At 61.5% G+C, this 56,007-nt stretch carries 61 protein-coding genes, 3 tRNA genes and 1 other RNA gene (2 of these 65 running past the window's edge); 13 read left to right on the top strand and 52 right to left on the bottom strand.

Going from position 1 to position 56,007, the window contains the following annotated elements; translation table 11 throughout:
* The 13 genes from dnaX to rpmE all read right to left on the bottom strand — a co-directional run.
* Positions 1-598: the 5' end (the start) of a DNA polymerase III subunit gamma/tau gene (gene dnaX, locus TACI_RS04195; protein WP_012869578.1), read on the bottom strand. 1,145 nt of this gene lie to the left of the window's left edge; only the first 598 of its 1,743 coding nucleotides appear in the window; its start codon is at positions 596-598; its stop codon lies off the left edge, out of view.
* Positions 599-643: 45 nt separating this feature from the next.
* Positions 644-1,699 (bottom strand): M48 family metalloprotease, encoded by a 1,056-nt coding sequence (locus tag TACI_RS04190; RefSeq protein ID WP_012869577.1) that lies wholly within the window; start codon positions 1,697-1,699, stop codon positions 644-646.
* A gap of 46 nt (positions 1,700-1,745) precedes the next feature.
* Entirely contained in the window at positions 1,746-2,210 is a 465-nt protein-coding gene (gene flgN / locus TACI_RS04185) for a flagellar export chaperone FlgN (RefSeq protein WP_242601187.1), read from the bottom strand.
* On the bottom strand, positions 2,191-2,655 hold the full coding sequence (gene fliS / locus TACI_RS04180; protein ID WP_012869575.1) for a flagellar export chaperone FliS: 465 nt from the start codon (positions 2,653-2,655) through the stop codon (positions 2,191-2,193). The genes flgN and fliS overlap by 20 nt, the downstream gene beginning before the upstream one ends.
* Positions 2,656-2,702: 47 nt before the next feature.
* Positions 2,703-3,161, bottom strand: coding sequence for a low molecular weight protein arginine phosphatase (locus tag TACI_RS04175; RefSeq protein ID WP_012869574.1), 459 nt, complete (start codon positions 3,159-3,161; stop codon positions 2,703-2,705).
* 2 nt (positions 3,162-3,163) lie between these two features.
* Positions 3,164-3,610: a CBS domain-containing protein gene (locus TACI_RS04170; protein ID WP_012869573.1), complete on the bottom strand. Its 447-nt coding sequence runs from the start codon at positions 3,608-3,610 to the stop codon at positions 3,164-3,166.
* Positions 3,611-3,622: 12 nt separating this feature from the next.
* Positions 3,623-4,555, bottom strand: a complete 933-nt coding sequence (locus TACI_RS04165) for a 1-phosphofructokinase family hexose kinase (protein ID WP_012869572.1) — start codon at positions 4,553-4,555, stop codon at positions 3,623-3,625.
* Positions 4,556-4,591: 36 nt separating this feature from the next.
* The gene (gene trxB / locus TACI_RS04160) at positions 4,592-5,782 is read right to left on the bottom strand and encodes a thioredoxin-disulfide reductase (protein ID WP_012869571.1); all 1,191 of its coding nucleotides are present in this window, start codon (positions 5,780-5,782) and stop codon (positions 4,592-4,594) included.
* 40 nt (positions 5,783-5,822) lie between these two features.
* Complete coding sequence (locus tag TACI_RS04155) at positions 5,823-6,677, bottom strand: N5-glutamine methyltransferase family protein (RefSeq protein WP_012869570.1); 855 nt, start codon at positions 6,675-6,677, stop codon at positions 5,823-5,825.
* Between the two features lie 10 nt (positions 6,678-6,687).
* Positions 6,688-7,761: a peptide chain release factor 1 gene (prfA, locus tag TACI_RS04150; protein ID WP_012869569.1), complete on the bottom strand. Its 1,074-nt coding sequence runs from the start codon at positions 7,759-7,761 to the stop codon at positions 6,688-6,690.
* Positions 7,762-7,768: 7 nt separating this feature from the next.
* On the bottom strand, positions 7,769-8,743 hold the full coding sequence (locus tag TACI_RS04145; RefSeq protein ID WP_012869568.1) for a DUF1385 domain-containing protein: 975 nt from the start codon (positions 8,741-8,743) through the stop codon (positions 7,769-7,771).
* Complete coding sequence (gene thyX, locus TACI_RS04140; protein ID WP_012869567.1) at positions 8,731-9,426, bottom strand: FAD-dependent thymidylate synthase; 696 nt, start codon at positions 9,424-9,426, stop codon at positions 8,731-8,733. The genes TACI_RS04145 and thyX overlap by 13 nt, the downstream gene beginning before the upstream one ends.
* Before the next feature lie 89 nt (positions 9,427-9,515).
* Complete coding sequence (gene rpmE, locus TACI_RS04135; RefSeq protein ID WP_012869566.1) at positions 9,516-9,746, bottom strand: 50S ribosomal protein L31; 231 nt, start codon at positions 9,744-9,746, stop codon at positions 9,516-9,518.
* Positions 9,747-10,035: 289 nt separating this feature from the next.
* Here rpmE and TACI_RS04130 point away from each other — a divergent pair, with 289 nt between their 5' ends.
* Positions 10,036-10,992, top strand: coding sequence for a TAXI family TRAP transporter solute-binding subunit (locus TACI_RS04130; protein ID WP_012869565.1), 957 nt, complete (start codon positions 10,036-10,038; stop codon positions 10,990-10,992).
* An 83-nt stretch (positions 10,993-11,075) separates the two neighbouring features.
* Here TACI_RS04130 and TACI_RS04125 read toward each other — a convergent pair whose 3' ends face one another.
* Positions 11,076-12,743, bottom strand: coding sequence for a formate--tetrahydrofolate ligase (locus tag TACI_RS04125; protein ID WP_164925143.1), 1,668 nt, complete (start codon positions 12,741-12,743; stop codon positions 11,076-11,078).
* Positions 12,744-12,898: 155 nt separating this feature from the next.
* Here TACI_RS04125 and TACI_RS04120 point away from each other — a divergent pair, with 155 nt between their 5' ends.
* Positions 12,899-13,261: a diacylglycerol kinase gene (locus TACI_RS04120; protein ID WP_012869563.1), complete on the top strand. Its 363-nt coding sequence runs from the start codon at positions 12,899-12,901 to the stop codon at positions 13,259-13,261.
* A 12-nt stretch (positions 13,262-13,273) separates the two neighbouring features.
* Here the strand turns inward: TACI_RS04120 and TACI_RS04115 are convergent, their stop codons facing one another.
* Together TACI_RS04115 and prfB are read right to left on the bottom strand one after the other, a co-directional pair.
* Positions 13,274-15,016, bottom strand: a complete 1,743-nt coding sequence (locus tag TACI_RS04115; protein WP_012869562.1) for a SpoIVB peptidase S55 domain-containing protein — start codon at positions 15,014-15,016, stop codon at positions 13,274-13,276.
* 1 nt (position 15,017) lies between these two features.
* Positions 15,018-16,143, bottom strand: a protein-coding gene (gene prfB, locus TACI_RS04110; protein WP_012869561.1) for a peptide chain release factor 2 whose coding sequence is annotated in 2 segments (ribosomal slippage) — positions 15,018-16,070 and positions 16,072-16,143 — 1,125 coding nt in all. Because the reading frame shifts where the segments join, the coding sequence is not laid out codon by codon here.
* 83 nt (positions 16,144-16,226) lie between these two features.
* Between prfB and TACI_RS04105 the strand changes: the two genes are divergently transcribed.
* Positions 16,227-17,237, top strand: coding sequence for a biotin--[acetyl-CoA-carboxylase] ligase (locus tag TACI_RS04105; RefSeq protein ID WP_012869560.1), 1,011 nt, complete (start codon positions 16,227-16,229; stop codon positions 17,235-17,237).
* A complete protein-coding gene (gene selD / locus TACI_RS04100) occupies positions 17,234-18,268 on the top strand; it encodes a selenide, water dikinase SelD (RefSeq protein WP_012869559.1) in 1,035 nt (344 codons plus the stop codon). The genes TACI_RS04105 and selD overlap by 4 nt, the downstream gene beginning before the upstream one ends.
* 32 nt (positions 18,269-18,300) lie before the next feature.
* Here selD and TACI_RS04095 read toward each other — a convergent pair whose 3' ends face one another.
* Together TACI_RS04095 and TACI_RS04090 are read right to left on the bottom strand one after the other, a co-directional pair.
* On the bottom strand, positions 18,301-19,545 hold the full coding sequence (locus tag TACI_RS04095; protein ID WP_012869558.1) for an NAD(P)-dependent malic enzyme: 1,245 nt from the start codon (positions 19,543-19,545) through the stop codon (positions 18,301-18,303).
* Positions 19,546-19,567: 22 nt separating this feature from the next.
* A complete protein-coding gene (locus TACI_RS04090; RefSeq protein ID WP_242601154.1) occupies positions 19,568-20,362 on the bottom strand; it encodes an MBL fold metallo-hydrolase in 795 nt (264 codons plus the stop codon).
* A gap of 179 nt (positions 20,363-20,541) precedes the next feature.
* On the opposite strand from TACI_RS04090, the gene TACI_RS04085 reads away from it, so the two are divergent.
* Both TACI_RS04085 and fliD read left to right on the top strand, forming a co-directional pair.
* Positions 20,542-21,114 carry a hypothetical protein gene (locus TACI_RS04085; RefSeq protein ID WP_012869556.1) on the top strand — a complete coding sequence of 191 codons (573 nt, stop codon included), beginning with the start codon at positions 20,542-20,544 and terminating at the stop codon, positions 21,112-21,114.
* Between the two features lie 154 nt (positions 21,115-21,268).
* Positions 21,269-23,764 carry a flagellar filament capping protein FliD gene (gene fliD, locus TACI_RS04080; RefSeq protein ID WP_012869555.1) on the top strand — a complete coding sequence of 832 codons (2,496 nt, stop codon included), beginning with the start codon at positions 21,269-21,271 and terminating at the stop codon, positions 23,762-23,764.
* Positions 23,765-23,839: 75 nt separating this feature from the next.
* On the opposite strand, the gene ssrA is transcribed toward fliD, so the two are convergent.
* The 4 genes from ssrA to TACI_RS04060 all read right to left on the bottom strand — a co-directional run bounded on the left by ssrA (position 23,840) and on the right by TACI_RS04060 (position 26,061).
* Positions 23,840-24,191, bottom strand: a transfer-messenger RNA (tmRNA) gene (gene ssrA / locus TACI_RS04075).
* A 12-nt stretch (positions 24,192-24,203) separates the two neighbouring features.
* Positions 24,204-24,659 carry an SsrA-binding protein SmpB gene (gene smpB / locus TACI_RS04070; RefSeq protein WP_012869554.1) on the bottom strand — a complete coding sequence of 152 codons (456 nt, stop codon included), beginning with the start codon at positions 24,657-24,659 and terminating at the stop codon, positions 24,204-24,206.
* Positions 24,660-24,770: 111 nt separating this feature from the next.
* Positions 24,771-24,848: transfer RNA gene (locus TACI_RS04065), tRNA-Pro, on the bottom strand.
* Between the two features lie 58 nt (positions 24,849-24,906).
* Entirely contained in the window at positions 24,907-26,061 is a 1,155-nt protein-coding gene (locus TACI_RS04060) for an ABC transporter substrate-binding protein (protein WP_012869553.1), read from the bottom strand.
* 217 nt (positions 26,062-26,278) lie between these two features.
* On the opposite strand from TACI_RS04060, the gene TACI_RS04055 reads away from it, so the two are divergent.
* The 3 genes from TACI_RS04055 to thiS are packed head-to-tail and all read left to right on the top strand — an operon-like array spanning position 26,279 to position 29,127.
* Positions 26,279-26,668 carry a 4Fe-4S binding protein gene (locus TACI_RS04055; RefSeq protein WP_242601153.1) on the top strand — a complete coding sequence of 130 codons (390 nt, stop codon included), beginning with the start codon at positions 26,279-26,281 and terminating at the stop codon, positions 26,666-26,668.
* Positions 26,669-26,725: 57 nt separating this feature from the next.
* A complete protein-coding gene (locus tag TACI_RS04050; RefSeq protein ID WP_012869551.1) occupies positions 26,726-28,921 on the top strand; it encodes an aldehyde ferredoxin oxidoreductase family protein in 2,196 nt (731 codons plus the stop codon).
* Complete coding sequence (gene thiS, locus TACI_RS04045; RefSeq protein ID WP_012869550.1) at positions 28,921-29,127, top strand: sulfur carrier protein ThiS; 207 nt, start codon at positions 28,921-28,923, stop codon at positions 29,125-29,127. Before TACI_RS04050 ends, thiS begins: the two co-directional genes overlap by 1 nt.
* A 94-nt stretch (positions 29,128-29,221) precedes the next feature.
* Here the strand turns inward: thiS and TACI_RS04040 are convergent, their stop codons facing one another.
* Together TACI_RS04040 and TACI_RS04035 are read right to left on the bottom strand one after the other, a co-directional pair.
* Positions 29,222-29,905: a response regulator gene (locus TACI_RS04040; RefSeq protein WP_012869549.1), complete on the bottom strand. Its 684-nt coding sequence runs from the start codon at positions 29,903-29,905 to the stop codon at positions 29,222-29,224.
* Entirely contained in the window at positions 29,874-31,043 is a 1,170-nt protein-coding gene (locus TACI_RS04035) for a sensor histidine kinase (protein WP_012869548.1), read from the bottom strand. Before TACI_RS04035 ends, TACI_RS04040 begins: the two co-directional genes overlap by 32 nt.
* A gap of 84 nt (positions 31,044-31,127) precedes the next feature.
* Between TACI_RS04035 and TACI_RS04030 the strand changes: the two genes are divergently transcribed.
* The gene (locus tag TACI_RS04030; protein WP_012869547.1) at positions 31,128-31,871 is read left to right on the top strand and encodes a tRNA 2-thiocytidine(32) synthetase TtcA; all 744 of its coding nucleotides are present in this window, start codon (positions 31,128-31,130) and stop codon (positions 31,869-31,871) included.
* 41 nt (positions 31,872-31,912) lie between these two features.
* Entirely contained in the window at positions 31,913-33,670 is a 1,758-nt protein-coding gene (locus tag TACI_RS04025; RefSeq protein WP_012869546.1) for a PEP/pyruvate-binding domain-containing protein, read from the top strand.
* A 76-nt stretch (positions 33,671-33,746) separates the two neighbouring features.
* Here TACI_RS04025 and TACI_RS04020 read toward each other — a convergent pair whose 3' ends face one another.
* The 6 genes from TACI_RS04020 to TACI_RS03995 all read right to left on the bottom strand — a co-directional run bounded on the left by TACI_RS04020 (position 33,747) and on the right by TACI_RS03995 (position 38,487).
* Positions 33,747-34,691 carry a SufB/SufD family protein gene (locus TACI_RS04020; RefSeq protein WP_012869545.1) on the bottom strand — a complete coding sequence of 315 codons (945 nt, stop codon included), beginning with the start codon at positions 34,689-34,691 and terminating at the stop codon, positions 33,747-33,749.
* Positions 34,684-35,436, bottom strand: coding sequence for an ATP-binding cassette domain-containing protein (locus tag TACI_RS04015; protein ID WP_164925139.1), 753 nt, complete (start codon positions 35,434-35,436; stop codon positions 34,684-34,686). Before TACI_RS04015 ends, TACI_RS04020 begins: the two co-directional genes overlap by 8 nt.
* Before the next feature lie 24 nt (positions 35,437-35,460).
* Entirely contained in the window at positions 35,461-36,381 is a 921-nt protein-coding gene (gene glsA / locus TACI_RS04010; RefSeq protein ID WP_012869543.1) for a glutaminase A, read from the bottom strand.
* A 38-nt stretch (positions 36,382-36,419) separates the two neighbouring features.
* Positions 36,420-37,745, bottom strand: coding sequence for a hypothetical protein (locus TACI_RS04005; RefSeq protein ID WP_012869542.1), 1,326 nt, complete (start codon positions 37,743-37,745; stop codon positions 36,420-36,422).
* A gap of 2 nt (positions 37,746-37,747) precedes the next feature.
* Positions 37,748-38,128: a dihydroneopterin aldolase gene (locus tag TACI_RS04000; protein ID WP_012869541.1), complete on the bottom strand. Its 381-nt coding sequence runs from the start codon at positions 38,126-38,128 to the stop codon at positions 37,748-37,750.
* Between the two features lie 116 nt (positions 38,129-38,244).
* Positions 38,245-38,487 (bottom strand): glutaredoxin domain-containing protein, encoded by a 243-nt coding sequence (locus tag TACI_RS03995; RefSeq protein ID WP_164925138.1) that lies wholly within the window; start codon positions 38,485-38,487, stop codon positions 38,245-38,247.
* A gap of 199 nt (positions 38,488-38,686) precedes the next feature.
* On the opposite strand from TACI_RS03995, the gene TACI_RS03990 reads away from it, so the two are divergent.
* Together TACI_RS03990 and rsmA are read left to right on the top strand one after the other, a co-directional pair.
* Positions 38,687-38,764: transfer RNA gene (locus tag TACI_RS03990), tRNA-Pro, on the top strand.
* A gap of 74 nt (positions 38,765-38,838) precedes the next feature.
* Positions 38,839-39,642 (top strand): 16S rRNA (adenine(1518)-N(6)/adenine(1519)-N(6))-dimethyltransferase RsmA, encoded by an 804-nt coding sequence (gene rsmA, locus TACI_RS03985; RefSeq protein WP_012869539.1) that lies wholly within the window; start codon positions 38,839-38,841, stop codon positions 39,640-39,642.
* Positions 39,643-39,726: 84 nt separating this feature from the next.
* Here the strand turns inward: rsmA and TACI_RS03980 are convergent, their stop codons facing one another.
* From TACI_RS03980 to TACI_RS03875, 22 genes are all read right to left on the bottom strand, one after another.
* The gene (locus tag TACI_RS03980; RefSeq protein ID WP_012869538.1) at positions 39,727-40,008 is read right to left on the bottom strand and encodes an HU family DNA-binding protein; all 282 of its coding nucleotides are present in this window, start codon (positions 40,006-40,008) and stop codon (positions 39,727-39,729) included.
* Positions 40,009-40,100: 92 nt separating this feature from the next.
* Positions 40,101-41,432 carry a ribosome biogenesis GTPase Der gene (gene der / locus TACI_RS03975; protein ID WP_012869537.1) on the bottom strand — a complete coding sequence of 444 codons (1,332 nt, stop codon included), beginning with the start codon at positions 41,430-41,432 and terminating at the stop codon, positions 40,101-40,103.
* Positions 41,433-41,469: 37 nt separating this feature from the next.
* Positions 41,470-43,278 carry a primosomal protein N' family DNA-binding protein gene (locus TACI_RS03970; protein WP_012869536.1) on the bottom strand — a complete coding sequence of 603 codons (1,809 nt, stop codon included), beginning with the start codon at positions 43,276-43,278 and terminating at the stop codon, positions 41,470-41,472.
* Positions 43,278-44,489 (bottom strand): bifunctional phosphopantothenoylcysteine decarboxylase/phosphopantothenate--cysteine ligase CoaBC, encoded by a 1,212-nt coding sequence (gene coaBC / locus TACI_RS03965; protein WP_012869535.1) that lies wholly within the window; start codon positions 44,487-44,489, stop codon positions 43,278-43,280. Before coaBC ends, TACI_RS03970 begins: the two co-directional genes overlap by 1 nt.
* A 5-nt stretch (positions 44,490-44,494) precedes the next feature.
* Positions 44,495-44,713 (bottom strand): DNA-directed RNA polymerase subunit omega, encoded by a 219-nt coding sequence (locus TACI_RS03960; RefSeq protein WP_012869534.1) that lies wholly within the window; start codon positions 44,711-44,713, stop codon positions 44,495-44,497.
* Positions 44,710-45,315, bottom strand: a complete 606-nt coding sequence (gmk, locus tag TACI_RS03955) for a guanylate kinase (protein WP_012869533.1) — start codon at positions 45,313-45,315, stop codon at positions 44,710-44,712. Before gmk ends, TACI_RS03960 begins: the two co-directional genes overlap by 4 nt.
* Positions 45,308-45,565 carry a DUF370 domain-containing protein gene (locus TACI_RS03950; RefSeq protein WP_012869532.1) on the bottom strand — a complete coding sequence of 86 codons (258 nt, stop codon included), beginning with the start codon at positions 45,563-45,565 and terminating at the stop codon, positions 45,308-45,310. The genes gmk and TACI_RS03950 overlap by 8 nt, the downstream gene beginning before the upstream one ends.
* A gap of 5 nt (positions 45,566-45,570) precedes the next feature.
* Positions 45,571-46,446: a YicC/YloC family endoribonuclease gene (locus TACI_RS03945; protein ID WP_012869531.1), complete on the bottom strand. Its 876-nt coding sequence runs from the start codon at positions 46,444-46,446 to the stop codon at positions 45,571-45,573.
* Positions 46,447-46,500: 54 nt separating this feature from the next.
* Positions 46,501-47,574, bottom strand: a complete 1,074-nt coding sequence (hflX, locus tag TACI_RS03940) for a GTPase HflX (protein ID WP_012869530.1) — start codon at positions 47,572-47,574, stop codon at positions 46,501-46,503.
* Positions 47,567-48,217, bottom strand: a complete 651-nt coding sequence (locus TACI_RS03935) for a lysophospholipid acyltransferase family protein (RefSeq protein WP_012869529.1) — start codon at positions 48,215-48,217, stop codon at positions 47,567-47,569. The genes hflX and TACI_RS03935 overlap by 8 nt, the downstream gene beginning before the upstream one ends.
* A complete protein-coding gene (cmk, locus tag TACI_RS03930) occupies positions 48,201-48,872 on the bottom strand; it encodes a (d)CMP kinase (RefSeq protein ID WP_012869528.1) in 672 nt (223 codons plus the stop codon). Before cmk ends, TACI_RS03935 begins: the two co-directional genes overlap by 17 nt.
* Complete coding sequence (locus TACI_RS03925) at positions 48,869-49,762, bottom strand: HDOD domain-containing protein (RefSeq protein WP_012869527.1); 894 nt, start codon at positions 49,760-49,762, stop codon at positions 48,869-48,871. The genes cmk and TACI_RS03925 overlap by 4 nt, the downstream gene beginning before the upstream one ends.
* Positions 49,763-49,823: 61 nt before the next feature.
* Positions 49,824-50,537 carry a pseudouridine synthase gene (locus tag TACI_RS03920; RefSeq protein ID WP_242601152.1) on the bottom strand — a complete coding sequence of 238 codons (714 nt, stop codon included), beginning with the start codon at positions 50,535-50,537 and terminating at the stop codon, positions 49,824-49,826.
* Positions 50,518-51,111 (bottom strand): SMC-Scp complex subunit ScpB, encoded by a 594-nt coding sequence (gene scpB / locus TACI_RS03915; RefSeq protein ID WP_012869525.1) that lies wholly within the window; start codon positions 51,109-51,111, stop codon positions 50,518-50,520. The genes TACI_RS03920 and scpB overlap by 20 nt, the downstream gene beginning before the upstream one ends.
* Positions 51,086-51,847: a segregation and condensation protein A gene (locus TACI_RS03910; RefSeq protein WP_012869524.1), complete on the bottom strand. Its 762-nt coding sequence runs from the start codon at positions 51,845-51,847 to the stop codon at positions 51,086-51,088. The genes scpB and TACI_RS03910 overlap by 26 nt, the downstream gene beginning before the upstream one ends.
* On the bottom strand, positions 51,831-52,820 hold the full coding sequence (gene trpS / locus TACI_RS03905) for a tryptophan--tRNA ligase (RefSeq protein ID WP_012869523.1): 990 nt from the start codon (positions 52,818-52,820) through the stop codon (positions 51,831-51,833). Before trpS ends, TACI_RS03910 begins: the two co-directional genes overlap by 17 nt.
* 53 nt (positions 52,821-52,873) lie before the next feature.
* Positions 52,874-53,641, bottom strand: coding sequence for a Nif3-like dinuclear metal center hexameric protein (locus TACI_RS03900; RefSeq protein WP_012869522.1), 768 nt, complete (start codon positions 53,639-53,641; stop codon positions 52,874-52,876).
* A gap of 53 nt (positions 53,642-53,694) precedes the next feature.
* Positions 53,695-53,771: transfer RNA gene (locus tag TACI_RS03895), tRNA-Ile, on the bottom strand.
* A gap of 24 nt (positions 53,772-53,795) precedes the next feature.
* Positions 53,796-53,975 carry a ferredoxin gene (locus TACI_RS03890; protein ID WP_012869521.1) on the bottom strand — a complete coding sequence of 60 codons (180 nt, stop codon included), beginning with the start codon at positions 53,973-53,975 and terminating at the stop codon, positions 53,796-53,798.
* An 89-nt stretch (positions 53,976-54,064) separates the two neighbouring features.
* Positions 54,065-54,859, bottom strand: coding sequence for a phosphoribosyltransferase family protein (locus tag TACI_RS03885; RefSeq protein ID WP_012869520.1), 795 nt, complete (start codon positions 54,857-54,859; stop codon positions 54,065-54,067).
* A complete protein-coding gene (locus TACI_RS03880; RefSeq protein ID WP_242601151.1) occupies positions 54,856-55,728 on the bottom strand; it encodes a 4-(cytidine 5'-diphospho)-2-C-methyl-D-erythritol kinase in 873 nt (290 codons plus the stop codon). Before TACI_RS03880 ends, TACI_RS03885 begins: the two co-directional genes overlap by 4 nt.
* A 71-nt stretch (positions 55,729-55,799) precedes the next feature.
* On the bottom strand, positions 55,800-56,007 hold the 3' portion of the coding sequence (locus tag TACI_RS03875; protein ID WP_012869518.1) for a Veg family protein. Its footprint extends 38 nt past the window's final position; only the last 208 of its 246 coding nucleotides appear in the window; its start codon lies beyond the right edge, outside the window; it ends in the stop codon at positions 55,800-55,802.

The following is a 56,007-nucleotide window of genomic DNA, read 5'->3' as shown; positions in this document are numbered from 1 at the left end:
CCTCCGCCTCTATACCCTCCATCTGGACCACGTGGGATATCCGGTCCTTGATGTCCTCGGTGGAGATCCTCTGAAAGGGGAAGTGAACGCAACGGGATCTTATGGTGACCGGCACCTTCTGGGGCTCCGTGGTGGCCAGCACGAAGTAGACCCGGCTTGGGGGTTCCTCCAGGGTCTTTAACAGGGCGTTGAAGGCCGCCTCGGTCAGCATGTGGACCTCGTCTATTATGTAGACCTTGTTGGGAGCCTGGAATGGGGCGAGAGCCACCTGGTCCTTCAGAGACCGGATCTCCTCGATTCCCCGGTTAGAGGCCCCGTCGATCTCCACCACGTCCAGATGGCCCCCCCTCTGGATGGCCTCGCAGTTGACGCAGGTGCCGCAGCTCTCCCCGTCCTCCGCGGGGGAGGCACAGTTCAAGCGCTTGGCCAATAGCCTGGCGGCGCTGGTCTTGCCGCAGCCCCTGGGACCAGAAAAGAGAAAGGCGTGGGGGATCCTGCCGCTTCGGAGGGAGCCCACCAAGGCCTCCACGACCCCCCTCTGCCCCGATATCTCGGAGAAACGGGAGGGTCTATACTTGCGATACAAAGACAGGTACATGGCTTCGCCTCCGTGGTCAATCTATCGTTACATCTCCGCGGGCGATCAGTATATCTTGGCCAATGGATGCCTGGACCTCGCCTCCGATAGGGATTTTACAAGAGCGTCCCGAAGTGAGTCGAGGTTGGCCTCCGGCAATTCGGAGCTGGTTAGAACCCTCACCCCATCGACCCAAAGGCCGCCGTCGGGGGATACCAGCACGTCCTGGGGCATGGTCTCGAAGCGTATGGTCCTATCCAGCGATTGGGACAGGCGTCTCAGCACGGGCTCCATGGATGGTGGTGCGGAGATGAGCTTCACCCGATCCATCCAAAGCTCAACCGAGTCATCGGAGCGCCTCAAGCTCAACCTGAGGACCCCCAGAGGCCCCCTCCTGGAAACCTTGAGCCCCTTCTTCTCCATGGACCTGGTCACGTAATCTATCCTATCTCGCAGCTCCGGGTGGCTCATGTAAACCCCAAGATCCACCTGGGGCCTCCTGATCTGATGATCCAGGAGCTTCTCCAGGGCTGTCACCATGCCGGATGGATCGTATCCGGCCTCGATCATCAGGTTCAGCCCCTCCAGGTCCGCCTCCCTCTCCAAGTCTTTGCTGTACTGGTTCATTATGGCCACCTGGGCCACATTGGAGAGGATCATGGCGGCCCCATGTCCCCTGGTTGCCAGGGCTATCCCAAGGGATACCAGGGACAGCCTCTGATTCCTGGCCGCCTGGATGATCCCATGCGCCCGGTCGGCGTGCACCATCTCATGGGCCATTATGGCCGCCAGCTCCGAATCGGACCGAAGCAGGTCCAGAAGGCCGGTGGTGACGTAACACCTGCCTCCCGGAAGGGCAAAGGCGTTGGGCCACCGCTCCTCCACCACCTTGAACCTGTAGGGCATGGGACGAAGGACCCCCTTCTCCAGCCTTGCAACTATGGCATCCAATCGGGAGAGCACCACCGGGTCAGAGACAAGCCGGAAACGCTCCTCCACCTCCTTGGACACCTGGTCTCCGATCTTGATCTCCCTCTCCAGGTCCTTGGGATCACTGGAGGGAACCGCGGCCCCGCTGGGGGAGCACAGGGGGGCCAGGAGGATCAGACCGGCTAGAAGCAAGGAAAGCAATGCCCCCCTGCGGAGGGGGGCATTGGGATTTGAACGCCTATCCGCCATATCCCCTTATCACCTGTCTGCCGTTCCTCATCTGGATCAGCTTGGCTCTTAGCTCCGACAGGTGGGACTCCAGCTCCCCCTGAACCTCTCTCTCCCTGTCCAGGAGGGAGGCGGCCATCTGCCTCACCTGGTTGACCTTTAGAACCAGATCGTTGAAGCCCCTCTCCCCAACCTTGGAGGATATGGCGGCCCAGAAGGCGGAGCTCTCCCTTCCGCCGGAGACCCCAAGCGACACCGCCACCTCTCGCCACAGATCCAAAAGCTCCTCTTGGCGAGATATGTAGGACTGCTTCTCCTTCAGGACCTCCATGAGGCCCTCCATGTCCCGGTCGGATACGCACTGGGCCTCCCGGTCTATGAGTCCCCCCAGGGCGGAGTATATGGCCATCTCCTGGTCTATGAGCCCCTCCACTCTAGACTTGAGGGCATCCGGATCAGCCCGCAATGTTAACACCTCCAAGACCGGATCCGGATGGAGTTGCCACGTGCTCCGGCTGTTTAGGCGTCTGCTCCTCCCGGATCTTCTCCATGGCCTCGACCCAGGTCCTTCGAAGCTCCTCCAGCATGGCCAGGACCTCCCTCACTATGGAAGGATCCTTCTTTACGTTCGCCTCCACCAATCGGTTGTAGAAGAAGTCGTAGAGGCTGAGGAGGGCCTTGGCAACGTCGCCCCCCTGCTCCATGTTCAGGGTGACCATCAGCTCCCTCACCACCGCCTGGGCTCTCTTGAGCTCCTCGTTTGCCCTCTCTATCTGGGCCCTCTCCATGGCGTCTATGGCGCCGTTGCACGCCTTTATCCCTATGTCGTAAGTCAGAAGCAGTAGCTGTTCCCTGGTGGCGGTCTGGATCTGGTTCGCCCTGTACATGTCCTGAGCCCTGCGGGCAACGTTGGCATCCATGGTTCATCACCCCTCCCTGTCTGTATCGGATCCCGGCGGGGTTGAACTTAAGACCCCATTCCCTCCCAGGGCTTAAGCCTGGCCAGTTCATTACTCCAGTCCCATATCAAGGCCGCCACGGACCTGTACTCTTTCTCCCCCCAACCGAACGGGTCGGGCACATCCACCTGTCCCCTTCCCACCAGCTCCCCGAAGAGATGGACTCCCAGGGCGGTAATTCCGTAACCCCTCTGCAGCAACACGTCAACGTGGGACCTGGACATGCCCACCAAAAGGGTGTCCCCGTCCACCAATTCATCCTGGAGGCATGAGGACCTATGACCGGATATGTCAACGCCGAACTCCCTTGATACCTCCACCGCCAGGGGGCTGGCGGACAGGCCGTCCACGGTCAAGAGCCCTGCGGAGGCCACCTCCACGGAGGAGCCGCATAGAGACCTCAAGAAGGCCTCCGCCATGGGGCTCCTGCAGGTGTTGCCGGTGCAAACGAAGAGGACCTTGCGCATCCTCAGGAGGACACCTCCTCCATCATCCTGCCCATTAGGGCCGCTCGAGTCACGGCCCCGATGAGAACTCCGCCCCTCACCACCGGCGCCCGCTTGATGTTGTGACGGATCATGGTCATGGCCACATAGAGGTCGCTGTCGTCCTCCTGGAAGGATATTACGTCCTTTGCCATGTACTTGCTCACCATCTCCTTGCCTGCCCTCCTAAGCCTCACCTGGAACTGGCCGAAGTCAGGGATGACCAGGGCATCCTGAAGGTAGTCCACGTAGCCCGGCAGGGCGGCCCTAACCACGTCCTTCTCGCTTATGAAGCCTATGACCCGGTAATCCTCATCCACCACCGGGACCCCCGAAAGGCCGTGGCTGAACATGACCTCCACCGCATCCAAGAGGGTGGAGTCCTCCCAAAGGGCGGTAAGGTCTCGCTCCATCACGTCCGCAACCTTCATGGCAAGCCCCCCTCACCCAACTCTGGTAACCTTGACGTTCCGGGCCGCCTCGTCCACCGCCTCCCGGGATTGGACGCCCTTCTCCAGGTGGAGGGAGTCCTCCAGGGCGCAACCCATGGCGAAGCGGATCGAGTCCTCGGTCCCCATCCCCTCCTGGAAGGCTAAAACGAGACCCGCCATGAGGGCATCTCCGGCGCCGAAGAGGGAGACCACCCTGCTCTTGGGGACCTCCCCTATGTAGACCCCCTCGGGGGTGGAGAAGAGGTCCCCATAGCCCCGATAGGAGGTGACCACCCAAGGAACCCCTTCGTCGTGAAGCTTGGCCGCCACCGACTTAAGGTTGTCCAGGGACAGGAGGGGAACGTCCATCACCATGGACATGAAGCGGTGGTCCACCTTCACCACCTTGGGCCCCCCGTCAACAGCGGACAGCAAGGCCCCCGAGGAGGCGTCGACGAACACGTCCTTGCCCCTCACGGACGCCATGTGAACCAGGTCCCGGTATATGTCCTGAGGCACCCCTGGGGGCAGAGATCCGCCTATCATGACGGAACTGCACCTTCCTAGCATCCTGTAGTAGGCCTTGAGGAACCTGGCAAGGGCCGATTCGGGAACGTAGGGTCCCGCCTCCACTATCCCGGTCTCAACCCTACCTATCTCGTCCACCACGTAGGTGGTCGTTCGGGTCTCGCCCCTCAGATGAACGAAGCTGGTCGATATGCCCAGCTTGGCCAGCTGATCCCGGATGTAGCCTCCGTTATAGCCCCCCAGGAAGCCCATGGCCACCGAGTCTACCCCCATCTGTTTCAAGATGATGGAGACGTTAATACCCTTACCCCCCGGTGACCTGTTCACCTGGGAGGCACGAAACCATCCCCCGGGTCTGAACTCCGGAACCACGTACTCCTCATCCACCGCGGGGTTTAAAGTTACGGTGAGGATCACACGAACCCCCCCTTCCCAGGATAGACCCGCAGGGCGTTAGAGCTCAAGGAACAGCCCCAGGTCCTCCTCCGAGGTCACCGAGGCCCTGCTCACCTCCCTGCCTTCCTTGAGTACCATGGCGGTGGGCAGCTCCCTGACCCCCAGTTTCTCCATCATCCTAAGGTTCCTGTAGCCATCCACCAAGGTGACCTGTACGTTCTTGGACGAGGCCCACTCCTCCACCCGTCCCACTAGACGGACCTGCTCCTGATCTATGCTGGAATAGAAGAGTGCGTTCACCCGAGGGGGCTCCAACAGGATCTTCTGCAGGTGGAGCTGCTCGGTTATGTAAGAGTAGGCGGACATGGCGGCCACCGCCCCGTCCCCAGCGGCGGTCACCACCTGCCGGAGGAACGTGTCCCTCACGTCCCCGGCGGCGAAGATCCCCTCCACTGAGGTCTCCATCCGGGAGTTGGTCTTTATCCATCCCCCGGGGGACGTCTCCACCAGGGAGGAGGCGAAGCCGCTGTTAGGAGCGGTGCCCACGAAGATGAACACCCCGGACACCGGAAGGGTGGAGACCTCCTGGGTCTTCACGTTCCAAAGCACCAGCCGCTCCACCATATCCCCGCCCTCGATGGCCTCCACCACCGAGTCGAAGATCGGCACTATCTTGGGGTTGCTCATGGCCCTCTCCACCGGCACCTTGTCGGCCCGGAAGGAGTCCCTCCGGTGGACTATGTAGACCTTGCTGGCGAACTGGGTGAGGTAGCAGGCCTCCTCCACGGCGGTGTTACCACCCCCTATGACCGCCACCTCCTCCCCCTCGAAGAAGGCTCCGTCACAAACCGCGCAGTAGCTGACGCCCCTGCCGGTGTACTCCGCCTCCCCGGGGCACCCGAGACGCTTGAAGTTGGCCCCAGTGGCTATTATCACCGCCTCGGCCTCCACCTCCCCCTTGTCGGTCACCACCACCTTCCTACCGTCCCGAACCTCAAGGGAGGTGACGGTGGCATCCCTGAACTCTGGGGAGAACTTCTCCGCGTGCCTCCTGAAGCTGTCCGCAAGCTCCTGGCCCGATGCGTGCTGAACCCCCGGCCAGTTCTCTATCTCATCGGTTATTGTTATCTGCCCCCCGGGCATTCCCCTCTCTATTATGAGGACGTCTAGCCCCGCCCTTCGCCCATATATGGCGGCGGTAAGGCCGGCAGGTCCGGCGCCCAGTATGACCAGTTCACGTCTCTCCATCCGAGAACACCCCCGACAGAAGGATTTAAGCGTTCATCTGTTATTCTATCTCATCCGCCACCCTTTTCCACCGGCCAACTCTTCGAACCCCGAACTGATCCTGATGAGACCCCACGAAGGAGAGCCCCTCTATCTCAAGGGCCTCAAGGATGGAGAGCTGCCAATCCCCGGCGGTCTCCATCAGGACCTGCCCCCCAGCCCGCAACAGGCGGACCGCTCCCCTCAGCCACTCCACTGGGACCTGGATACCCCCATCACCCCCGTTCAGAGCCAGGTGGGGCTCAAACCGGGATACCGAGCCGTCCAGCTCTCCCATGTGCTCCGACGGTATGTAGGGAGGGTTGGCCACCACCAGGTCGAAGGGAGTGAGGTCTTGGGATATGAAGTGAGCGGAAGATCCATGGACCAAAAGGACCCGGTTCGACAGGCGGTATCGCTGGACGTTCCTCCAGGCCCACTTGAGGGCCCCGGGGCTAGCGTCCATGGCCACCCCCTGGCTTCCGTCCACCATCATCGCCAGGGAACAGGCGATGCACCCGCTTCCGGTCCCCCAGTCCAGGAAACGGCCCCGGGGGCCCAACGTCTCCGCCGCAAGTGAGGCCAGAACCTCCGTCTCCGGCCTTGGGATGAGACAGCCAGGTCCCACCAGGAAGTTCCATTGAAGGAAGTCCATGGTTCCCAACACATACGCCAACGGCTCCCCTTTGGCCCTCCTCGCGGTCATCTCCAGGGCCACATGGGGGGATACATCCTCCTCCCCCATGGACACAAGCTTCTCTCGCCCCACACCGAGGCAAGTGGCCAATATGAGGGACGCCTCCCAAGATGGACGCAAGACCCCGTCCGTCCCGGACAGGGTCTTGATGATCTCCTGTTTAAGATCCCTAAGCTTCAAGTTCTATCTCCTACAGGGCCAGGGTCTTGAGCTTCTCCGCCTGATCCGCCACCCTCAGGGCCTCGATAAGCTCGTAGAGATCCCCGTCCAGCACCTGGTCCAGCTTGTAGAGGGTGAAACCGATCCGATGGTCCGTAAGCCTGTTCTGGGGGTAGTTGTAGGTCCTTATGCGCTCGGACCTATCCCCGGTTCCAACCTGCCCCTTGCGCTCCGCCGCCATCTGGGCCTGCTGCTTTTGAAGCTCCTGGTCGTAGAGCCTGGCCCTCAGAAGCTGCATGGCCTTGGCTCGGTTCTTGAGCTGGGACCTCTCATCCTGGCAGGTCACCACCAGACCGGTGGGGATGTGGGTTATCCTGACCGCCGAATCGGTCATGTTGACGTACTGGCCTCCGGCACCGCTGGCCCGGTAGGTGTCTATCTTCAGATCCTCGGGCCTTATCTGGACGTCCACGTCCTCCGCCTCGGGCAACACCGCCACGGTGGCGGTGGAGGTGTGAATCCTGCCGCTTGCCTCGGTGACCGGGATCCGCTGCACCCGGTGGACCCCGCTCTCGAACTTGAGCTTGCTGTAGGCCCCCTCACCCTTGACGAGGAAGACCACTTCCTTATAGCCCCCGATGCCGGTCTCGTTCATCTCCATTATCTCGTAGCGCCACCCCTGCCTCTCGGTGTACCGGGTGTACATCCGGAACAGGTCGGCGGCGAACAGGGCCGCCTCGTCTCCCCCAGCGCCGGCCCTTATCTCTATTATCACGTTCTTGTGATCGTTGGGATCCCGGGGCAACAGGAGCACCTTGAGGTCCTGCTCCAGCCCCGGCAACATGTCAGAAAGCCTCTGGACCTCCTCCTTGGCCAGCTGCCGCATCTCCTCATCGTCCTGCTCCAGAAGCTCCTGGGCCTCCTCAAGGGATCTCATAACCTTGCGGTACTCCCTGAAGGCCTGAACCACCGGATAGAGCTCCGAGTGCCTCCTGCTAAGGGACTGCATCTCCTGCACATTGTTGGAGATCTCAGGATCCGCCATCCTGGATTCGATGTCCTGGAAGGCGGACTCTATCTCCTCTAGCTTCTTCAGAAAGTCCAAAGCATCTTCACCCCTGATCTAGTTTTTGTGACCACGGATCCACATGGCCATCCTCGTCGCCCAAGGCGAGGCGAAGGGCGCTCAGGGCCACCTCCACCTGATCCGATGATGGTTCCCGGGTGGTGAGAAGCTGAAGCCCAAGGGCGGGGAAGATCAGCCCCCTCCCCAGGGCACCTCCCCGGGAGGCCCACTTTATTATCTCGTATGAGATGCCAACCACCAAGGGAAGCAAAACCACCCGGCTCGATATCCTCCAGACCAGGCCCCCGTTGCCAAGGGTGCCGAAGACCAGGACGCTGACCAGCACCACCACCACCAGGAAGGAGGTACCGCATCTCACATGAATCCTCGAGAACCGGAGGACCGAGTCCGCCGTCAAATCCGCCCCGGATTCGTAGGCGTTTATCGTCTTGTGCTCCGCCCCGTGATAGGCGAAGACCCGCCTCATGTCCCCTATGAGCCCCATGAGCCCTATGTAGGCCACGAAGACGGCGCACCTGACCAGCCCCTCCAGCAGCTTGAGGCCCACTCCCCCCACGTGAGCCCTGCGGCCCAGGAGCTCCGATAGCCACAGGGGCAGGAGAAGGAAGAGCCCCACCACCATCACCAACGCCAAGGCCACCGAAAGCAAGGCCTCCCAGCGGGACGGCTGGCCCTCCGCCGAGACCACAGAGGCGGAGATGGATAGCCCCCTATAGCCCTCCCTTATCATATCCAACATGGAGCAGAAGCCCCTCAATATGGGCCAATTCCAGGGGGAGGAGGCCACCCAGGAGGATGTGTCCCAGCGATATTTGGCGACCTCACCCCCAGGGGAGCGGATCGCCAGCCCCCAGGCGGAGTGGCCCCTCATCATGACCCCCTCTATCACCGCCTGGCCCCCAACGGGCAGGGACCTCCCCCCCTCCTGAGACGCCACAGCCAAGACGGCTAGATCTAAGGCCCCAAGGGCAGATGAGCAGATCCTCTTCAGCTGGAACAAAGCAGATCCTCCACGGAAGAGAACGGTCGTCCGCAGGGACGCTCCTCGTCACACCTTCCGTTCACCACACAGGAGGGGCCCGCCAGGCGGAAGAGCTCCATGGCGACCCCCCGAACGAGCCGTAGCATCTCTAGCGCCAAGGCCCTTATCTCCCACTGGGCCCTCCTGCAGAGCCTAAGGGAGAAGAAGTGATGTAGCTCCCGGGCGTTCATGGTGAACACCATCCTGGTCTCGAAGCCATGGGGCAGGAGGAATCGGGCATCCTCCCTGGGGATCCCCATGGAGCAGAGGGCCCTGTAGGCCTCCATGGAAGCCCTGACCGAATCGCTGAACACCTTGGCCGCCTCCGGGGATGCCGCCACCGACGGGGGCATCACGCACCCCCCACCCGAGGAGTCAACGTACCTCTGGCTCTGCTGGGAGAAGCTGGCTATCCGGTGACGCACCAGCTGATGGGACGCCACCCGGCTAAGTCCATCCACCGAGAAGGTAAAGGATGCGTGCTCGAAGGGCGACATGTGGCCGCTCCTGTGGAGCCGATCTATCAGGCTCGATGCCTGCCTGTCATCCAGTGCCATCAAGATATCGCTGGCCCCCACGGGGCTATAGCAGAGCCGGGCGGCGGCGGCCACCAACCTCACCGGATCGGGGGAATGGGAGATCAACCTTACATCCAAGGACAAGGGGGCACCTCCCCTCAACGCATCATAAGCTTCAGGGGGAGCTTAGCTCCCCCTGAAGTGAGAATCCAGCGGATCCGCAAGGAATTGACCTACTCAGAGACCTTCCTCTGACCGTAGTCAACCCCCGCGTACTTCTGACGGAACTTCTCAAGGCGGCCCGCCTCGGCCACCCGGCCGCCCTTCTTGCCGGTGTAGAAGGGATGACAGGCGTTGCACACGGTCACCTTTATCTCCTCCAGGGTGGACCGGGTCTCAAAGCTGTTGCCGCAAGCGCAGGTCACCTTGCACACGTCATACTTGGGATGGACGTCCTTCTTCATATATCTAGCACCTCCGAAAAGATTTCATGGTTGCACGCACACCGACTGAATTTATCACATTTCCACCCGGGGCGCAACGATCTGAGGGTTTTGACGCCCGGATCAGATGATGTCCCTGGCACTGTCAGAGGTTAACATTGAGCATTTGGAAGAGGTGCAATATAATCACCATACAGGCCATACAGAATCTTAGCGAGCGGGGGGTGAGTGGGCGAGGAGATCCGCGGGGGCATCAGGGGGTTGATTGGCACGGAACTTTTTAAGATGAAAAAGAAGGGGGAACAGAGATATGACCAAGCGAATAGCTAAGCTGATCTTGGCGGCCTTCATGGTAGCGTCGCTGGCGGGGGTAGCCAGCGCCAAGACGTTCCTTTCCATAGCCACCGGGGGTACCTCCGGAACCTACTATCCGCTAGGGGGCGCCATAGCGCAGGCGGTAAACAAGGGGGCACCGGATCTGCAGGTGACCGCCGAGACCGGCAACGCTTCTGTGGCGAACCTGAACCTCATAGGGGCCCACGACATAGAGATAGCCTTCGCCCAGAACGACACTGCCTACTGGGCCTACAACGGCAAGATGATGTTCAAGACCCCCATCAAGAACGTGCGTGTCATCGCCGCCCTCTATCCGGAGCACGTTCACCTGATCACCCTCAAGAACTCCAACGTTAAGAACATCCAGGACCTCAAGGGGAAGCGGGTCTCCGTCGGCGCCCCCGGATCCGGCGTGGAGGCGGACGTGAGGGCCATCTTCCAGACCGTGGGGCTCAAGTACTCGGACATGAAGACCGACTTCCTGGACTTCGGGACCACCACCCAGCGCTTCAAGGACAACCAGCTTGATGCGGGCTTCGTGGTGGCGGGGTACCCGGTGTCATCCATAATGGACCTGGCCACCACCAAGGAGATAAATCTGGTGAGCTTCGATGACGCCACCCTGGGCAAGCTCACCAAGGACTTCCCCTACTTCGTAAAGAGCTCCATCCCCGCCAACACTTACAAGGGGGTAACCTCAGCGGTCAAGACCCCGGCGGTGATGGCCCTGCTAGTGGTGGACGAGAAGGTCCCTGCGGACGTGGTCTACAAGTTCACCAAGGCCCTCTGGGAGAACATCGACGTGGTCCACAAGGCCCACGCCAAGGGCAAGGAGATAACCCTCAAGACCGCCCTGAACGGGGTCACCGTTCCCCTGCATCCTGGGGCCGCCAAGTACTACCAGGAGAAGGGCATGAAGCTCCCCAAGTAGGAGCTTCGGCGATGCTCCTAATATGATCATAGGGGGTGGGCATTCGGCCCACCCCCTATGGTTTTCTAGGGACAAGACGCGGTCTAGAAAAGACCGGTTATCCTGCCCTGGTCGTCGATGTCTATCCTCTCCGCCGCCGGCGACTTCGGAAGTCCAGGCATGGTCATGATGGAGCCGCATATGGCCACCACGAACCCAGCTCCGGCGGACAGGCGGACCTCCCTCACGTTCAGCCGGAAGCCCCTGGGGCGTCCCTTGAGCTCCGGCTGGTCCGAAAGGGACATCTGAGTCTTGGCCATGCAAACCGGCAACTTTCCGTACCCCATTTCCTCTAGCTCCGCCAGGGCCTTGGACGCGGCGGGGGAGAAGTCAACCCCATCGGCCCCGTAGACCTTGGTGGCTATGGTGGATATCTTGTCCTTCAGGGGCAGATCCCAATCGTACAGCTTGTGGTAATTTGCCCCCTCATCGAGGGCCTCCAGGACCATCTGAGCCAGCTCCAGCCCACCGTCTCCCCCCTTGGCCCAGACCTCCGCCAAGGCCATCCGGGCCCCCTTGGACAGGACCGCCTCCCTCACCAGCTGGATCTCATCATCGGTGTCCGCCACGAAGCGGTTGAGGGCCACCACCACCGGCACGCCGAACTGCCGCATGTTCTCCACATGGGCCTCCAGGTTGGGTATACCCGCCCTGAGAGCCTCAAGGTTCTCCTCCGAGAGCCTGTCCTTGGGGACCCCGCCGTGAAGCTTAAGGGCCCTCACGGTGGTGACCACCACCACCGCATCGGGGTGGAAACCCCCGTAGGGGGAGACTATGTCCATGAACTTCTCCGCCCCCAGGTCCGATGCGAAGCCCGCCTCAACCACCACGTAGTCCCTCAGCTTGAGGGCCATCTTGGTGGCCACCACCGAGTTGGTCCCGTGGGCTATGTTGGCGAAGGGCCCCCCGTGGACGAAGGCGGGCACGTGCTCTATGGTCTGCACCAGATTGGGACGGATGGCCTCCTTGAGCAACGCCGCCATGGCACCGTTGGCCTTCAACTGGGCGGCGGTGACCGGCTTGCCATCGTAGGTCCTGGCCACCACTATCCGCCCCAGCCTATCCTTCAGATCCGATAGGCTCTCGGCCAGACACAGGATGGCCATCACCTCCGAGGCGACTGTTATGTCGAACCCGGTCTCCCTGGGGACCCCGTCCGCCTTGCCCCCAAGGCCTATCACCACGTTCCTGAGGGCCCGGTCGTTCATATCCACCACCCTGCGCCAGGTGACCGTGCGGGGATCTATGTTGAGCTGGTTACCCTGGTGAATGTGGTTGTCGATCATGGCGGCCAACAGGTTGTGGGCCACGCCCACCGCGTGGATGTCCCCGGTGAAATGGAGGTTTATCTCCTCCATCGGAAGAACCTGGGAGTAGCCGCCCCCAGCGGCGCCCCCCTTTACGCCGAAGCAGGGGCCAAGGGAGGGCTCCCGGAGGCACAGCATGGCCTTCTTACCCTTTTTGACCAGCGCCTGAGTGAGACCTATGGTGACCGTGGTCTTCCCCTCTCCGGCAGCGGTGGGGGTCGTGGCGGTCACAAGGATCAGCTTACCCTGGGGCCTATCCTGTATGGCCTTATAGAAGTTCAGATCCACCTTGGCCTTGTTGCGACCGTAGGGGACCAGGAACTCCTCCGGTATGCCTAGCTCCGCGCCTATCTCCCCTATTGGCTTGCACTGCGCCGCCTGGGCGATCTCGATGTCCGACAACACTTCTACCCCTCCCTCGGTTGGTATATGCGTCTATTATACATCAATAAAACATCTAAAACATCCGCCCCCCCGTAACCGTCGGTCTGATATAATCCCAGGGTCCAGTTAGCTTGGGGGGCAGGTCGCAATATACTATCCACCTGGAGGGGATTCGCTTGGGTCAGTGGAAGAACACAAGCTTACTTAGGAAGTTTCTGTTCTCGTGCAACGGCCTCAAGGTGGCGTTCACCATGGAGAGGGCGGTATGCTACGAGGTTTGCTCCTCCGCCACTGTGCTCCTCCTGGGGATAGCCATGAAGAGACCGTTGGATCGGACGATCCCCGCCTTCCTGATCTCCCTTCTCCCCCTCTCCCTCGAGTTGGTCAACTCCGCGGTGGAGATCCTGATCGACTGCCACATAGGACAGACCTACCGGGAGGACATCCGGCGGACCAAGGACATGCTGTCCGCCTCGGTCTTCGTCAGTCTGGTATCCTGCTACGGGGTGGCCATGTGGCTACTGATTAGGCAACCATGAGGCGGGGGCCGATCAATCCCCCGCGTCCTCCCCATCCTTGGTCCCCATCTTGAGGGGGACCCTAAGGAACCCGTCCACGTAGTAGTTGGTCTTGAGGACCCTCATGGAGCCCTCCTTGGTGAGGTCCGCCTTTATCTCGCTGAGCAGGCGGGTCTCCTCCTCCCGGTCTTTCTCCCTGCCGGACAGGACCTCCACCACTATCTCGTTGTTGGCCTCCAGGGCAGATATCTCCCGAAGAAGCGCGTCGAGGCTGTCTATGCTCCTGCGGCCCATCTTGATGGACTCCTGCTCCCTCTCCCCAATCCCGCCCCCCCGGACAACCACCTCAACGGGCTCCTTGGCGTCCGCGGGGATCTTTACGTTGAAGGTCCTCTTCTGAGGCTTGCCCCGCCAGGGCCTAAGCCAAACGTCCACCCCGATGAGCTCCCCGGGATTAAAGGTCCTATCCTTGGGCACCTCTACCCTCTCCAGGTAGAGCACCTTCGGTAGCTCCGTGACCTTCACGTCCAGCTTGACCGTCATGGGGGAGATCTTCCGGAAGGGGTTGACGGGCAGCAGGGTGTGGATCACGTCGAACTCCTTGAACATGGCCTCCACCAGGTCCGATGGGGAGGAGAAGAAGTTGGTCCTGCTCCAGGGCTCCTTGAGTCCTCCTCCCTCTATGGTCATCCTCACCTCACCGGTGCCCTGGCCGGATCGACCCCAGAGGTCCTCCACGCACCCCGCCACGGCGGGGGTGATCACGCTAGATGCCACGAAGGGATCTGTCACCGCCCTGAACCGGCGAACCGCACTTTTGCCTGAGTCCACGTCAGTGAAGTGGATGTGGTACTCGTTGAAGGGGGGGAAGACCCCCACCCTGCCGTAGATCCCCTGGGGCCTGTCCTGCATCACGGTGCCCACCACCGCCCCCAGGGATCCAAGCTTGAAGGGGGTCTGAAGGCTGGGGATGACCCCCACAACCGATGCGTCGGTGGCGAAAAAGCGGACGGTCCCCCTGTTGAGGAAAGGGTGTCCGAAGGCCAGGAACTTGTCCCCGTCCACCGCCGTCACGGTGCCGATGGAGCCCACCGTCACATCCCCCACCGCAAGGGCCACCCCCAATGCGGAACCGGGCTCAAAGCCTGGTCCTCGGGACAGTTGGGTGTCATTGCGACCCGAGGGGAGGATCTGCCGAGCGGATAGGCCGCCGGCTATCCGTTTGGCGAACCGGCCACTCACTCCCCCTATCATGAGAGGGGAGTACAGGGCCAAATCCTGGGATTCGGGGGCAACGTCCCTCGCCCCCCCATCTTCCTCGTCCATCGGGCCCTCCAGCCTTTCCACCCCGGGGGTCTCCCCCCGCTCCATGGGGGGTATCTTCAACATCTCCTCCATGGGGGTCACCAGTCCCATACGGTGGTCTCCGAACTCCCATCCGAAGCCTACTGCGCCCACCAGGCGACCCCCCACGTAGACCGGAGATCCGCTCATCCCGGCGGCGATCCCTCCAGACCTGCCGATCAGGTCCCCCTTGGCCCTAACCAGCACAAGCCTCCTTGGGGCCTCCTGCTGGTCCAAGACACCCAGGATATCAAGGTCAAAGGGTTTGATGTCCCGCCCCTGGAAGACCGTTAAGCCAACACCTTTCAGACTAGGCTTGATGTCACCAACCCTTAATATGCCCCCCTTGACGTTGAACGTATCCGCCAAGGCCAAGGAGGGGCAGGAGGAGATAAACACCGCCACAAGAAACCCCAACAGGGGGCGCGTCATCCTACGAATCCGAATCCCTCCAAAGCCTGCCGGTCTTGTAGAACTTCAGGTACGCCATCATGAGGTCGTCCAGGTCCCCATCCAACACCGCCTGGACGTTCCCTATCTCGCATCCGCTTCGATGGTCCTTAACCAGCTGAAAGGGCTGAAGGGTGTAGGACCTTATCTGACTACCCCAGGATATGGCCCTCTTCTCACCCTGGATGGCCTCCAGTTGTTCCTGCCTCTCCCTTAGCTGTCGCTCGAAGAGTTTGGACTTGAGCATCTGGAGAGCCGTGGCCCTGTTCATGTGCTGGGATCTCTCCACCTGGCAGCTCACCACTATACCGGTGGGGATGTGGGTTATCCTAACCGCCGAGTCGGTCATGTTAACGTACTGACCTCCGGCGCCGCTGGCCCGGAAGGTATCCATCTTTATGTCCTCGGGCCTTATCTCGATCTCCACGTCGTCGGGAAGAACGGGCATCACCTCTACGGAGGCGAAGCTGGTGTGCCTCCGCTTGGCGGCATCGAAGGGGGATATCCTCACCAGCCGGTGGACCCCTCTTTCACCTTTGAGGTATCCATAGGCGTACTCCCCCGACACCTGGAAGGTCACGCTCTTTATCCCCGCCTCCTGATCGGGTAGCTCGTCCAGGACCCGGACCTTGAAGCCGTTCCGCTCGGCCCAGCGGACGTACATGCGATAGAGCATCTCCGCCCAGTCTTGGGAGTCTAGGCCGCCGGCTCCCGCATGGATCCCCACTATGGCATCGGACCTGTCGTACTCCTCGTCCAACAGGGTCAGCACCTGGGTCCTCTCCAGCCTACGCTCCATCTCCGCGGCCCTATCGTAAAACTCCCGGGACAGATCCTCGTCCTCCCCGGCCTGAAGCAACTCCGCCAGGGTCTCCAGGTCCTCCATCTCCCGCTCCAGTGCGCTGAACGACTCCCTCCGCTGCTGAAGCTGAGATAGTTCCCGGGCCACTTCCGTCGAGTCCTCCCTCTCCCAGAACCCATCGGAGGAGACCCGCTCCATGAGCTCCCCTATCTTTCGATCCAGTCCCTCCAGGTCAAAGGCTGTCACGCAGCTCGCACATCCGCGAACGCAAGTTGCCCATGACCGTGCTCACCGGGAGAACGACCATGTACACCCCTCCTAAGAGTTGCTATATTGGACGGTGCAAGATTATACCACCTAAGGGGTGGGCGGGGAGCTGAGCAGAAGGGGATGGGCGAACACGTGAGGCTTGACAACCGGGTAATGGCTCTGAAGATGCTCTTCGACAACCTGGGGAAGCTAACCCCCAGCTCCGCCATCGCGGGGGAGCTGGGAGTGACAAGGCAGGGTATCTCCAAGATGGTGGGCATCCTGAGGGACGAGGGGATACCCATATCCTCCGTCCCCCACAAGGGGTACGTGCTGGAGGGCCCCCCTGGGGAGGACCGCTTCTCCCCCTCTTGGGCGGAGATGCTCCTGTGGGACTGTCCCCTGGGGCACCCGATCCTCCACTTCGAACGGATCGAATCGACCCAGAATCCGGTGAAGGATCTGGCCCAGAAGGGGCATCCGGAGGGAGTGACCGCCGTGGCGGACCGGCAGACCATGGGAAGGGGAAGGAGGGACCGTAGGTGGGAGTCGCCGGAGGGGGGGCTTTACGCCTCGGTGCTCTTGAGGCCCCCGATCCTGCCGGGACACGTCCAGATGGTCAACCTGGCCTGCGCCATGGCCATGGGGGACGCCATAGAGGCCCGCTGCGGCATCAAGGTGGACATAAAGTGGCCCAACGACCTCCTAGTTGGGGGTAGAAAGCTCTGCGGCATGCTCAGCGAGGGGGCTGTGGAGGCAGACCGGGTTCACCACATAGTGGCGGGCATAGGTGTCAACATCAAGGGCTCCCCAACCATCCAAGACTCCCCCCAAGACGTGACGTCCATCGCGGAGGAGGGGGGCACCTTGGTGGCAAGACATGATCTTCTGGCCTTCTTCCTGAGGAGCCTCAAACACCACATAGGGATCCTTTGCGAAGACCGAAAGGCTTTCATAAATTCCTATCGCGGAAGGTGCTCCACCCTGGGTCGTCGGATCGTGGTATCATCCGATTCCGGGACCTTGGAGGGCGTGGCGGAAGACGTGGAGGATGAAGGATCCCTTTTGATCCGCACCTCAACCGGGCTTCTCAGGTTCTCCGCCGGCGACGTGAGGCACGTTAGACCAATCAAAGGAGGTGAAGGGGAATGAGACTGACCGAGAGGGCCAAGACCAGCGGCTGAGCCGCCAAGATAGGTCCAGCGGAGCTGGACACCATATTGAGGGGGTTGCCCTCCCGCAGGGACCCTAACCTCCTATCCGGGTGGGACAACGGGGAGGACGCGGCCCTGTGGAGGATCGGAGAGGGACGGCTGGCCATACTAACCGTGGACTTCATCACCCCCATAGTGGACGATCCATTGACGTTCGGGGAGATCGCCGCCGCCAACTCGTTAAGCGACGTTTTCGCCATGGGGGGATCACCCAAGGTGGCGCTGAACCTTGTGGCCTTCCCCACCTCCTGCGAACCCCTGGAGGTTTTGAGCCAGATCCTAGAGGGGGGGGCCAGGAAGGTGATGGAGGCCGGGGCCTGCCTTGCGGGGGGGCATAGCGTCCAGGACGAGGAACCCAAGTACGGCCTCTCCGTCTACGGAGAGGTGGATGAAGGTGGACTTTGGCGGGTGACCGGCGCCAGGGAGGGGGACTCGCTCATCCTCACCAAGCCTGTGGGAAGCGGGATAATAACCACCGCCTCCAAGGGGGGGGTGGCCGAGGGAGATTGGCTGGATCAGGCTGTCCAATGGATGAGGATGCTGAACAACGTGCCGGGTAGGATGGATCGGTCCCTGCTTGGGAACGTCCGGGCCGCCACCGACGTGACCGGCTTTGGGCTTTTGGGGCACTGCATGGACATGCTGAGCCATCGGGAACTGGACCTGGTGATCCACCATGACCAGGTACCGTTTATAGATGGGGCGTTCCAGATGGCCTCCATGGGGATGGTCCCCGCCGGGGCCTATTCTAACCGGGGTCATGTGGAGCATCGGGTGCTAATGTCCCCAAACGTACCGTTGGCGGTCCAAGATATCCTATTCGATCCTCAGACCTCCGGGGGACTCCTGCTGGCGGTGGCCCCGGGGTCGGAGAAAGAGGTGCTCAGTCAGCTGTGGGAGCTTGGCTTCCACAGGGCCGCAACGGTTGGGAGGTTCATCAAGGGGGAGGGGAAGGTTCTGGTGGAGTAACCCCTCCCCCGCCTTTCTACTTCCAGATATCCTCATATTCTCATCAGGGAGCCCCCGTATATCCTCTGCCAGGTCTCGTTGTAGACCTGGCCGGGGGGCAGAATGTTGGACGCCAGGCCCTCCCGGATTGCCGCCTGGGCCACCGCCTCCGCCACCCTGGGTGCAGTCTCGTCGCAGAACGGATCCGCCAGGACGTTTTGAGGGGACAGCTCGTGGTCCTCAGTGACCGATGCCAGCGCATCCGCTGCAGCGATCAGCATCGAATCGCTTATGGCGGTGGCTCTGACGTCCAAGGCCCCCCTCATGATCCCTGGGAAGGCCTGGAGGTTGAGTAGCGGGTTCGGGTGCTCCACGCTGCCGGTGGCCACCACCGCGGCTCCGGCGGATACGGCCTCCTCGTAGGATATCTCCGGATCGGGGAGCGCCATTGCGAAGACCACCGCCCCTTTGGACATGGAGGCCACGTGGTTAGGGCTAACCAATCCCCCCCTGGAGAGGCCTATCATCACGTCCGCCCCCTTGAGGGCCTCGGCGATGCCCCCCCGGATCCCCTCCGGGTTGGTCCTCTGGGCCAGCTCCGCCTGGATGTGGTCCATCCTGGGGTTCTCCTCCCCAAGGACGCCGGAGCTATTGAGGCAGACCACATTCCTGGCCCCGGCGGCCAGGAGGAGCTCCACGGTGGCAACCCCGGCGGCACCGGCGCCTATTATCACGATCCTCACGTCCTCCAACCGCTTCTCCACCAGCTTCAACGAGTTCTTAAGGGCCGCCAACATGAGGACGCTGGTCCCGTGTTGATCGTCACACAGGACCGGGATGTCCAACGTGGACCTCAACTTCCTCACCACGGTGAAGGTGTTGGGGCTGGATATGTCCTCCACGTTGACCCCCCCTAGGGTGGGAGCCATCAGCCTAACGCAATGGACCACCTCATCGGGATCGTTCGTGTCCAGGCACATCGGGAAGGCGTTGATGTCGCCGAAGAGCTTGAAAAGGAGGCACTTCCCCTCCATGACCGGCAGGGCTGCCGCGGGTCCCACGTCCCCCAATCCTAAAACGGCGGACCCATCGGTCACCACCGCCACCCGGTTTCCCCTGCCGGTGTAATCGAAGCTGCAGGAGGGGTCCTCCGCTATGGCCATGGCGGGGTGGACGCTCCCGGGCACGTAGGCCAGTGCCAGGTCCTCCTGGTTCCTTATGTTCACAGTGGGGTAGATCTTTATCTTGCCCTTGGCCCTTCGATGGATCTCCAGGGCCCTCACCTTATCAACCGTCACGGTCACAACCCCCTTTAGTCCATCACAAGTCCTGAAACCGCTGGTTCCAAGAGTGGCTCCCCTCCCTAGGCTCCCGGGGATCCATCATGGCCACCTCCAGGGAGTCCAGGTCTACCACCATTCCATCCTCCCCGCAGATCACCCGGGAGCTTAGATGGTTGAACATGGACGCCACCGCATCGGGTCCCAGCCTAAGCACCCCTCGCCCCATATGGGTCAGGAGCACCAGGGGGACCGGGATCTCACTCAGCAGCTCCTTCAAGTCCTCCAAGGACAGGTGATCCAGGTTTGGCCTCCGCCTCTCCAGCGTCACGTTGACAACCATAACCTGACAGCTTCTGGCTATCTGGAAAACCTGTGGGACCAGGGAGGTATCGCTGACTATCCCAACGGACCTCAAACCCCGGCCGGAGAGGACGAAGCCGAAGGTCGTCACCCCGTGATGCTTAAGCCCCAGGGCCCTAAGGGTCTGTCCCTCTCCCAGGGGGTAAGAGCCCCCATCCTCGAGCAGCACCCGCCTTCCAACCTTTCGTCGCAGGTACCCGAATACCACCGGCTCGTCGGAGAGGGCGTCCTTTGGTAAGAAAATGCTCCCCCTCTCGTTGAAGCCGCCCCCCACCATGGCCTCCACCACCGCGTTGGCATCGCCGCAGTGGTCCAAGTGCCGGTGGGATATTATCACCCCATCCAGCTCGGTGGGATCCAGCTCGGGAACGGCCCTGCATATCTGATGCAGGCTACCCGGCCCAGGGTCCAGGACCCCTGCGAACCCTCCGTATCGGAAGAAGATCCCCCCGCTGGACCTGATCTGATGCATGGTACAGAACCTCGCGCCGGAGGTACCAAGAAAGCGCAAGAAGTTCCCGGGGTAGATCGATGACGTTGGCGTGGCTCCTCCCCCCTTCATAAAATGGCTGGGATGTGGTAGAAGTATATGCTTAATTTGGAGGCTGTGCTATGCTTTGAGCGATAAGAAGGGGTGGGAGGTGATATCAAATGAACAGGCTACACCCCGATGACCTTCCGGACAAGCCGGTCACGGTGGGTCAGATACTGAGCGCCATGGACGGTTATCCCGGCTACCTGGAAAAGCTTCTACAGCAGATCCAGCAGTGGCTTACTTACCTGGCGGAGAAGAAGTATCCCACGTTCATCGATGAACTATACTGGGGCAACGGGGACTACGAAGGGGAGGCCCTTCTCCCCCAGATCTCCTGGGTCGAGGCCTTCGCGGATCTGATGCCCTCCAACGGGGAGCTAAAGGGGCACCGGGAGGCGGTGGTCCTGGGGGTGGGGTACATTGATTTCGAGAACGCCCTTCGGATGGCCATAGACCACGGGGCCATCTTCAGCAGGGGCCGTTGCTCCCGCATATGGCTGGTCACCGACAGTTGGATCACCGCCGAGGTCTGCGCCTACCTGGAGCACATCAAGGTCCTAAGGGATCAGGGGATAGACATAAGGGCGGTGGTGGTGACCCCCTGGGGGTGGACCGAGGTACCATTGGCCACGAGACCCGGTTGCTTCGGCAGGACCGCGTGGACCGACGGGAGGGCCGACGGAAGGTAGATCAGAGCTAGGCAGCAAACGGGGGATGGCTCAATGGGCCGTCCCTCGTCAGTTTAGGCCGCCCCCTAAAGGGGGGCGGCCACGGTTCCGAAAACATCCTTGAGCAGGGCTGTTGGGTCCTAAATGCAAATAAACCTGGAGGGAGGTTCCGCCCATGGGGGATCCCCTGTTTCAGTTCACCGGCGTAGGTTCCCAGATAGACTGGGGGACCATGCTGGACAAGATAATGGAGAACGCCCGGAAGCCGGAGAAGATCTGGGAGGAGCAGAAGGACAAGCTGGAGCTCAAGAAGGGGCTCTACGAAGAGCTCTCCGCCAGCATGAAGCAGCTTAGGAGCAGCATAACGTCCCTCAAGCTGGCGTCCACCTACAACAAGAAACAGGCGGAGCTGGTGAGCCTGGAGGCGGGCAAGTCCGCCGACTCCATCCTAACCGCCACGGCGGACACCTCCGCCGCCATAAACCAGTGGACGTTGAAGGTGAACCAGATAGCCAAGGCGGAGCGCAGGACCTCCGACAGGTTCGACAGCGTGAGCGAGGCGTTGAACCTGTCTGGTACCTTCAGGATATACGTGGGGCAGCAGTGGGCGGAGGTTACGGTCAACAACTCCGACTCCCTCAGGGAGATAAACTACAAGATCCAGAAGGCACTGGACAGCTCCGGTAAGCCGCTGGCCATCACCAGCAAGATATTGGACAACCGGATAGTCCTGGAGAGCTCTTCCACAGGCCTTGGGACCTCGGGGCCCAAGGCCTCCGAGAACTTCACCATGGGTAGCTCCGACGTGGTCTACCTACCCAGGGAGGCGAACGGCTGGTACCCAAGCTCGGTTACCGTCAAGTCCGGCTCGGTTACCTACACCGCGGGGACCGACTTCTCCTACGATCCCACAAAGGGATCCATAACTTGGCTGGGCTCCAACAAGCCCGCGCAGGGGGCGGAGTTCACCGTCACCTACTCCCAGGACACCGAGACGGTGACCAGGGGAACGGGGGCCAGCGACACCCTATCCATCGGAGCCCCGAGGCCATCAGTCATCATCATAAATCAAGGTAGCACCACCTACGTGGAGGGACAGCACTTCACCTACGACTCCTCCACCGGGACCGTAACGTGGACATCCTCGTCAAAGCCGGCGGACGGGACCGATTACACCGTCAAGTACCTCTACTATTCGAACAACAACCCCTTCTACCTGGAGGACGTGTCGGGGACCTTGGTGTCCGGGAACCGTCTGGCGGGCACCGGATTGGGCCTCATGGACCCTTCGAGGCACGTGGCGGCCCAGAAAGCCATCCTGGAGGTGGACGGCCAGCAGATAGAGCAGGACAGCAACACCATCGAGGACCTGATCGCCGGGGTGAAGCTGAACCTGGTGGGGACCGGGACCGTCAAGATGGACGTCACCGTTGACGCCAAGAAGGCGGTGGAGGGGCTACAGAACTTCGTCACCGCCTACAACGACGTGATGGACTGGATAAACATCCGCCTGTCGGAGGAGAGCAAGACCCAGAATAGCTCTAGCTCCAACAAGAACGATGACTTCTACAAGAAGTTCGGGCTGCTCCACGGGGACTCGCTCCTCTGGCAGATAAAGGACCAGATGAGGCAGATGTTCTCCTATCCCCTCTCCAACCTTCCAAATGCGTACACTTCCCGGGGCTACCTTTCAACCACGTCACCCCTCAACCTGTCGGGGGAAATGGTGATTGACGTTGAGGGCATGAGGGCCAAGATCACCGTGTCCCCCTCGGACTCCCTGGAGACCATAAAGACCAAGCTGACCAACCTGACGGACATGACCGCCGGTAGCGGCGGATCCGCCAAGGGGTCCACGGTCCCATTGGACGTCTCCATCGAGAACGGCCGATTGGTGGTCAGGTCCAAGTCCAAGAACACCGGGGCGATGACCGTGTCGGACACCATCACCCGGAACACCTCGTCCAACTGGGACCGGCTCCCCTACACCCCCAACTTCAACCCACCAATATCGGGCAAGATGGTGATAAGGAGCGGCTCCACCACCTACGCGGAGAACGTGGACTACACCATCCAGACGGTGGAGAACTCGAACGGGGCCCTGGAGAGCCGGGTTGTCTGGCTGGATGGGGGTAGGAGGCCCACCGGGAGCTACAACGTGGCCTACACCTACCACTCCGGGAAGGTATCCATAGCCACCACGGGCAACCTAACGAACCTGGGGCTCTCTCAGGACAACTCGAGGAGCTCCATATCCTACGGGGGAATAACCACCGAGAAGGCCAACTACGGGAAGAGCGGAAAGCTGGAGTTCGACGTTCAAACCTTCATGAACAGGATGGGGAGCGACAACGACGGGATGGCTAACCTCATGTCCTCCATGATGTCCAAGCTGGACGACTTCCTGGGCAACATGGTGGACTCAACCCAGGTCAGCGTGGGCAACGAGGCGGTAGTCAAGGGTCGCATATCCGGCCGGATAAAGTCCATAGACGACCAGATAAAGACCATAGACAAGAGGATATCGGACTTCGAGGTACGACTGAAGATAATGCAGCAGTCTTACTACAACCAGTTCGTGGCCATGGAGAAGACCATATCCAGGATGAACCAGCAGCTCTCCTGGCTTGCAGGTATAGTGGCCCAGCTGAACGGGATGGGCAGGAGCTGAGCCTAGGCTGGAGGATATAAAACGGGGGGATGCCCAACGGCGTCCCCCCTCGTTTTAAACTAAGTTTTTACTCAATGGTGGAGGCGGGGGGAATCGAACCCCCGTCCGACAACGGCCAGCCTAGAAGCGCTACGGGCGTATCCCGCGTTTTAGTTTAAGGCCAGAGGCTCCCACGGGCGGGATCCCCTTACCCGGGCCTTCCTAGAGTCTCGACAGGTGACCGAAAGGCTAAACCACCCATCCAGCCGCCTAAGTGACGCCCTCTTGAGATCCGGCGGCGCGATCCCAAGGAGCGTGGCCGCTAACTAAGCAGCCAGAGCGTAGTTATCGTTGGCGTTTTTCTTTTCGGGACCCAGATTAACGAGGAAGTCCCAACCTCGGCCCGCTCTCCTAAACCCTCCTGTTGCCGTCGAAACCTGTCGCCCCCTCTAAAACCGAATCATCGAGATTTGATGGCTCGCTCCATCTCCCTCTTGGCCTGCTTCTCCGCCAACGCGTCCCTCTTGTCATGAAGTGCCTTACCCTTGGCTATCCCCAGCTCCACCTTGGCCCAACGGTTGCCCTTTATGTATATCTTAAGGGGAACTAGGGTAAGCCCCTTCTCCCTTATCCGCTGGGAGAGCTTGAGTATCTCCCCCTTGGAGGCCAGAAGCTTCCTTGGACGCTCGGGATCCACGTTGTAGTAGCTCCCCTTCTCGTAGGGGGCTATGTGCACCCCCAACAACCAGAGCTCCCCGTCCTTGACGGTGGCGTAACCGTCCTTTAGGTTAACCCTACCCTCCCGCAAGGACTTTATCTCCGTGCCGGTGAGGACCATCCCCACCTCCAAGGTGTCCAGGATGAAGTAGTCGTGGCGAGCCTTCCGGTTCTGGGCCACTACCCTGTCTTCCCCCACCCTAACACCTCCGTTCAAACCAGATTCTAAACGCAAAGTCATCTATAGTCAACTCGTGCTGCCCCAAACCATACGAGAAAAGGGGGCCCACTGGGCCCCCTTGCGATCTCATGGTCGGGGCGAGAAGATTTGAACTTCCGACCTCTTGGTCCCGAACCAAGCGCGCTAACCAGACTGCGCTACGCCCCGAACGGAGGAGATTTTAGCACCCCTTTCACGCCCCGTCAAATCGGAGCCGTATGGATGCCTACTTGGGCTGTATCCTGGTGAAGAAGTGAGCCTTCCCGTCCTTCTCGACCCGGAGGATGACCGCCGTCTTGTTGAGGGGGTTGTGATCCTTAGGATTTATGGAGAGGACCGCGTGGTGGAGCTTCAGGTCCTTGGTCTTCTCCAGCGCCTGGGCTATGGCGGTGCCGTCCACCTTGCCGGCCCGCTTTATGGCGTCCGCCAGCCAGTAGACCGAGTCGTAGGCTAGAACGCCGTTAACGAACTCCTTGCACTCGTCCTTATACTTCTCCTTGTAAGCCTTGAAGAATGGCTGCATCCCCGGGTCCTCCAGGGAGGTGTGGTTCACCCAGTAGGTCCCAACCAGGGCGTTACCGGCTATCTCGTACATGAAGTCCGCGTATCCGTCGCCGCCCATTATGACCAGGTCCTTCATCCCCAGCTCCCGGGCCTGCTTGATAATGAGGGCCATGTCCTTGCCCATGCCGGGCAGGAAGAGCACGTCGGCGCCGGAGTTGCGAACGTTGGTGAGCTGGGCCCTGAAGTCTGTGTCGGTGCCCTTGTAGGCCTCGTCAGCCACTATCTTGCCGCCCAGCTTCTCGAACTCCTTGATGCAGAACTCCCTGAGCCCCTGGGAGTAGTCGGAGGCCACATCGTAGAGCATGGCGCCCTTCTTCTTGCCCAGCTTCACCGCCGCCAGGTTGGCCAGAACCTTCCCCTGGTAGGGATCGGTGAAGCAGATTCGGAAGGAGTAGGGGCGAACCTTGCCCTTCTCATCCACGGTGACCAGGGGGTTGGTGGAGACGGTACCTATCTGGGGGACCTTCGCCTTGTTGACGATGGGAGCGGTGGCTATGTTGGCCCCGGAGGCGTTGGCCCCTATTATGGCCACCACCTTGTCCTGATCGATCATGCGGCGCACCGCGTTGACCGCGTCCTCCGCCCTGGTGCGCCAGTCATAGGGGACCAGGACCAGCTTGTTCCCCAGGACCCCACCCTTGGCGTTGATCTCCTCCACCGCCAGCTGGGCCGCCCTAAGCTCCGTCTGGCCGTAACCCGCATAGTCCCCCGTGAGGGCCGCCAGGTAGCCAATCTTGATCTCCCCCGCCATGGCGGACCCCACGAACAGGGCCACTAGAGCCACGGCAACCGCCAGGATCCCAAACTTCTTCCTCACTCCACAACACCTCCCAAATGAAGATGCGGAACTTGCCAAAGATTCTACCATCCACAGGAGAGGAGTTGCATAATATATCCATTAAAATACGGAGAGATCGGGGGGGGAATTTTTCGCCTATTCGAACTTCGGGACTTCTTGCGTCAAACATGCATATGGTATCATGTACACAAGAAGCGGGAGGGGGAACCCGTAGCTTCGATCATCCAAGGGAGGGATGGAAGTGAAGCTCCTCAAGACCTATGCGGAGAAGTGCGTCCGGTGCGGCGCCTGCATGGCCGCCTGCGCCAAGGCCTACTTTAAGGAGGAGGACCCGGAGCTTTCCAGGATAAGGGTGTCCGACGTGGGCAACATGCCTAACCTGAACGTCTGCAACCAGTGCGGCGCCTGCATAGAGGTGTGTCCCACCCAGGCGCTGGAGAGGGACAAGAACGGGGTGGTCCAGCTCAGGAAGGACAAGTGCACCTCCTGCATGATGTGCGTAGGTTACTGCCCCACTGCTAGCATGTTCTTCAACGCCAAGAAGCAGAGCCAGCCCTTCAAGTGCATCGCCTGCGGACTCTGCGCCAAGGCATGCCCCACCGGTGCCTTGGAGATCATAGGCTAGATCCGCCAGCAAGCCTAGGGTTAACCATAGACGTCCTCACGAAAGGAGCGTAACGAGATGGAGAAGATGAAGCTTCTCGCCCAGTGGACCTACACGCCCAAGCCCATTCACCGGGGCTACACCAAGGAGGTCTGCCTCGTTGACCTGGGCAACCGGGACGGCAAGTACCGTTTCGAGACCAAGACCCTGTCCGATGAGTTCGTGGAGCGCTTCACCGGCGGAAGGGGGTTCGGCCTGGGCCTCCTCTGGGAGGCGGTCAACGAGAACACCAAGTGGGATGACCCGGAGAACGAGATCATCATATCCGGCGGCCCCCTCTGCGGCATAACCCAGTACCCCGGGGCGGGCAAGTGCTACTCGGTCTTCCTCTCCCCCGCCACCAAGCAGACCTACGCCAGCAACGCGGGGGGGTACTTCGGTCCCCTGATCAAGTTCTCCGGCTTCGACTCCTTCGAGCTGAGGGGCATCGCGGACCGTAACGTGATCATCTTCGTGGACGGGGACCAGGGCAAGGTGGAGATATACGAGTCCCCCTTCAGCCCCAAGGACAACTCCTACACCATAACCGATGAGCTCCACGACTACTTCTCCGCAGAGGATGAGGATAGGGAGAACGGCAAGAGGGCCATATCGGTGGTCTCCACTGGCCAGGCGGCGGCCCACAGCTACATCTGCGGCATGAACTTCAGCTTCTACGACCTGCGCCGCAAGGTGGCCAGGCTGAAGCAGGCGGGCAGGGGTGGCGGCGGCACGGTGCTCCGCCACAAGGGGGTCCACGCCCTAGTGGTCAAGAAGCGCAAGGTGACCGGCGTGGAGAACGACCCGGCGGACCTGGCCACCCTCCAGCAGGTGGGCATAAAGCTCCACAAAGAGATCCACGACTACGATGACGTGCAGTGCAAGATGCGCAAGGTCGGCACCGCCCACCTCAACGAGGTCATGAACGACTACCACCTGTTGCCGGTCAACAACTACAAGTTCGGCCAGCATCCGGACATAAACAACATCCACTCGGACGTCTACACCAGCCTCTTCACCCAGGGGCTCCCCGACGGGTGCTGGTACGGTTGTTCCCTCTCCTGCGCCAAGGCGGCGGACAACTTCGAGCTGAAGACCGGACCTTGGAAGGGCAAGAAGGTGACCGTCGACGGCCCCGAGTACGAGACCGCCGCATCCCTCGGATCGGTCATTGGCATATTCGATCCCAAGTGGACCATAGAGGCCAACTTCTACGCGGACCACTACGGGTTCGACACCATATCCCTGGGCACCATCCTGGCCTTCCTGGCAGAGTGCTACGAGCTGGGGCTCATCAACAAGGACCACACCGGCGGCCTTGAGCTCACCTTCGGCAACAAGGACGCCATGATGGAGATGATCCACCGGATGGCGGAGGGCACCGACGAGTTCGCCGTGGCGGCCAGCCGGGGCATAAGGTACCTCAAGGACTTCCTCAGCGAGAAGTACGGGGCGGACCGCAAGGTGATGGAGGACATCGGCATGGAGGGACAGGGCCTGGAGGTCTCCCAGTACCGGTGCCAGGAGTCCATCGCCCAGTGGGGAGGCTACTTCCTCACCCTCAAGGGTCCCCAGCACGACGAGGCGTGGCTCATCTTCATGGACATGGTCAACAAGCAGCTCCCCACCTTCGAGGACAAGGCGGAGGCCCTCTACTACTTCCCCAACTTCCGGCTCTGGTTCTCCCTGGTGGGCCTCTGCAAGCTACCCTGGAACGACATCGAGCCGGCGGACAACCACATCCGCTACAAGGGCATCGAGGCCGCCAAGGTGCCCGAGCACGTGCAGAACTACGTGGATATCTTCAACGCCGTCACGGGCAAGAACATAACCAAGGAGGACATAATCACCCAGTCCGAGAAGGTCTACAACTTCGAGCGGGTCTTCAACCTCCGGATGGGCAAGGGGACCAGGGAGTGGCACAACATCCCCGCCAGGGGCCTGGGACCCGTCTTCGAGGACGAGTACATGGCAAGGCCGGACTACTTCGACGATAAGCTCCGGGAGGCGGGCATAGACCCCCAGGGACTCTCGGTCAAGGAAAAGATCGAGAAGCTCCAAGCCCACCGCAGGGCCCAGTGGGAGAAGCTGGTTGATGCGGTCTACAAGCGCAGGGGATGGAACAAGAACGGCATCCCCACCCTTGAGACCGTAAAGCGCCTCGGCATAGACACCCCTGAGGTGGTGGAGGTGCTGAAGAAGCACCTGCGCCCGGAGGACGAGTGGGACAACTGATGGATAGCTTCATCACCGTCAACGGAGATCGGCACCCCTGGAGAGAGGGGATGACCGTCAAGGACCTGCTGGACGAGAAGCGGTTCACCTTCCGAATGATCGCCGTATGGATCGACGATCGACCCGTGGAGCGGGATCGATTCGACTCCACCCCCATACCCAAGGGGGCCAAGGTACAGGTGGTTCACATGATAAGTGGCGGCTGATGAACCCAATGTAACTTAACGGGTCGCTGAAGGAGGTGAGGGGCGGACCTAGATGGTCCGCCCCTCACCTTAATGTCCCAGTACCGAGATCCCCTCAATCCGATAGTTTCCCAACCAGCAACAGGTCCTCCTTGGACAGCTGGGCCAGCCCTCTCTTCCAGGCGAAGACCGCCGCCTGGGTCCTGTCCACCAGATCCAGCTTCTTTAGGATGTGGCTCACGTGGTTCTTCACCGTCTTCTCCGAGAGGACCATCTTCCGGGCTATCTCCCCGTTGTTGAGTCCCTGGGAGATCCAGTAGAGCACCTCCATTTCCCTGGGGGTTAGCCGGGACAGAAGGTCCCGCTCCTCCCTCCTCCTGTTGAAGGTGCTGAGCAACTTGCCCGCCACCTTCGGATCCACGTACGAGTGCCCCCGGTAGACGGACCTTATGGCGGACAGTAGCTCCGCCATGCCCGACGCCTTGAGAACGTAGGCATCTATCCCAACCGACGAGAGGGCGGTTATGTGGTCATCGTCGTCGAAGGCGGTAATGGCCACGAACCTGGGGGAGCACCCCATGGCCTTTAGATCCTTGACCACCTGGATCCCGTCCTTCTTGGGCATGTGGATGTCGAAGAGAAGCACATCGGGCTTCAGGGCGGACACCATCTCCACCGTGGCATCCCCGTCCTCCGCCTCCCCTATGACCTCCATGTCCTTCTCCATCTCGAGGAGGCGGCGCAGACCATCCCGGAAAAGCCTATGGTCATCCGCCAGAACTATCCGTATCTTCCTCATGGTCCAACCTCCCAAGGGGTATGCTGAATACTACCGCCGCCCCCTTGCCGGGGGCGCTATCTATCCTCAGGGTGCCTCCCAACAACCGCACCCGCTCCTCCATGTTGACGAGGCCGAAGGAACCCCTCCTATGGGCCTCCGCCCTGGCCTCCTCGGGGTCGAAGCCCCTGCCATCGTCCTGGACCTTGAACGTGGCGGCCGCGTCCCCAAAGGACGCCAGGATCTTAACGTTCCTGGCGCCCCCGTGACGGATGCCGTTGGTCACCGCTTCCTGGATCACCCGGTAAGCATTGGCCCTGCCCGGACCGTTGAGACAGTCGGCCCCTCCCTTAACCACCACGTCCACTTTTACCTTGTACCTTTCGGATATAACCTGGGCCAGGACCTTTAGCCCGTGCTCCAGCCCTAGGTCCAACCCTGAAGGCTTGAGGCGCCAAAGGAAGTTCCTGAAGTCCAAAACCGCATCCCGCATCTGCTCCCGAAGGCACTCTATCTCCCTCATGGCGCCTGGCGCATCACCCCCGGCCACGCAGGACTCGAGCTTGTCCAATATTAGGAGCGCACCGGAGCAGTGCTGGGCCGGCCCGTCGTGAACGTCCCTGGCCAGCCGGAGGCTCTCCTGCTCCACCAGCCTCAGGGCCATGGCCAGATCCCTGTAGCTGGCCTCCGATGGATTGAGCTTGGGGGAACCGGCGTTTTCCCTTATTACCGCCAGCGCCAGCTTCAGCTTCCACATGGTCTCATCGGTCTTGAACAGCATTCTCTCGAGCCTGGCCTTGTCCCTCTCCAGCTGATCCCGCCGGCGCCTCAGGTTCCGCTCCCTCTCCTCGAAACTTCCCTTAAGCTTCATTAGCCGGGAGGCCTCCTCGTAGGCCTCCGCCTGCAGGGCCTCATCCTTCATCTGAGCCCCCTTGGCTAGACGAGCCCGGGCCTTCTTGTACGCCTCCGCCAACGAGTCCGAGGCGGCCATCACATCATCCAGCTCCCGCCTCAACTCTTCTATCTCTCGCTGCTTCTCCTTGACGCTGGTTCTTATCTCATCCTTTATGTCCAGTACGGTCTCTATGCTGGAGTCCAGGGACTTGGCCGCCACGTCTATGGTCTCGTCTATCTTCTTGATCCAACCGTCCTTCTCCAAACCCCAGCCCCCCTGGCAAAATCTCTCCCCACCATTATAATTCGGACACGACCACACGAAACTCAACCTCCGGGAGAAGAGCCGATGTCTGACGAGAACACCCCATCTCCATCCAGGAACATAAGACACCAGGTGGGCAAGGCGGTCCACCTTTTCTCCATGATAGCCCCAGGAGACAGGATAATGATAGGCCTGTCGGGGGGGAAGGACAGCATGCTGCTATCCATCTGCCTCCGGGAGCTTCAGCGCCGGAGCCCGGTGAGGTTCCACCTCATGACCTGCTTCATCGACCCCACCGGGGGGGAGATGGACCCCGCCCCCTTTGAGGAGTTCTCGGCTAATATAGGGGTACCCTTCGTGCTCATCCGACACGACACGTTCAAGATAATAGAGGGGCGAGGGGAGAGGAACCCGTGCAGCCTGTGCGCCAACCTGAGGCGGGGCATATTGGCCTCGGCGGCCCGGGAGAGGGGTTGCAACGCCATAGCGCTGGGGCACCACCTGGACGACGCGGTGGAGACCGCCATGATGAACCTGCTGATGGCGGGCCGCTTCAGATCCTTCGAGCCCGCCATGACCATGTCCCGTTCCAACGTAAAGGTGATAAGGCCCCTGGTGTTACTGCGGGAATCCGCCATAGAGGCGGAGGTCCGCCGCCTGGGGTTGAAGACCATGGCCCCCCCCTGTCCCTTCGGGAGGGTAACCCAGCGAACCAGGGTCAAGGGGCTCATAAGGGAGATCGAGTCTGAGGTGCCGGACGTGACGGGCAACATACTAAACGCCCTTACGTCCATTCCACGTCCCCTGGGATGGGGGCGTGAGGGCTAGAACCCAAGGAAGCATCAGGACCCAAGAGAGGAGGCCCACCAGTGCAAGATCAGGAGACCCTTGAGCGATACTTCTCCTGGGACCCCAGGGACAACGAGGACTTCAGGCCCATGATAATTGGCACCGGCTCCATCGGGGGGAAGGGGAGGTCCCTCCTTTACGCCGCAAGGCGCCTTTGGTCAAGCGGCAACGAGCTCCTGGCGTCGGTAAGAATCCCCCCATCGATGTTCATAGGCACCGACGTGTTCCTTCAGGTCATGGAAAGCATCGGGGGCCAGGACCGGGTTAAGTCCCTGATAGGGGACGACGGCACCGCAGTGGAGGCGGCCTTCCTCTCCACCCGCCTTCCGGACTACGTGATCCCCCCTTTGAGGGACTTCCTATCCCGGGTGGAGGATCCGGTGGTGGTTCGGAGCAGCAGCGTGCTGGAGGACTCCATCAAGCACTCCTTCGCGGGCAAGTACAGGTCCACCTTCCTAATGAACCGGGGATCCCTAGAGGAGAGGGTCCGAAGGGTGGAGGAGGAGATCCTCCGCATATACGCCCGAACCTACTTCCCAACCGCGGTTAGCTACCGCAAGAAGCACCAACTGGGGGACGATCTGATGGGGATAATCGTCATGAGGATGTCCGGTCGCTGGAGGGGCAGGTACTACTACCCCACCACCGGCGGGGTGGGCTACTCAAGGAACGTGAGGCGCTGGACAACCCGGATCAGGATGGAGGACGGGATCCTTAGGTTCGTGTTCGGCCTTGGGACCATGAGCACCAAACGGGGGTACGCCAGGACCTTTTCCCTCACCAACCCGGCCCTTAGGCCCGAGGGGTCCAACCCCTACAAGATAATGAAGCACGCCCAGGAAAAGTTCCAGGCCATCGACGGCACCACCGAGGAGCTGGTCACCCTGGACGTGAAGACCCTGTGGCGGGAGCTCCTCCGCTGGCACCCAAACCTGGGGACCTTCGCCCAGCTGTACACGGTGGACGGGGACACGGGCTACTTCTCATCGGTGGACTACTCAACCGAGATCCCAAACGCCTACTCCAAGATATGTTTCACCTTCGAGGACTTCCCCAAGAAGTGTCGCAGGTTCTTCGACCGCATGAGGGCCCTATTGCCCCTGCTGGAGCAGAGCATGGGGGTACCTGCGGACATCGAATACGCCTACGAACCCACGGAGGACCAGCTGGAGCTCCTGCAATCCAGGCCCCTCTGGATCGGAGGCGTTGCGGTGGGCTCCGCCAAGATCCCGGACCTCACGGGGCGAAAAGTGATCCTCATGGCGGACCGGATGGTGACCGACGGGGTCCTTGAGGACATACCCTATCTGGTCTACGTGGACTACCGGATATACTCTTCGGATCCGGACTTCCACTCGGTTGCCAGGGGGATAGGATATATCAACCAGTCCATGGGGGACCAGAGATACGTACTGGTGGCCCCAGGTAGGGTGGGCTCCAGCAACCCGGAGCTTGGGGTGCCGGTCCAATACAACGAGCTGACCCAGTGCGCCTGCATCGTGGAGCTGGGGATACCAAAGTCGGGGCACATGCCGGAGCTGTCCTACGGCACCCACTTCTTCTCCGATCTGGAAACGGACAACGTAATGTACCTTCCGGTATACGACGGGGAGACTGGAAACCTGTTCGACCAGGACTGGTTCGACTCCGCCCCCTTCGTCCAGGGCCCCCACATGGCCATAAGGATCTACCGGGGTAGCTTCTCAGTCTACTCGGACGGCACCGAGAACCGGGGGGTGGTGGTGGCCAACCGAGTGAATCCCCCGTGCGAAGACTAACGTTGAAACTTGAAGGGATGGGGGGAGCTCAGCTCTCCCCATCCCTCTGCCGCCATATCCGCCAGGCGCCCCTAACCTACTTCAGAAGCCCGGAAACGATGAAGTCCACCGCCTCGTCCTCCGTGAGCCCCTTGGCCATCAGCCCCGCGATCTTGTCGTCCGCGATCCGGCCTATGGCAGCCTCGTGGGTTATCTCCGCCTCCGCGTGAGAGGCCCGGACCACCGGGGAGGCCTCCGCCACCGCCTCACCCTGAACTATCTCGGTGCAGTCCACATGCCCCCTGGCCCCCGGGGCGGCCCCATCGATGGTCCCGTAGAAGGTGCCGGTGCTCCTGTCCTTGAGGACCACTCGGGCCTTCACCAGGGCGGTGCTGTCCCGGCCCGATAGCTTCACCACGTCCTGGACAAGGCAACGGTCGTCCATCTTCCCGTAGACCTTGGAGGTTATCTCCACCGAGCTGCCCACCCCCTTGGCGTCCACGTAGATGTCTATGGAGAGGTCTCCGACCCGGCCCTCCACCAGGGTGAAATCCCCCCGGTAGATCGCCTTGTCCTCCAACACCACGTTGGTCTTGGGGCGGACCACGATCATCCCCTCCGGACCGTGGACGTGAACCTCGTTGTAGGTGAGGGACGAACCCTCCTCCAGGTGGATCTCACCCTCCATCTGGTGGAGGAACTCCTCCGCGTTGGGGAAGACACAGTGGGCCAGGAAGACCGCCTGAGAACCCCTGCGCATCCTTATCTTGGTGTCTATGGTCTGGCGACCCTCCCTGCCCAGGTGGCCGAAGCAGATGTGAACTGGCTTGGCAAGCTTAACCCCCTCCTGGACGGTTATGAGGGCCCTTATGCCGTCCTGGGTCTCCTCCGCATCTATCACAACCCCGGGTAGGACGAGGGAGGACAGCACCTTGTTGCCGTGCACCACCACCGACACCGTGTCGGGGCTACCGAAGTGGGCACCGGAGCTCCTCTCCGCCACCTCCACCAACGCCTTGTACTCGGAAGCCACATCAAACATCCTTGGCCACCTCCCCAACCAGGTCCGGGGATGAATCAGAGCAGGGTTCACACTGGGACATGAAGTAACGCTTGACCGCCTCGGCGCTCCCCTCCAGGATCACGTGCCCCCGGCATATAAGGTAGGACCTGTTGCACTGGGCGGCCACGTCCTCCCGGTGGGTTATTATGAGCACCGAGCTCCCCTCCCGGACCATCCTGCGGAAGAGCTCCATTATCTCCACCAGGGCCAACAGGTCCACCCCGGAGTCCGGTTCGTCCAGGATGGCCAGCTTCGGGCGCATCAGGTACACCGACGCCAGCTCGATCCTCTTCCTCTCCCCGCCGGATAGGGCCTTGTCCACCCGGCGATCCAGGTAAGCCCCCTCCAGCTGAACGAGGCTCAACGCCTCCAATAGCTCCTGGCGGCCCAGGTCCTTGCGGGACAGGGAGAGATACTCCCCGACGGTTATGCCCTCGTACCGGGCCGGGTGTTGCCACGCCAGGGTTATCCCCGCCCGGGCCCTGTCGGTTATGCTCCAATCCGTCACGTCCTGCCCCTCGAAGATCACCCTGCCCTTGGAGGGAGCGTACTGGGGAAGCCCCATTATGGAGTAGGCCAGGGTAGACTTTCCCGCCCCGTTGCGGCCCAGTACCCCCACCACCTCCCCCCGGTTCACCTTTATGTCGAGGCCCTTTAATATTACGTTGCCCTCCCGCTGGACCTCCAGGTCCTCCACCAAAAGCAACGGCTCTCTGTTGGTCATCGTCAAGCCTTCCTCTCTAGAAGCCTAAAGGACCCGGAGGGATAGCTCCTGGGACAGCTTCTCCAGCATGGCTATGCCCCCCAGGGAGTTGCCCTTGGGATCAAGGGCGGGTCCGAAGACCCCTATGCCGTAACGCATCGGCACCGACGCCACGATGCCTCCCCCCACGCCGCTCTTGGCGGGAACCCCCACCCGGACGGCGAACTCCCCGGATCCATCGTAAAGGCCACAGGTGGCCATTAGGGCCCTCAGGACCCGGCAGACCTTGGAAGGAAGGACCCTCTCCCCGGTGAAGGGATTGACCCCGCCGGACGCCAAGGTGGCACCCATGACCGCCAGGTCCCGGGCGTTAACGCTCAGGCTGCACTGCATGAAATAGCTGTCCAGGATGTCCTCTATGTCCCCCTCCAGGACACCAACGCTCCTCATGAAGTAAGCCAACGACCTGTTCCTGTCGCTGGTCTCCTTCTCGGACAGGTAGACCGCCTCGTCCAGGTTCAGGTCTTGGGATCCGGTGAGCCGCCTTGCCAGGTCTCTCACCGCCTCGAAGCGCTCACGGGCCTCCCCATGGGGAAGAAGCGACAGGGTCACTATGGCACCGGCGTTTATGAGGGGGTTCTGGGGCCTGTGGGGCGCCACCATCTCAAGCCTCATTATGGAGTTGAAGGGATCCGCGGTGGGATCCACCCCAACCCGGGAGAAGACCCTCTCCTCCCCTATCTCCACCATGGCCAGCCCCAGGGAGACCACCTTTGATATGGACTGCATGGTGAACTTCCTGTCCCAGTCGCCGGCGGTCCATACCTCACCCTGGACCGACGCCATGGCGATCCCCAGGAGGTCCGGATCCTGCTTGCCAAGCTCGGGGATGTAGGTGGCCACCCGACCCTGCCGGGCCAGGGGACGAACCTGTTGGATAACCGTCTCCAAAACGCTGTTTATCAAGACCTGGTACCTCCCACAATTAAACGCATCTGAGGTCTCTAAATGACGTCGTTCATTATCTGGCCGAACGACTCCCGGGCCCGCTTGGCATCCTGCTCGAAGCCCTGGCGCCCCATGAGCCCATAGGTGTACCTCTTCCCCTGCTCCACCCCCGGCTGATCGAAGGGGTCTATGCCCATGGCCAGCCCCGTCAGGGCGGTGGTGAACTCGTAGAAGAAGATGAGCTCCCCTAAGGACTCGGGGGTGAGGCCCTCCATCTCTATCCAGGCCACAGGGCGCCCCTGCCCCGCCAGGGAGGCGGCGGTGGCCATTGCCTCGCTCCTCAGCATCTCCCCCAACCCGTGCCCCGCCAGATACCCTATGGGCTCCAGGGACTTGAACGGCACCTGGGGTATCACCTGGTCGCTGGGGAACTTGACGTCTATCAAGGTGAAGAACTTGTCATCGGGCCCCTCCATGTAGAGCTGGACCTGGGAGTGCTGATCTATGGCCCCCAGGGCTCTCACCGGGGTGGTACCCCTTCCCGCCTTCCCCAGGCTCTCCCCCCACAGCTGGGCGAACCACTCGGCGAAGCGCTCGAGCCTGCTAGAGTAGGGCATGATCACCGCAATGGGCCTGCCGGATATCTCGTGGTAAAGGTGAGCGCAGGCCAGCCTCATGGCCGGGTTGAAATCGAAGGCCCCATCCGCCAGGAGCATGTCCCGCATTGACCTGGCCCCCTTAAGGATGCCCGCCACATCTACACCCAAGGCAGCGGCGGAGAGGAGCCCCACGGGGCTAAGGACCGAGTAGCGCCCCCCCACGTCGGACCGGAGGGGAAGGCTCCTGCACCCGGTCTCGTTTACGAAGGCCCTGAACACCCCCCCTTGGGGATCGGTGATGAGGAGCACCCGGTCGGTGGCGTACCCCAGCCTTTGTAGGAACCACATGAACTGGGAGGTGGTCTCCGCGGTGGACCCCGACTTGCTGACCCCCACTAGGGCAAAGTCGGTGTCCTTGACCTTGGCCCAGATCTCCTCCAGCTTCATGGGATCCGGGTTGTCCGCCAGGAAGAAGGCGGGGCGCCTGTCCGCTAGGACCAGGTCACCCACCAGGGCCTGGTGAAGCATCAGGTTCCCCAGGGCGGAACCACCTATACCCACCTGAACGAAGGCATCGAAACCCTGGAGCCATCGGGCGGCCTCCAATATCTGATCCAGGGGCTGATCTGGTAGGTCCATCCACCCAAGCCAAGAGGGATTAGCCCGGGAAGAAAGGCTAACGAAGGCGGACTCCAGGCTACCCCTAAGGGAAGCAAGGACCTCCCCAGTCGGGAGGTCCCTTCCCCAGGCGGCGCCGAAGGCGAACCTAAGGGATCCTTCCATGGTTACTTCTCCCCCAGGTCCTCGCGGTCCACGGTTATCTCCACCTCGGCGGACTGGACGTCCCCGGGGATGAAAAGCTGCCTGCGCCTTATGACCACCGAGACCAGCTCAGCCACGCTGTAGGTTAACATTATCCGACGGGCTATCTCCAGTGCCAGCCCCTCCATGGCCTTGAACTTGGTGGTCATGACCACTTTCTGGACTATATCGTAGACGGAAGCGTCCATTATTGGGGGCATCTTGTCCTTGTCCAGGGAGGAGGGGTCCACGTCGTAGGAGATGCTGAGCTCTATCTCCAGAACCTGCCCCAACTCCCTCTCCACCTCAAGGGCACCATGGAAAGCGTGAAAGTGGATCCCCTTGATGGTCATGGTGGTTAGCATGGCTATCGCCTCCTAAGCAGTGTGGGCTTTACTTACACCCTACATGATACCAAATGTGCCCCCCATATACAGCAAGTGGGCCGGATAGCCGGCCCACTGAGGCAGAAGCAAGTGTCCTAAATGATCCCCGCCTCGCGGAGAGACTTCTCGATGGCCCCCTGGTCGAATCCCACGATGTACTTCTCACCTATCTGGATCACCGGCACCCCCATCTGCTTGGTGGCCCTAACCATCTCCATGGCGGCCTCCCGGTTGGCGCTCACATCCACGTCCTCGTAAGACACGTTGAGGGACTTGAGGTAATCCTTCGCCTTCACGCACCAGGGACAAGTCTTCGTGGAGAAAACCTTAACCTGCATCATCATCGCCTCCATCCGTTCGTTGTGCCAGCTATTCTAAAGCGGCATAACATACCCTTATGGGGTATATGCTACCACCAAACGGTCCCAAGTCAACCCCCGGGCCAGGACCTCACGGAAGCAAAAATTTTCGCCTCTTATACCTCTCAATCCCCGGTCTTGACCTGCTGGGGGAACAGGTATAGAATACACTTGCTTTCGGGATGTAGCGCAGCCTGGCTAGCGCACCTGCATGGGGTGCAGGTGGTCGGAGGTTCGAATCCTCTCATCCCGACCAGGATTGAAAGGCGGGGATCCTTCCCCGCCTTTATTATTTATGTACGGCTGACGAGGCCGTGGGAGGGGTCTAGCTTGCCTTCCGAGAGGTTCGTCCACAACACAGACATAGGTCAGAACTTCCTCATAAACCGGGGCATCGCGGAGAGGATCGTGGATGCCGCCCAGATATCCCCCCAGGACATCGTCCTGGAGATAGGCCCCGGTAAGGGGGTCTTGACCCGCCAGATCCTAGCCACCCCGTGCAAGGCCCTGGTAGCGGTGGAACTGGACCGGCGGCTGGAGGAGTTCTTAAGCCCCATAGCCCAGCAGGATCCACGGCTTTCCCTGATCTGGGGGGACGCCCTTAGACTGGACCTCTCAAGGGACATACCCTTTCATCCCACCAAAGTGGTGGCCAACCTGCCATATCACATCACAACCCCCATCGTTTGGAAGCTCCTGGAGGAGCTGGCTCCACTGGGGCTGGTCCGGATGGTGCTTATGGTGCAGAGGGAGGCGGCAATGAGGATGCTCCAGGGGGCCAAGGGCAAGGACAGATCCCCCCTGGGCGTAACCCTAGAGGCCATGGGATGGGTATCCAAGGCCATTAGCGTCCCCCCCGGGGCTTTCAGACCCATACCCAAGGTCAACTCCTCGGTGATCCGGATCGACATCGACAAAAACAGGGAACTGCCAACCGATCCGAGATGGAGGAGGATGCTGAAGGCCTCCTTCTCCCAGAGGCGAAAGAACCTGCTGAACAACTGGCAGGCAGCGGGCATACCCAGGGAGGAGGGGGAGCGCCGCATCGAGGCCCTAGGCTTGATGGCCAACGCCCGGGCGGAGGAGCTCACCTTGGATCAGTGGCTAACCCTTGCCCGAGGGTACGAATGGTGACAACCGAAATCGCATGAGCAGTCGAGGGGAGCCCCCCTAGGGACTCCCCTCGCTACGTTCCCACTACGAGCGCCCAGCCACCGTCTAGCGGTTGACCGCGTCCTTGAGGGACTTGCCGGCCCGGAAGACCGGAGCCTTCTTGGCAGGTATCTCTATGGTCTTGGTGGGATCCTGGGGGTTCCTGCCCTGCCTGGCGGCCCTCTCCTGAACCTCGAAGGTGCCGAAGCCCACCAGCTGCACCTTGTCGCCCTTGACCAGCGCCTCCTGGATGATGTTGAAGATGGCGTCCACAGCCTCCGACGCCTTCTTCTTGCTGATGTCCTCCACGCTCTTTACCAGCTCGTTAACAAGATCTGCCTTAGTCAAAACCGTTCACCTCCGAAATGAAATTCCCCTGGGGGAACAAGCCTCGGTCAATTATGATGGTCCCATGCCCCACTGGTCAAGGGCAGAGGGACTCACCGCCCCTGATCCGACGAATCCCTGTTCCTGAACCAGATCCTGACCGGGGACCCCTCGAAGTCGCCCAGGGCCCTGATGTGCTTCTCAAGCCTCCTGGTGAAGGACCGATCCGCCAGATCCCTGTCGTTAACGAAGAAGATGAAGGTGGGGGGTACCGTGTCCGCCTGGGTGGCGTAGTACACCTTTAGATACCTGCCCTTGCCGTCCCCGGGCATCCTCTCGAACTCCAGGGTGTCCCTGAGCAGACGGTTAAGGTCCGACGTCTTAAGGCGTCGGCGCCGGTTCTCGTAAACCCTGGACACCAGCGGGGGCAACCGGTGAACCCCCCTCCCGGTCTTGGCAGACAGGAAGATCAGCGGGGCGTACGAAAGGGTGGGCATCTGATCCCTTATCTGGTCCCTGATCACGTCCCCCAGGTCCTCCCGGGGCGGTAGCAGGTCCCACTTGTTGACCCCTATGATCAACCCCTTGCCCCGCTCCTCCACGTGTAGCATCAACCTCTTGTCCTGCTCGGTGAGCAGCTCCGTGGCGTCCATGAGGACCAGGGACACGTCGGACCTGTCTATGGCCTTCAGGGTCCTCACCACCGAATAGTACTCCAGCGGATCGTCCACCCGGCTCTTTCTCCTCATGCCAGCGGTATCCATCAGCCGGACGTCCACATCCCCAAGGCGGACGTCCACGTCCACCGTGTCCCTGGTGGTGCCCGGGATCGGGCTGACCACCGCCCTCTCCTGGCCTATGAGCCGGTTGAAGAGGGAGGATTTGCCCACGTTGGGACGGCCCACCACTGATAACTTTATAACCCCGTCATCGGTCCCATCCGGTTCCCCCTCATCCGGCAGGGCGGACACCACCGAGTCCAGAAGGTCCCCTATGCCTATGCCGTGTTCAACGCTTATCCCCATGACGGTATGAAACCCAAGGGAGTAGGCATCCAACACGTTGTCCTCCCGCTTCGGGTTGTCGATCTTGTTCATGGCCACGATCACCGGCTTCGAGGAGCGCCTCAGCATCTCGGCTATGGCCTCATCTCCGGCGGTCACCCCCTCCTTCCCGTCCAGAAGGAAGATGACCACGTCGCACTCCTTAAGGGCCATCTGAACCTGCCTGGCTATGACATCCTGAAATGGATGGGGTGAGGCGGACTCTATGCCACCGGTGTCAACCAGATAGAACCGCTTGCCGTCCCACTCGGTCTCCGCATACAACCTGTCCCGGGTGACCCCCGGTATGTCCTCCACTATCGCCAGCTTCCTCCCGATCAAGCGGTTGAAGAGGGAGGACTTGCCCACGTTGGGACGACCCACTATGGCAACCACGGACATGTAATCACCCCCTTGATATTAGGAATAGTGTCTTTTCTCAATCGCTGAAGACCACCACCCGGGGAAACTCCCCGGTGGGATGCCCGTTGGCCCCTATGACGTCTATCAGGTCCCGGACCCTGGACCTCTCAGATAGGTGTACCAGCGCGCCCCCGTCCTCCTCCACGACCCCGGAGATGATACCCCTCTCCTCCAGGGACTCCAAAACGGACCTAAGCTCCCCCATTTGCTCCTGGGAGGCGCCGATCCTGACCATGCAACCGAAGGGGGGTAAACCCATCCGGGCCCTCTCCGCCATCTCGACCTCCCAAAACCTGCGCCACCCCTGACCCGCATACCGTCTCCAGCCCGAGTTCGGAGACCTGGTCTGGAGCATCAACCACCTGGGCTGAGGATCCACACCTCGCCAGAGGGACTCGTACACCAGCCCCATGGCCCGGGCGTCCCCGTCGTAACCAGCCACGGAGGCGGCCTCCCCATCCACATCGAGCCAGGCCATCATGCGAACCTCCATCAGGTCGCAGAGGGGCAACACCGCCCTGGTGCCCACAACCAGCAGGGGGCCCTCCCTAGACAGCCCCACCAAGTCCCTGAGCTCCGGGTCCGAAAGGGGACCCTCCACCAACCTCACCCTAGCGCCCTTCAATACCCCCTGGGCCTCCTGGAATACCGCCTGAAGCCCCACCCGACCAACCTGGAAGAAGGCTCCGCCGCAACGGGGACAACGGTCCAGGATTTTAGCACGAAAACCGCAGGCGGGACACGCCATCTGGGAGGAGATCAGATCGGATCTCATGGGGGAGCCACACCTACCGCACCTAAACTCCGCCCCACAATCGGAGCAGGTTATGGCCCCCACATACCCCTTCCTGTCCAGGATCCAAATGGCCGAGGCCCCCTTGGCCATCACCTGTCTGGTCCGTCTGATCAGGGGGGCCGTAACGTAACCCGGTGGTGATCCGTCGCTCCCCCCCTGAAGCCTAACCTGGGAAACCCGCTCAATGGCCCCTACACTACCCTCCGCCGCCCCCTTGACCCTAAGGTAAACCCTGGAGGAGGGGAACCTAGAACCGAGGACCAAGTGGAGCCCCCCGACCCGGCACCGCTCCACCACCAGGGCCCTGATGGAGAAGGTGGGATACGACACGGGCCTCCAGGACTCGGAGGACTCGTCGTCCATGTAAACCGTCCATCCGGGAGGCAGGGGAACGAAGGCCGCCCCATGGCAACCCACCACCAAATCCACCTCCCCGGAGAGGAGCCTGGAATAGGCTCGCCGCTGGCCGGCGGGGGTCCTGGGCCACTCAAGGGCCTTGAACCCCGCAGACAGGGCGTCCTCCAGCCGGGGTCTCACCATGGTCCTCTCCGGCAGGAGGGCCAACACCCCCTTACAGCCCGGGACCGCAAGACACCTATGGACCCCCTCCATGAACCTATCCGCGTCGCAGGGGGCAAGGGCGTGATCCATCCGAGGCCCCCGGTCCGCATCAAAGGTGCACTCCGGCGGGGACATCAGCCTCTCCTCCCCCTTGAAAAGCCAGCGGGGCAAAACCAGATCAAGGGTCCTCCCCATGGGAACCCCCAGCCAACGCCAGGCCCAGCCAATGAGGTGCATCAGGTCCATGGGAATCGAAGGCCCATCACCCACCACCCTCCAAACCTCTTTAACCGGACCGGGATGGTCCCCTTCGGATTCCATCACCAACCCTAGCCTGGGTCTGGAGGTCCTACCGAGGGGGGCCAGGACCACGGATCCCACCGGCACATCCACCCGGCAGGTATAGGAAAGGGGCCTCCTCCAAGGCCCCGGGAAGAGCACCCCTATTTGACGATCCGACAGGCCCATCACTCCTCCAGGAGCTCGGTCACAACATCCAGAACGAAGTGGGCCACCTCCTCCTTGGTGCCCTGGAAATCCATCCTCCGGCCCCGGCGATCCACCATGGAGACCTGGTTGGTGTCAGATCCGAAGCCACAGCCCTGGCGGGTTACATCGTTGGCCACTATGGCGTCCAACCCCTTGGACCTCATCTTGCTCAACGCGTTGTCGATCAGGTTATCCGTCTCGGCAGCGAACCCAACCAGCACCTGGCCGTCTCTCCGGAGTTGGCCCAAGCGGGCGGCTATGTCCGGGTTGCTGACCAGCTCAAGCGCCAGGGTACTCATGCCCTCCCGCTTGATCTTGGAACCCTGTACGGTGGAGGCCCTGTAATCCCCCACCGCCGCCGCCTTGATTATCACGTCCGAGTCCCTGAACTCAAGACACTTTTCGAGCATGTCCTCCGCGGAGACCACGTTCTCCACCCGGGCACCGGGGACGTCGGGTTTCACGCCGGGGCCGCAGACCAGGGTCACATCCCCCCCCCGGTACCACGCCGCCCGGGCCAGCTCCACCCCCATCTTGCCGGTGCTGGGATTGCTTATGAACCTGACCGGATCAAGGAACTCCCATGTGGGTCCCGCGGTTATTAGGAACGACCTGCCCTCCATGTCCCGCTTGGGGCACAGGGCCCGCCAGGTGTACTCCATCAGGGCCTCCACAGAGGGCAACCGGCCCTTGCCATCGTAGCCGCAGGCCAGGGCCCCCTCCTCGGGGGGGACCACCTGGTAACCCCACTGGGAACACCTACGGACGTTCTCCTGGGTGGCCGGGTGCTCCCACATCTTCACGTTCATGGCGGGGAAGAGGACCACCGGGCACCGGGCGGCGAGCAGGGCCGCCCCCAGCAGGGTACCCGAGAGACCAGCGGCCCCCATGGCCAGCACGTTGGCGGTGCACGGGGCCACCACCATCACATCCGCCCAATCGGTGAGCCCTATGTGGGGGATCTCATACCCCCTATCATGGGACAGGAAGTCCTCCTCCAGCCAACAACGCCTCCCGGTCAGGGTGGAGATAACCAAGGGACTTACGAACGCCTGGGCCCCCTCGGTTAGGATCACCTCCACCTGGCAGTCCGCCTTCACCAGGTGACGGATGAAATCGATGGCCTTGTAGGCCGAGATGCCCCCGGATATGCCGAGCAGCACCTTCCTTCCCCTCTTCCAGGAGGTCACGGGGCTCACTCCCTCCTGGGGGCACTATGAGCGTCCATGGGGCAGGAGACCAGCACGTCCCCCCGGCTTATCTCATCTATGGCCCTAGATATGTACTTCTCGTCCTCCAGCCTACCCTTCCTCTCGCTCAGTTGCCTGGCCCTGGCGGCCACCACCAGGGCTAGAACGTACTTGTTGGGGATGTTCCTCTCCCTGCATATCCTGTCGATGTCGCAGAATATCACTTAGACATACCTCCCCTTGATCTCCTGGTCTGCTCTATTATCTTAACCAGGGTTTCGGCCGCGTCCTCCACCCGGTCGTTGACTATCCTGTACTGGTACTCCCCCGCGTGGGATAGCTCGTCCATGGCGTTCCTCAAGCGAAGGGATAGCTCGTCCTCCCCCTCGGTGCCCCGGCCGTGGAGGCGATGCTCAAGCTCCTCCACCGACGGGGGCTCCACAAATATGGTCACCGCCCCAGGGACCTTTCGGGTAACCTGCTGGGCCCCCTGAACGTCTATCTCCAGGACCACATCGTACCCCTCGCTGAGCTTGGCCTCTATGTCCTTAAGGTTGGTGCCGTAGTACTTGCCGTGGACAAAGGCCCATTCCAGGAAGGCCCCCTCTTCGATCATCCGTTTGAACTCCTCCTCGGAGACGAAGCGATAATCAACCCCATCGGTCTCCCCCGGGCGGGGCGACCTGGTGGTGTAGGAGACCGAGTAGAAGAGCCCCGGCACCCGTTCGAAGAGGACCCGCCGCAACGTCCCCTTGCCCGCTCCGCTGGGACCCGATATGACAAACAGGGTCCCCCTCCTGTAGTTGCCTATCTTATCGTTACCCATCTTCCCCAGACCCTTCCTCGCCTTCGAATCTGTTAGCTAAGGTTTCCGGCTGCAGGGCGGACAGGATCACGTGTCCGCTGTCCATCACCATGATGGCCCTGGTCTTCCTCCCCTGGGTGGCGTCAACCAGCCTGCCATCCCGGGCCGCCTCGTCCTTGAGCCTCTTTATGGGGGCCGACGCGGGGCTTATTATAGCTATTATCCTGCCAGCGGCCACCATGTTCCCGAAGCCCACGTGAACCATCTTCATGTCCATCACTCCAAGTTCTGGATCTGCTCCCTGACGGCCTCCAGGGCGGACTTGGCGTCCACCACCAGGCTCCGAATCTCCGGATCGTTAACTTTAGAACCCAAGGTGTTGACCTCCCGGTTCATCTCCTGCACGATGAAGTCCAACCGCTTGCCCACCGGCCCCTTCAGGTCCCTAACCGCCAGGAACTGCTCCACATGGGAACCCAACCGGGACAGCTCCTCGCTGACGTCCCACCGGTCAGCCATTATCACCAGCTCCTGGGCCCATCGGGACTCGTCCAGGGAGGCTCCAAGGCCAGCCAGCATCTCCTCCACCCTCTCCCGAGCCTGGCGGAAGGCCATCTCCATCCTGTCCCCCCAGACACGAGATATCCGGTCAACGCAACTGCGGAATGAGCCCAGCCTGCGGAGGATCTCCCCCCATAGGTACTCCCCCTCCGCCTGTCTCATCCGGTTCCAATCCTCCACCGCCATCCGCAGGAGGCCCTCCAGGATACCCTCCGCCTCCCCTTCGTCCATGAAGCCCATGGGGCTCTCCATGACCCCCGGCACCTGAAGGAGATCCGTCACGGGACCCAAGGGGGCCCCCAACTGGGAGGAGAGCCGCTTTACCTCCCCGTAGATGGAGGACATGAGCTCCAGGTTGAGGTGCCCCGCCCCGGAGGAGGGCCCCCAGTTGGCCTCAACCCGGCAGGTTACCTTGCCCCGGTTGAACAGGGGCCTCAACTTCAGATGGAACCAGGGCTCCCAGCGGGACATGTCCCGGGGAAGCCTCACGCTTATCTCCTGGTAACGATGGTTTACGCTACTGATCTCCAGGGAGAGCCTGCCCCACTGGCCCTCCACCCGCCCACGGCCGTAGCCGGTCATGCTAAACATCCGTCCAACCCCCTGACATAAGTCACCTTGTTGTGGCGTCCCAAAAGCCGGGCATCAGAGGCTGCCCTGAAGCCACCCCAGAAAGGAGTCAAGCCCCTGGCCGGTGATGCCGCTGACCGGAAAGACCGGAAGGCCGGTGCCCCTCATCTCCGACAGTATCTCAAAGGCCTCGTCGGACGAACCCCAAAGGTCCTCCTTGTTAAGGAGGATGGCCCGGGGTATCTCACCGGCGCCTATCTGATCCAACACATCTCCTATGACCTTAAGGTGCTCCCATCGCTCCTTAGAGGCCCCGTCGATCACCACCGCCACCAGGTCCGCGAAGGCAACCTCCTCCAGCGTGGCCCTGAAGGCCGCCACCAGCTCCACCGGCAACCTCCGGATGAACCCCACCGTGTCGGAGAACAACACCACCTTGCCGTCAGGGAGGGTAACCCCCCTCACCAAGGGGTCCAGCGTGGCGAATAGCTCGTCCTTCCCCACCACACCTCTATCGCCCGACAGGCGGGAAAGGAGGGTGGTCTTGCCGCTGTTGGTGTAACCCACCAGGGAGACGGTCTTGAGGGCCCTCCGGCGGCGATGTTGCCTGAGGGAGGACCTCCTTCTCCTGAGTTGCTCCAGCTTATCCTCTATGGAACGGGCCCTGCGCTCCAGCTTCCTGCGATGCCTCTCGAACTCGGTCTCCCCAGGTCCCCGGGTACCTATCCCGCCCCCCGCCCGGGACATCTGAAGCCCCAAACCCTTGAGGTAAGGGATCTCGTGCCGGAGCGACGCCAGCTGAACCTGAAGCTTAGCCTCCGCGGTGACAGCCCGGGCCTCGAATATCCTCATTATCAAGTAGGGCCTGTCCCAAACCTCCACCTTGAGGGCCTCCCCCAGGCTCCGTCTCTGGGTGGGGGACAGGTTCCCATCCACAACCACCAGCTCATAACCCCCGCACCGGACCTCCTCCCGGACGGCCTCACAGAACCCGGCTCCCACGAAGCTGGCCGGATCGGGCCTCATCCTCCGCTGAACCATCCTCTTTAACCTGCGATACCCCAGGTTGGAGAGAAGGGCCTCTACCTCCTCAATGGAGGCCTCATCCCTGGGGTCTATGGACAGGACTATGGCCCCGGGATCAGTCATGGCCCTCCGACAGGACCATCAGGGAATCGCCGATGGCCTTGAGCATATGGGATCTGGCCTCCCTCTCCGGCGCTCCATCCTGGAGGAACCCCTGGGGCCATATGAGGTCTCCGAAGCTCAGGGACACCCTACCTGGCCTTGGAAACGAGGCCCCCTTGGGGAACGCCTCGAAGGTGCCCCGAATGAAGACTGGCAGCACCGGCGCCCTCGCCTTGAGGCTGAGGAAGGCCACCCCCTCCTCCAGGGGTTGCAACCTGCCATCCGGAGATCTGGTACCCTCGGGGAAGATGAGCACCCGACGCCCCTCCTTGAGGAGCTTCAGCATCAGCCGCAGGGGCCCGCTGGAGCCCCGCTGGTCGTCCCGATCCACCGGGAGGGCCCCAAGCCCCCTGAGGGCCAGCCCCATCAGCGGATTGTGGAAGAGCTCCTCCTTGGCCAGGTAGCACAGCTGCCCAGGGAAGAAGGCCCCTATGAATGGGGGGTCCAGGTGGCTGCAGTGATTGGAGGCCACGATGAGGGGGGATGGTAGCTCCCTGCCCTCCAGGCCCCTCACCCTCACTTTAAAATACAAAGACAGGGCCCCCTTGAAGAGGCCCTTAACCAGCAGGTAGAAGACCCGACTCTGGTTAAACCCTTCCGACAAGTCTTGACCGCACCTCCTTCTCGAGGGCTAAGACCACCTCATCCACCGACAGACCGGTTGTATCGAACACCAGGGCCCCCTCATCCACCTTCAACGGGGAGCACTCCCGCTGGGAGTCCAGCCGATCCCTCTCCTCCACCTGTCTAAGCACCTGCTGGTAGTCCGAGTCCTCTCCCTTTGAGAGACGCTCCAGGTGTCTTCGCCTCGCCCGCTCCTCCGGGGAGGCGGTGAGGAAGACCTTCACATCCGCGTCGGGGAAGACCACGGAAGCCATGTCCCGCCCCTCCGCCACTATTCCGTCCCTGGCCTGCTCCCGCTGGAGCCCAAGGAGGGCCCTCCTGACGGCCGGGATGGCGGCGTAATGGGATACGATGGAGTCCACGTGAGGGGTCCTTATCTCCCGGGTCACGTCCTCCCCGTTGACCCGAACGAAGCCCTGGGAAACCTCCACCCGGGTGACCTCCAGCTCCCGAAGGAGGAGCTCCGAGTCCTCGGGGGGGATGCCCTTGGAGTCCATGTGGTAAGCCACCGCCCTGTATATGGCCCCCGTGTCCAGGTGGGGGACCCCCAGGGCCCGGGCGAGAAGCTTTGCCACCGTGCTCTTGCCGGATCCGGCGGGGCCGTCCAACACCACCACCGGGCCGCGGCGGCTCATTCCATGGCCTCCATGCTAAGCTCCTGGTCCACCTGGGCCATCAGGTCCACCAGCTCGGACATGAGGACCTCCACGTCAGAGGAGAGGCCCAGCCGCTCAAGGCTCTCGGGCCACACGCTGTACTGCAGACCATCCGCCCCAAGCCCGGCCCCCAACATGAGACACAGGGAGTTGGCCACGTGAATCACGTCCAGGAAGCGCCTGTGCTCCGCCTGCTCGTCCGGCAACTCCCAGGGAGAGTGGTGATACCGGGCGGCTATCATGTAGCGCTCCGGCAGGTTCCACTGCTCCATTATGAGCCCCCCCACCTGGGCGTGATCGAAGCCCAACACCTGGCGCTCCGCGTCCATGAAGGGCATCTGGTCCTCCTCCACCAGCTTAACTATGATGCTGTAGCCGAACCGGACGTAATCGTTAAGGACTATCTTGCCTATGTCGTGAACCATGCCAGCCACGTAGGCCTCCTCATCGTCCACGTCCTTGAAGCGCTTAGCTATGTGCCGGGAGGAGAAGGCCACGCTGAGGGAATGCCGCCACAGCTCCCCTCTGTCAAGGGCGTAACCGGTGAAGGCTCCGTCCATGAACTTGTACACCGATGCGGCTAGGACGATGCTCTTGACGGTTTTGAAGCCCAAGAGGGCTATGGCCTCGGAGATGCTGGTTATCCTGCGAGGCAAACCGTAGTAAGCGGAGTTGGCAAGCCTCAGGATGCGGAGCACCAGCCCCTCGTCCTTGGCAAGCTTGTCCGCCACGTCCTGAGCGTTGCTCTTGGGATCGTCCAGCTTCTTGAGGGTATCTATCACAAACTGGGGCAGAGATGGTATATCGCTGACCCGCTTGAGCACTCGCCTCTGTATAAGGTCCCGGGTACGATCATCAAGCCCTTGCATGTAACCCCTCCTAAACGACAACAGGGTAATTGGTGCTCCGCGAAGATCCAACTAAGCCCAGCTATACAATACCACCCACGTTGATATGATGCCAGATATCGTCCACGGAGAAAAGGCATATCCCCCCGGCTCTAAGCCTGCGAAGCTCCATCTTACCTATCCTTCGCCGCAGGAGGGATAGCACCTTGAACCCAAGTGCGGCCATCATCCGCCGGACCTCCCGCTTCTTCCCCTCCTGGATGTCCACCCGGACGGTTCTAGGACCCATGAGGCTAACCATAAGGGGTTCCAAGATCTCCCCATCGGACCACACCCCGCCCTTAAGCCGATCCAACGACTCCGAGGGGACATCTCTGTCCACCGTAACCTCGTAGGTCTTTATTATACCCCTTCGAGGATGCAGTATGGCATCGCAGAAGTCCCCGTCGTTGGTCAGGATGAGGAGCCCCTGGCTCTCCTTGTCCAGCCGCCCCACCGGGAAGGGGCGGAGGGCCCTTATCTGAGGGGGGAGGAGGTCCAGCACGGTGCGATACCGCCGGTCCTCCACGGCGCACACCACGCCCCGGGGCTTGTTCATCACGATGTAGATCTTATCGAGGGGGTGCACTGAACATCCGTCCACCTCCACATGGTCCCCCTCCTCCACCCGGCATCCCAGATCGGAAACCACCAGACCGTTAAGCTTGACCCTTCCCGTCACGATCAGGGCCTCCACCTTACGTCTAGATCCCAATCCGCACCGGGCCAGGTACTGGTTAAGCCTCAAGGCCCTCATCCTCCAGATCGTCGTTCCCCATCTCTTCCATCAGATCCTCCAGGGACGGCAGGTCCCCCAGGGAGGACAGGCCGAAGACGTCCATGAACCGGGACGTGGTCCTGTAAAGCAACGGGTTTCCAGGGCTCCGCTTCCTTCCCGCCACCCGAACCAGCCCATGCCTCAGCAGGGTATCCAGCACCCGGTCGCACCGGACCCCCCGGATCTCCTCGATCTCAGCCCTGGTTATGGGCTGGTGATACGCCACCGCCGCCAGGGTCTCCACCGCGGCCCTGCTTAGCCGCACCCTCTGGCTCTGGGAGACCTCCCTAAAGGCCCCCACAAGGTCCGCCAGATCATGGGCGGTGACCATCTGCCACCCCTCCGCCACCTGTATAAGGTCCAGACCGTGGCAGGACTGGTAGCGCTCCCTAAGACGACCTATGGCCTCCCGGACCTCCCTAGATGACACCCCCAGGAAGGAGGCCATCTCCCGCTCCTCAACCGGGGCGGGGGACACGAAGAGAAGGGCCTCCACCTTCCTGTCCAGCTCCACCCTAGAGGGACCGCTATGGGGCACAGAATGCGATGTCATCGAAGGCCCCCTTCTGACATATTCTAAGCTTTCCCAGGCGACAGAGCTCCAGAAGGGCCAGGATGGAGGCTATGACTCGCCCCCGGGTGGGACGATCCCCCAGGAGGGCCCCGAAGGGCACCGGCTGCCCCCCCAGGATGGACAGTATCTCCTCCATTATCTCCTCCACGTTGAACTCCTGGGCCCTTCCGTCGTCTATCTCCACCGGGGGCTCATCGCAGAGATCCTCATCCCCCGGATCGTAGTTCCGGTCCAGCATGGACCACCAGACCCGGGCCAACCCGAACAGGTCCCCCGCCTCGAAGAGCAGGGGCCCCTCCTCCGCCTCCCGGGTGAAAAACCTCTCCCGCCAGGCCTGCCTCCTCTCGAGCCAGATGGCGGCCCTCCTTATGGGACGGTACCGAACGAAGGACGCCCGCAACTCCTCCTCCGCATCAAGGGTATCCTCCTCAAGGGGGAACACCTCCTCCTGATCCACCGAGGGGAACAGGCTTCGAACCTTCGACAGGGCTATCCGGGACACGAAGCCAAAGAACTCCGCCAGGTCCCTTAGGCTCACGGACTCCACGGTCATCAGGTGAGACACGTACCGCTCCAGAAGCTCCACCAGGGATATGCGGGCCACATCCAGCTTCCCCCGCTCCACCAGCTGGCAGAGCAGGTCCAGGGGGCCGGAAAACTCCCCCAGCGTTACGTTGAGAGGGCCTTCACCTCTTAGATCAGCGTAGCATTCCAACGGCGCCGTACACTTCCTCCATGGTGACCAGGGCGGTGGACCGGGCCTTCTTGGCCCCCTCCTGAACTATCTCGTTCAGCATATCCTGGTGCTCCTCAAGCCTGCGCCGCCTCTCCTGGATGGGGGTCATGACCTCCTCCACGTGTCGGAAGAGCTTCTTCTTGCAGTCTATGCAACCTATCCCCGCGGTCCTGCACCCGTGGGCCAGCTCCTCCATCTCCGCCGCGTCGTGGTTGAAGAACTTCTGCAGATCCCAGACGGGACACTTGTCCGGATCCCCAGGATCCGTCCGCCTGTACCTGGCGGGGTCCGTCATCATGGTCTTCAACTTGTCCCAGAGCACGGCAGGCTCGTCCGCTATGTTGAGGGAGTTACCGTAGGACTTGCTCATCTTCCTGCCGTCCGTGCCGGGTATCTTCGGGGTGGAGGTGTGCAACGCCTGGGGTTCCGGGAAGACCTCGCCAAAGTAGTAGTTGAAGCGCCTTGCTATCTCCCGGCTCAGCTCCAAGTGGGCCGACTGATCCTCCCCCACGGGCACCTTCGTCGCCTTGTAGAGCAGTATGTCTGCCGCCATGAGGACCGGATACCCAAGGAACGCATAGGTGGAAAGGTCCTTATTCTGCAGGTTAAGGATCTGGTCCTTGTAGGTGGGGTTCCTCTCCAACCATCCCAAGGGGGTCACCATGGAGAGGGCCAGGGACAGCTCCGCATGCTCCTTAACGTGGGACTGCACAAATATGGTGCACTTATCGGGGTCCAACCCGACGGCCAGCCAGTCCAGAAGTATCTCCCGGCAGTTGTCCCTCAGCATGCTGCTGTCCGCATAATCGGACATGAGGGCGTGCCAATCCACCACGCAGTAGTAGCACTCGTGATCCTCCTGCAGCTTCACCCAGTTGGCCAGGGCCCCCGCCATATGCCCCAGGTGTAGCTTCCCGGTAGGCCTCATGCCGCTAAAAACCCTATCCATCATCTAAGGCTCACCTCTCGTCGTCCCCGCCTCCGCGGGACGTAAGTTGTCCTGATCTACACGAAACGAACCCGCCCCTGGCGACGGGGCCCCAGAAGGGTCTCGACTCCGGTGGCAGATTCTATAAGGTCCCTGAGGTCCCCAAGGGTGGCGTGCTCCATCTCCCCGTGGTCAACCACCCCAATCACCAACCCCGCGGCCTCCGCGTCCAGCAGGTCGTGGTACTTCACGTCGGCGGTTATGAGCATTTGGGCCCCCAGGGAGAGGGCCAGCCGCCAAAGCTCCCCACCGGACCCGGCACAGATGGACACCCGGGAGACCTGGATGTCCTGGGCCCCGGACACGAAGGCCCAGGATAGACCCCACATGGATCTGGCCCTCACCATAAGGACCTCGGGGTCCACCATCTCCAAGTGGCCCACAACTCCCAACCCCCACTCCCCCCGGGGCTCCATGGGGGACATGTCGGATAGACCCAGGGACCTCCCGAGAACCACGCTGGCCCCGAAGGGGGCCACGTCCCAGCTGGTGTGGGCCCCGTATACGGCGAGCCCACCCCTTATGGCCTTGAGAAGGGGACATCCAGCCCCGTCGTCCACGATACGCCGCAGGGGCCTGAATATGGCCGGATGGTGGGCCACCAAAAGCTGACATCCGTTCTCCAAGGCCCACTCAACTGATTGGGAATCCACATCGAGACACACCCCTATCCGCTCCACCGGGGAACCCATCTCCCCCACCAGGAGGCCGCAGTTATCCCACTCGTAGGCCCAGCTGGGGGGGATGCGGGCCTCTATGGACGATACCACCTGAGATAGGCGCAACCCAACACCCCCAAGATACTGAAAAAGCCGCCACGAGGGCGGCTTGGCTTTGCTGGTGGGCCCACCTGGACTCGAACCAGGAACCTTCCGGTTATGAGCCGGTGGCTCTAACCCGTTGAGCTATGGGCCCTTCCTATGCGGAGAGGCTCAACCCCTAATCAACCTTGATGCAACTGACCGGACAGCTATCGGCCGCCTCCTGGACGCAGGGCGCTCCTTCCCGATTGAGAACCTTGGCCTTGCCAAGCTCCTCGTCCAGGGCGAAGACCTCCGGGCAGATCTGAGCGCAAACGCCACAGCCTATGCACTCATCCTCCTCGATCCGGACGATCATGAGGGGCCACCTCCTCCCGAGGAAGCATTCTACCCCATGATCCCCGATCCGTCAAAGGGGGATCGCCATTTTCACACAAAAAGTTGCATTCAGTCGTTCACCCTTATCTTGAGGGAGTCCCCGATGCCCGATATGGTGAGAAGGGCGTTGTACTCCGGGATGCTCTTCCTTGGGGGATCCTGGGCGGCGATGAAGATCCCGACCCCCACCACCTGGGATCCGAACTCCTTTGCCATCTGGAGCATACCCGACACGGTACTGCCCCCCCTCATGAAGTCGTCAACCACCAGGACCCGCTTGCTACTGCCCATCTGCCGGGTGCCCATGTACATGGTCCTCACATCCCCCGCCCCGGTGGGGAAGTGGACCGCCACGGCGGGGCCATCGCTGGGCCTGTTCCGGAACCTGCATATGGACAGGGGGACCCCAAGCGCATGGGCGGCGAACATGGCGATGGGTATGCCCTTCACCTCCGAGGTCATAATGGTATCGGGCCTCAGGCTGGAGAACCGGGAGGCCATTATGAGCCCCAACATGGAGGCCACCCTAGGATCGAAGATCAGGTCCGTGTAGTAAACGAACCCGCCGGGCAGGGACCTCTCCGGGCTGGACAGGACCTGGGCGATCTGCTCAAGCCACCGACGACGGAGCTCCTCCCCGACCCGGGGGACGAAGTAGGCGCCGCCGCTCCTCCCCCTATCAACCTCTATGCCGCCCAACATCTCGTCGGAAAAGGCCTTATCGATTATCTCCATGTCGTCGCTTATGACGGTCTTGGACACCTCGAAATCCTGAGCCAGGTCAGTGAGCGAGAGATGCCTCGATGGACCCAGCATGAAACGGGAAGCTATCCTGACCAACCTCTCGGTCCTCTGTCCCTTCATCTACAGACCTCCAATGGGATAAGACTCCTTACGTAATCCTGCTTGCCAAGCTCCGCAAACGCCCTCTCCACCCCCTCCTGGTGGGAGAACAGGGCGAAGAAGCCGCTGCCGCTGCCACACAGCCCCCAGGCGAGGGCCCCCAAGGACTCGCAGTCCCGCCATATTTTAACGTACTCTGGCCTGACTTTCTCCGCCACGGGGATGAAATCGTTCGACATTAGGCCCACCACACGCCCCCGAACCAGCCCCTCCAGCAGGGGCTCCACCTCCCCACCCTCCGGCAGACGCGCATCAGAGGATGATCCCCTGAGCTGGTCCAGCATCCGATAGGCCCAGGCGGTCCCGATCGCCCAGCGAGGGAAGCCGATTATCCCCCTCAGCTCCCTCAACCCATCAAGGTCTCCCTCAGGGGGGGTCAACAGCTCCCCCCTCCCCTCCCCCCAGGCGGCCCACATACGAGAGGCCAGGAAGGCCACGTCGCTGCCCAACTGGGCGGCCACCGAAAGGTCCGTATCCATCCCCGCCTGGGCGTAGGCCCAACGGATGAAGGCCCCGGCGTTGCCACTCCCACCGCCGACCCCGCCGCCCGCCGGCAACGCCTTCTCACACTCAACCTCAACCGGGGGGAGCTGGATCCGGCCCCGGAGCAGGGCCTGTGCCCGTAAGACCAGGTGCTCCCCGTAGAACGGATCCCCCCGATGGTAGACCACGGTCCTCACAGAACCCGTCCTTATCCGGAGGAACTCCGGGGACCTCAGCTTGAGGAAGAAGGTCCTGATGGGGTGATAACCATCCACCCCAGGTGCCCCAACCCAAAGGCATAGGTTGATCTTTATGTGACAGGGCACAATGAACTCCAAGGAAATCACCACCCCGCATTGGCATAAAAAATTAAAAAACGCCCCACCTGTGCGGTGGAGCGCTGGATTGCGGTTAACGGTCAAGCCAAGCGCTCATGCCCCGGAAGCAACTCCAGGACCACTTCCCGGGTCAGCACGTCCGCATAGCTGAAGGAGACGGTGCTACACTGGGACTCCACGTAAAGGGTGAAGAGGGAGGGATAGACCTCGGTTATGATGCCCTCCTTCTGCTCCACCTTCCGACGGCCATTTATCGACCGGTAGGAAACCCTTGACCCCCTGTGCTGC

Origin of the sequence: Thermanaerovibrio acidaminovorans DSM 6589, from assembly GCF_000024905.1 — a bacterium.
Taxonomy (GTDB): Bacteria; Synergistota; Synergistia; order Synergistales; family Synergistaceae; genus Thermanaerovibrio; species Thermanaerovibrio acidaminovorans.
This window is presented reverse-complemented; position numbering and strand designations above follow the sequence as displayed.

Excerpts from the sequence above, each read along its gene's own strand:
- fliS (WP_012869575.1), bottom strand. The coding sequence starts at position 2,655 with ATGGATGCCAACGTTGCCCGCAGGGCTCAGGACATGTACAGGGCGAAC.
- TACI_RS04175 (WP_012869574.1), bottom strand. The coding sequence starts at position 3,161 with ATGCGCAAGGTCCTCTTCGTTTGCACCGGCAACACCTGCAGGAGCCCC.
- TACI_RS04170 (WP_012869573.1), bottom strand. The coding sequence starts at position 3,610 with ATGAAGGTTGCGGACGTGATGGAGCGAGACCTTACCGCCCTTTGGGAG.
- trxB (WP_012869571.1), bottom strand. The coding sequence starts at position 5,782 with ATGGAGAGACGTGAACTGGTCATACTGGGCGCCGGACCTGCCGGCCTT.
- rpmE (WP_012869566.1), bottom strand. The coding sequence starts at position 9,746 with ATGAAGAAGGACGTCCATCCCAAGTATGACGTGTGCAAGGTGACCTGC.
- TACI_RS04130 (WP_012869565.1), top strand. The coding sequence starts at position 10,036 with ATGACCAAGCGAATAGCTAAGCTGATCTTGGCGGCCTTCATGGTAGCG.
- TACI_RS04115 (WP_012869562.1), bottom strand. The coding sequence starts at position 15,016 with ATGACGCGCCCCCTGTTGGGGTTTCTTGTGGCGGTGTTTATCTCCTCC.
- TACI_RS04105 (WP_012869560.1), top strand. The coding sequence starts at position 16,227 with ATGGGCGAACACGTGAGGCTTGACAACCGGGTAATGGCTCTGAAGATG.
- TACI_RS04090 (WP_242601154.1), bottom strand. The coding sequence starts at position 20,362 with ATGCATCAGATCAGGTCCAGCGGGGGGATCTTCTTCCGATACGGAGGG.
- TACI_RS04085 (WP_012869556.1), top strand. The coding sequence starts at position 20,542 with ATGAACAGGCTACACCCCGATGACCTTCCGGACAAGCCGGTCACGGTG.
- fliD (WP_012869555.1), top strand. The coding sequence starts at position 21,269 with ATGGGGGATCCCCTGTTTCAGTTCACCGGCGTAGGTTCCCAGATAGAC.
- TACI_RS04055 (WP_242601153.1), top strand. The coding sequence starts at position 26,279 with ATGGAAGTGAAGCTCCTCAAGACCTATGCGGAGAAGTGCGTCCGGTGC.
- TACI_RS04050 (WP_012869551.1), top strand. The coding sequence starts at position 26,726 with ATGGAGAAGATGAAGCTTCTCGCCCAGTGGACCTACACGCCCAAGCCC.
- thiS (WP_012869550.1), top strand. The coding sequence starts at position 28,921 with ATGGATAGCTTCATCACCGTCAACGGAGATCGGCACCCCTGGAGAGAG.
- TACI_RS04040 (WP_012869549.1), bottom strand. The coding sequence starts at position 29,905 with ATGAGGAAGATACGGATAGTTCTGGCGGATGACCATAGGCTTTTCCGG.
- TACI_RS04030 (WP_012869547.1), top strand. The coding sequence starts at position 31,128 with ATGTCTGACGAGAACACCCCATCTCCATCCAGGAACATAAGACACCAG.
- TACI_RS04020 (WP_012869545.1), bottom strand. The coding sequence starts at position 34,691 with ATGTTTGATGTGGCTTCCGAGTACAAGGCGTTGGTGGAGGTGGCGGAG.
- TACI_RS04015 (WP_164925139.1), bottom strand. The coding sequence starts at position 35,436 with ATGACCAACAGAGAGCCGTTGCTTTTGGTGGAGGACCTGGAGGTCCAG.
- TACI_RS04005 (WP_012869542.1), bottom strand. The coding sequence starts at position 37,745 with ATGGAAGGATCCCTTAGGTTCGCCTTCGGCGCCGCCTGGGGAAGGGAC.
- TACI_RS04000 (WP_012869541.1), bottom strand. The coding sequence starts at position 38,128 with ATGCTAACCACCATGACCATCAAGGGGATCCACTTTCACGCTTTCCAT.
- TACI_RS03995 (WP_164925138.1), bottom strand. The coding sequence starts at position 38,487 with ATGCAGGTTAAGGTTTTCTCCACGAAGACTTGTCCCTGGTGCGTGAAG.
- der (WP_012869537.1), bottom strand. The coding sequence starts at position 41,432 with ATGTCCGTGGTTGCCATAGTGGGTCGTCCCAACGTGGGCAAGTCCTCC.
- TACI_RS03970 (WP_012869536.1), bottom strand. The coding sequence starts at position 43,278 with ATGGGCCTGTCGGATCGTCAAATAGGGGTGCTCTTCCCGGGGCCTTGG.
- gmk (WP_012869533.1), bottom strand. The coding sequence starts at position 45,315 with ATGGGTAACGATAAGATAGGCAACTACAGGAGGGGGACCCTGTTTGTC.
- TACI_RS03950 (WP_012869532.1), bottom strand. The coding sequence starts at position 45,565 with ATGAAGATGGTTCACGTGGGCTTCGGGAACATGGTGGCCGCTGGCAGG.
- TACI_RS03945 (WP_012869531.1), bottom strand. The coding sequence starts at position 46,446 with ATGTTTAGCATGACCGGCTACGGCCGTGGGCGGGTGGAGGGCCAGTGG.
- hflX (WP_012869530.1), bottom strand. The coding sequence starts at position 47,574 with ATGACTGATCCCGGGGCCATAGTCCTGTCCATAGACCCCAGGGATGAG.
- cmk (WP_012869528.1), bottom strand. The coding sequence starts at position 48,872 with ATGAGCCGCCGCGGCCCGGTGGTGGTGTTGGACGGCCCCGCCGGATCC.
- TACI_RS03925 (WP_012869527.1), bottom strand. The coding sequence starts at position 49,762 with ATGCAAGGGCTTGATGATCGTACCCGGGACCTTATACAGAGGCGAGTG.
- TACI_RS03920 (WP_242601152.1), bottom strand. The coding sequence starts at position 50,537 with ATGAGGGCCTTGAGGCTTAACCAGTACCTGGCCCGGTGCGGATTGGGA.
- scpB (WP_012869525.1), bottom strand. The coding sequence starts at position 51,111 with ATGACATCGCATTCTGTGCCCCATAGCGGTCCCTCTAGGGTGGAGCTG.
- trpS (WP_012869523.1), bottom strand. The coding sequence starts at position 52,820 with ATGATGGATAGGGTTTTTAGCGGCATGAGGCCTACCGGGAAGCTACAC.
- TACI_RS03890 (WP_012869521.1), bottom strand. The coding sequence starts at position 53,975 with ATGATCGTCCGGATCGAGGAGGATGAGTGCATAGGCTGTGGCGTTTGC.
- TACI_RS03885 (WP_012869520.1), bottom strand. The coding sequence starts at position 54,859 with ATGAAGGGACAGAGGACCGAGAGGTTGGTCAGGATAGCTTCCCGTTTC.